Here is a 57,671-nt window from a genome sequence, read left to right on the forward strand (position 1 = left end):
GGCCCGACGGGTCCCGGCCGTGGAACAGGTTCCGTACGGTCCGGTGCAGCCACGGGTCGCGGTACGCCGCCCACACGACCCGTATCCCGTACAGGGCGGCCGACCAGGTGTCCACCCACAACTGCCGCCAGTAGTAGCCGAGATGGGCGGGTTCGGCGCCCGCGGCGACGAGCGGGACCCGCTGGTCGGGGCGGCCCGGCTGCCAGGGTCCCAGGCCCCGCCACACGGCCCCCGCGCCGATCCGCAGGAACGTCCACAGCAACCGGCCCAGGCACAGCCCGACCGCGAAGATCCCGGTCCAGACGGCCAGGATCGTCAGGGGTGACAAGACGGTCATCTGCGCCCTCCCTCGGTCGGCGGTTCCACGTCGCCGGGCCACACCTCGGCCTGGTCGGCGCGCCGTCCGCGTCCGGACAGCCGTCCCGCGAGACGCCCCAGGGCGCCGGGTCGGTTCCAGGCCCGGTACGCGTCGAGCTTGCCCCGGCCCGCGCGGCCGAGCTCCGCCTCGACCTCGGCCTGGTCCTCGGCGGGCAGCGCCCGTACGACCGGCCGCAGCACCTTGCTGAGCAGGGTGTTCCGGGTCTCGTTCCAGGCCGGATGGGTTTCCGGGAACGCGGTCCAGTCGCAGAACAGGTCGGCGACATACGACGGCACGGTCCGCAGCCGGTCGCCCACCCGATCCGAACGGCCCGCCTTTTCGTACGTCGCGAGGAGCCGAGGTTCACCCGAACGAGCGAGTGCGTACAGCTCGTTGGGCGGCACCTGTCCGTCGAGAAGCCGCCGGGCGAGGGCCTGGAAGGCGCGCTCGACGACCGGGTCCGGTACCGACTCGCCGGCGCGGGCCAGCTGACTCAGTACCCGCGTGACCCACTCGTCGCTCTCTGCCTCGGTGCCCAACTGCCCCGTGAACTCAAGGAGAAGCAGGGCCGCGTGCGAAGCGGGCGGCAGTTCCGTGTGGAAGCAGCGCAACAGGTCGACCGCGAGCGCCGGTACGTCACGGTCGTCCGGGGGTGCGGCGAGGGCCGCCTCGATCAGCAGGTCCCGGGTGCCGGCCGCACGGTGGGCGTCGGACCCCAGCTCGTTCAGCAGCAGACTCGCCTCCAGGCCGGTCGGCAGCTCGCCGGACCAGATGAGCCTCAGGGCGGTGCGGAGTACCGCCGGGTCGGCGAGCAGCGAGACACCCGCGACGCGGTGCACTTCGTGGAACCGCGTGAGCCGGTCGCCCGGCCCGACGGGCGTCACGCACATCCGCAGATGCGGGAAACCGGGTTGGAGGCCGATGGGCAGCCCGGACCCCGTCAACGCCCGTGCCACGGCCGCCGGTTCGGCGGCGGCCAGCGCGTTGAGCGACCCGAACAGCGCCACCCGCAACCCGGGATGAGCGTGCACCGCGTCGAGCACCGCGGGCGGGCAGCCCCCGGCGGGACGGGCATCGCCCTTCGGGGGGTCGGTGGGCCCAGGCTGCCCGGGGGGCTGGGGGCCGCGCGCCGGTGAGGTGGGCTGGGTGCCGGCCTGCCAGGGGTCGGTGGGTCCGGGTGTGCGCGGGGCGTGCGTTGGTCGGGCGGGCTGGGTGTCGGCGTGCCAGGGGTCGGTGGGTCCTGGCTGCCCGGGGGTGTGAGGGCTGTGCGCGGGTGGGGTCGGGCGGGTGCCGCCCCGCCAGGGGTCGGTGGGTCCGGGTGTGCGCGGGGCGTGCGTTGGTGGGGCTGGCAGTGGATCGGCGCCCGTACGGGCCCGCTGGTCCCGGCTCGGCTGTCCAGGCGCGCGGAGGTCCCGTGACCGGCTCCGGTCGCCGTCCGGCTCGGACGCGCCCGCCGGACGGTCCGAAGGATCCCTCACCAGATCCCGGGCCAACCGCCCGGCCAGCTGCGGGAGTTGGTCCTGGCAGTCGATGTCGAGCAGGTCGGCGACCCGCAGCAGCGCGAGCGGCCGTCCGGCGGGCGGTTCCGTCGGGTCCGCGAGCCCGGCCCGCAGCGCGGGGGCGAGATCGCGGGCCAGCCCGTCATGGGCACGTGGGGTCAGGGAACCGGCCCGCAGCACGGGCACCGGGCCCTTGCCGAGCACCGCCGACGCCAGCACCCACGCGGCGAGCGGAGCCGACACGTGGGTCGGCACCTGCCCGTCCAACCGGACCAACAGGGCGGCCAGCGCGGCCTGTTCGTCGCCCGCCGGGTCGGGGGCCGGCGGTGCCGCCTGTCCGTGGCCCGCCGAGTCGCGGGTGCCCGCCCCCGTCTGTGCGTGGCCTGCGGAGCTGTAGGCACCCGCCCCCGTCTGTGCGTGGCCTGCGGAGCTGTAGGCACCCGCCCCCGTCTGTCCGTGGCCCGCCGAGTTGTACGCGCTCTGCCCCGTCTGCGTGTGGCCCGCCGAGTTGTAGGAACCCGGCCCCGCCTGCGCGTCGTTCGTCGAACTCCGGGCGCCCGACGCGGTCCGTCCGTACTCCGCCGAACCTTGGATGCCCGGCGCCGTTCGTGTGTCCTGAGCCGAATCCCAGGCGGCCGACGAGTACCGTGCGCTGCCCGCCGAGCGCGGAGTGGGCGGCACCGCCTGTCCCCCCGCCGCTGACCCCGAGCCGTCCGCCCACCCCGAGCCCGACGCCGACCCCGAGCCAGACCCCGCCCCCGCCGGAGGCACCGCGCACAGCCCCGCGACCACCGCCGTGAGTGCCTCGTCCGACAGCTCGCCCGCCCGCTCGGCCGCCCAACGGGCCGCCGCCGTACGGGCGTCCGAGCGCAGGTCGACGCCCGCGATCAGTGCGGTGACCGCCAACTGGCCGAGGTCTTCGGGGGTGTTGTGGAACAGGTCGGGGCGGCCCGCGCGCCAGATCCGGGCGCACAGGTCGGCCCAGGTGTCGGCGACCGGGCCGGACGGCTGCTGTCGGCCGGTGCAGTCGTGGACGCGGTAGCGGTGGTCGTGGGCCACCGACTCGGAGGACGGCAGCGCGCCGACGAGCTGCTGGCGCGCCTGTTGGGGGCGGCGGGTGTACGTCGTGAAGGTGAGCCGGTGCGCCTGTTCGCGGGGCAGGACCGCGCAGGCGAGCGCGATCCACTGGGCCACGTCGGCGCTGTCGTGCTCCACGACCACGATCTGCCCGGCACCCGGATCCGCGGCGACCGCCCGCAGATCGGCGAAGAACGGCGCGAGCCACCCGGCCCGGGACACCGCGAACGCGACCAGCGCGTCCTTGCGCAGCAGCCCGGACGGCTCGATCCGGTCGACCGGCGTGGGCCTGCCGTCCGGGGGTGTCGTGTCCGCCCAACGCGGCGACTCCCAGGCGGTGATGGGCAGCACGCCGTCCGGCAGCCGGGTCCCGGACGGCAGATGGACGGCGTGCGCGTGGAAGTTGCCCCAGCGTCCGCTGTAGTCGGCGCCGATGTACACCGAGCGGCTCAACAACCGCCCGCCGTCGGCGAGTTCGCTGAAGCTGAAGGCCTTCGGGAAGCTCTTGAGCTGTTCCGCGTCGGGCCGGGCGGGGCAGTCGCGCGGCGGCTCGTACCCGATGAGCTGCTCGGCCTCCCGCAACAGCCCCTGCGGAACGCCCGCGCTGACCGCGGTGAAGCGGAAGCCGGAGCCGTCGGGGCCGGGCGGCGCCGAGGTGTAGTGCAGCTGGGCCAGGGTCACTTGGCTCGCCCCTTCCCGGCGGTACGGACCGGCAGTACTCCGCGCAGCGCGAGCAGCCACAGCAGCGGATCCTCCACCCGCACCGGCTGCGGCCCCGACTTCGGTACGTCCGCGGGCGCGTCGGCGGGCGGCGGCGCACCCAGTGCCGAGAGCCCGAACATCGACAACTGGTCGAAGTCCAGCTCAAGTTGACGCATCAGGGCGCCCGAGTCCCAGTCCGCCATCAGGGAGCGGATCTCCTCGTGCACGGCGAGCCGGTCGTCCTCGTCGTAGGTGCCCTCCGGATGGGGGGCGTTGCGCAGCACCGGCGAGTGCGCGTCGAGCAGCGGCTTCAGCATGTCCGTCTTCGTCACCGCGACCGCGATCGGCGTGCTCACCCGGCCCCGCGAACCGCGCTTGCCGTGGGCGCGCAGTTGGGCGGCCAGATCGGCGGCGATCTGCTGCGGCGGTGTCTCCACCATGGGCAGCGGTGGACCGTCCTGGAGCGGCAACCGGTCGCGCACGGAGCCGAGTTGCAGCGGATCGACCAGCAGGACGATGCCGTCGGCCGCGCTCAGATAGCGCGTGTACCGGTTCATCGCCTCGGCGCCCGCGAGATCCTCGCCCGCCGCGTCGAAGAAGACCAGCGTGGTGTGCCGGGTGCCGCTGCCGAGTCTGCCGCGGCGCGGCACGCTGAGCCGGTACAGCAGCGGGTCGTTGAAGCCGAGCGCCGCGGGACGGGTCGCGTCGGGCAGCCGCAGCCGCTCGTACAGGTCCTCCGCCATCTCCTTGTCCCGCTGCTGCGTGGCCTGCCCCATCGCCGCCAGCGAGGCGTGATAGGCCTGCCCGACCCGCTGGTTCAACTCGTTGACCAGCACGGACACATAGGTGCTCTTGCCGGAGGCCTTCGCGCCGACCAGCGCGATGATCCGGCTGTCCTGGTCGCAGTAGTCGCTGGGCAGGTCGCTGTGGCAGGACGCGCAGACCCGGACGGTCGTGGTCACCCCGCAGTCCGGGCACGGCACACTGCTCCCGGCGCCGGCCCGCAGCCCGGACGCCAGCGCGCCCATCCCGCGCGCCGGGGCGAACACCGGCCCCCGCAGCAGGACCGCCGGATTCACGCCGGGACCCACGAACCCGGCCCAGACATCGTCCCGTTCGGGCCCGCAGGGCGTGCCGCCGCGCACCCCGCTCGGGGTCATCAGACACCGGTAGGGCAGTTTGGCCGCCGAGGTACGGGCGAAGCAGTAGGGGCAGATGACGGTCGTCATGGCTCAGCGCACCACCAGGGTCGCGGGGGACGGTTCTTCGAGTCGTACGGAGGCCGCGTGCTCGCCCAGCAGAAAGCCGCGCAAGGTGTACGGCGCCGGGCAGGGCGCGGCGGGCAACTCCTGCTCCACCGTGCCGAGTCGGAGCAGATCGGTGCCGGGGATGCGCAGCAGGGTCGTGCCGTCGGCCGCGCTGCGCGGCCGGAGTGTGCCGCTGCGCGCGACACACACGAACTCGGGGGCGCCGTCGTGATCCTCGCCCTCCGGCGCGGACAGGGTGACCCGCAGCAGCGGGCGCCCCCGGCCGAGCAACCGGCGGGGCGCGCGCACCAGTTGATAGCCGATCGCCGTGTCGGGCGGCAACAGCACCTCGGCCGCGCCCGGTTCGACGACGACGGCGCCGGGCGCCTGGGCAGCGGCGGCGACCCGGATCCGTACGGCCCGCGGGCCCACCGACAGGCGCAGCCCGCCCCGCCGGTAGGCGTGCGCGGTGACACTCCGCTCACCGGCGTCCCAACTCACCCTGAGATGAGGGGTGTCGCCGGGCCAGTCCAAGGAGATCTCCGCCTCCCCGCCCGGCAGCCGCCGCGCGGCGAGCCCGGTCACCGGCCGGAGCACCTCGACCTCCACCCCGGGACCGGCCAGCGCCCGCTCCCCGAGCACGGCGACGGCGGCGACCCGGACGTGCAGGCCGGGCGGCGGACACAGCGCCCCGTCCCGCTCGGGCCAGCCGAGCCCGGCGGGCACGTCCCGCGTGTGCAGTTCGGCGCCGGGGGCCGGGGCCTCGCCGGGCCACTCCACCAGCCGTACGTCCGCGTCCTCGGCGCCGGTCCAGGTGAACCGGACGGTGTCGCCCTCGGGTCGGGCGGTGAGGGTGTGGACGGGGGAGGGCCAGGGGTGGACGGTGCGGGTGGCGCGGACACCGGGGGAGCTGACCGGCCGGCCGTCGGGGGCCCGGTAGTGGCAGACGACGCGGATGTCGTGGCGGCCGGGCGGGAGGCCCGTGAGGGTGAACCCCTCGGAAAGAAGGGTGAGTTGCTCGGTGGTGGCGTCCGGTCCGGTGCGCTCGACGGTCACCTCCGTGGCACCCGGGGGCCGCTTCCAGGTGCCCTCGATCCGCTCCGGGCCGTCCGTCAGGGTGAGCGCCTCCACCTCCGGGGTGACGAGCAGCTGGTGCGAGACGAGGGGCGGGCCGTCCGCGAGTCCGTCGCGCAGGGGGAGGGCGGCGTAGCGGACGGTGCTCCCGAGCACCAACGCCTCGTCGCGGGCGGAGACTTCACGCACGGTCGGGGCGCCCCGTTCGTCGCGGTGCAGACACAGCAGCCGCCAGTCACCGTCCGAGCCCGCCTCGTCCCACGTCAACCGCACATGGTCCAGGCCGAGTTCGGCATCCAGGGCGGCCAGCTCACCGGCCCGCGGCCGATGCACCCGCACCAGTCCGCGCAACGCCTGCCGGTCGTCGGCGACTTCGCGCAGCGCGCGCAGATACTCCGCACCCGCCGTCTCCGCGTCCCGGTCGTCCTCGGCCCGCCGCGCCGCGAGCAGCGCCCCGTCGACCACCGCGAACCGCCGGGCCGACTCGGTCCGCAGCGACCGTAGCGCCGGGTCGTCGGTGCCGTGCGGGAGTCGCTCCAGCAGGGTGCGGACCCGGTGCAGCCGGTGCTGTTCCCAGGCCCCGGCGAGGGACTCGGCGGCCTGCCGCTCACGCCGGTCGAGCGCGGGCCGCACCCGGGCCGCCACCACGAGAGCGGCGACCTCGTCGGCGTGCACCCCCAACTGGGCCGCCGTCTGCGGGCGTTCCTTCACGGGCCGGTCCTGCAACAGCCCGATCAGCTGATACAGCACGACCCTGCGCACCGCCTGCGGATCACACCGCTGCACCTCGGCCAACAGCCCGGCGAGTTCGGCGGTCGGGGTCGGTGCGCGGGCGAGATCCTCCAGGAACGGAACGTCCACCCGACGGCGACCACGCCCCCCGGACAGCACGTACACCCCGTCGAGGACACCCAGCCCACCGACGCCCGGAGGCAACAGCGCCTCGCCCAAGTGCCGTAACCCGAGCCCGTGTTGGACAGCGACGAGCTCGCCGTAGGACGCGACGAGGGGGCTCAGCGGCAGCCCCGACAGCGCCCGGGGCAGCCCCAAGTGATGCCCGAAGTCCCGACCGGCCACGTGTACTGCTCCCCCGCTAGCTCCGCGAGGAACCATCCCAGCAGATTCGCGGGCCGGGGGAGACCTTTTTCGCGAATCGGGGCAGGTGGGAACCGTGAAGGTATTAGGCGCCGATGGTCACGAGGGCCGGGGTGAGGGCCGCGTCGTAGCGCTCCAGGAGGACCCGCGCCACCTCCGGTGCCGGGCCCAACACATTGGCGAGGACATCCGCTTCGGCCGCGCCCCGCGCGATGCGGTCGGGAAGGAAGCCGGGCGCGAGGACGTACGGCGCGACCGCGACGCGTGCGCAGCCCAGGGCCCGCAGTTCGCGTACCGCGTCCTCGGTGCGGGGCAGGGCCGCCGACGCGAACGCGGGTCGCACGGCACGCCAGCCGGTGTGCCACCACGCCCGCGCGAGGTCGGCGATCACCGCGATCGCCTCCGGGTCGGTGGACCCCGCCGAGGCCAGCACGACTCCGGTCGAGGACTTGTCGGCGGGCGTCAACCCGGCCTCGTGGAGCCGCCGTTCGAGGGCCCGCAGCAACAGCGGCGACGGGCCGAGGACCTCCGCCTGCCTGATCCGCAGCCGCGGTGGTGCGTCCCGCAGGACCGCGGGGATGTCCGCCTTCGCGTGGAACGCGCGGGTCAGCAGCAGCGGGAGGGCTACGACGTCCTGGACGCCCTCCGCCGCCAGTGACTCCAAGACCCCTTGCACGGAAGGGAGGTTGAAGTCCAGGAAGCCGGTCTCCACGCGCAGCCCGGGCCGCCGCGACCGTACCCGCCGTACGAGGGCGTGGACGGTCGCGGCGTGCCGCGGGTCGCGGCTGCCGTGGGCGATGACGAGGAGGACCGGCCTCTGCTGCATGGGACTCAGCTCAGCTCTTCACCAGCAGACCGCGGCTGCGCAGCACCCACCGCTCCAGCGGGCTGAAGAGCAGCAGGTCGATGGCGATACCGACGAACAGGATCAGGACGATGGCCTCGAACACCATGGCCATGTCGCTGGCGGTACGGCCGTTCTCCAGCAACTGGCCCAGACCCACGCCGAGATCGGGGAAGTTCGCGATGATCTCCGCCGCCATCAGCGAGCGCCACGAGAACGCCCAGCCCTGCTTCAGGCCCGCCACATAGCCGGGGAGCGCCGCCGGCAGCGTGACATGCCAGATGCCCTTGATGCCGGTCGCGCCCATCGTGCGGCCCGCCCGCAGGAACAGCGGCGGCACCTGGTCGACGCCGGACACCAGGCCGTTGGCGATCGAGGGGACCGCGCCGAGCAGGATCACCGTGTACATCATCGAGTTGTTCAGACCCAGCCAGATCACGGCCGGCGGCACCCAGGCCACCGACGGCAGCGACTGGAGCCCGGACAGGATCGGGCCGATCGCCGCGCGGATGAACTTCACCCGCGCCACCACCAGGCCCAGCGGGGTGCCGATCAGCAGCGCGAAGAAGAAGCCCAGCAGACCGCGCGAGACGCTGGTCCAGATGTAGCCGAGCAGATTGCCCTGAAGCCAGGCGTCCTTGAACTCGGCTCCCACGGCGCCCGGCGAGGGCAGCTTGCTCGGGTCGTCGACGATCGGCGTCAGGATGAACCAGACCACCATGACCACCGCGAGGGCGACGATCGGCGGGAAGATCTTGTTGACGAAGGTCTGCCGGAAGGTCGGACGGCTGGTGACGACGAGGTCCAGGGCGTCCAGACCGGCCTCCACGGAGACGATCTGCCCGAGGGTGCCCGCCGCCGCCCCTCCGATCGAGTCCGTCGTCTTCGTCTCACTGCTGGCCATGACGGCGGATCTCCCCACGCAGTACATCGGTGATCTCAAGGGACAGTTCAGCCACGGGCGCGTCCTCGATACGGCGCGGCTGCGGAATGTCGACCGTCCACTCGCGGGCGATCCGGCCGGGACGGGAGGACAGCAGGACGACCCGCTGCGCGAGCCGTACCGCCTCGCGCACGTTGTGCGTGACGAACAGGACGGAGAGCCCCGTCTCGCCCCAGATACGGGTCAGTTCGTCGTGCAGGACGTCCCGCGTGATGGCGTCCAGCGCCGCGAACGGCTCGTCCATCAGCAGGATCCGGCTCTCCTGGGCGAGCGCGCGGGCCATGGCGACCCGCTGGCGCATCCCGCCGGACAGCTCGTGCACGCGCTTGCCGTACGAGCCCTGCAGCCGGACCAGTTCGAGCAGCTCCTCGGTCCTGCCGCGCCGCTCCTCCTTCGGAACTCCCCTGAGTTTCAGGGCGAGTTCGATGTTCTTGCCCGCGGTCAGCCACGGGAAGAGGGCGTGCTCCTGGAACATCAGTGCCGGGCGGCCGTCCGTCGTGATGGACCCGGCGGTGGGCTTGTCGAGCCCCGCCACCAGGTTCAGCAGCGTGGACTTGCCGCAGCCCGACGCCCCCAGGAGGGTGACGAACTCGCCCGGCGCGACATCGATGGTGATGTCGTCCAGGACGAGCTGCTGCCCACCGGGTGTCGCGAAGGACTTCGAGACATGCTCAAGGCGTGTCGCGTACTCGACCGACGCGGTGGTCTCCTTGGCGAGGGTCGTGGCCATGGTCGTCACCTCCTGGGAAGTCATCGGGATTCCTCGATCAGCTCGTGCCGAGGCCGGCGGCGTCGACCGTGCTGTCGCCGTCCGCCTTGAGGACCTTGTTGAGGAGGGTCAGGTCGTAGATGCCCTTCAGATCGGGCTTCTCCAGCAGACCGGCCTTCACCGCGTGCTCCGCCTCGGAGTTGAGGGTGGCGGCCAGCGGGTCGTTGGTGAACTGGATCGAACTCCACGCCGGGTCGAGGACGTTGGCGGGCAGCGCCTTGCCGGAGTCGGCCTCCAGCTGCTTGTTCGCCGCGGCCTTCGCCTCCGTCGGGTTGGCGTTGATCCACTTGTTGGCCGCGACCGAGCCCTTCAGGACGGCCTCGACGACCTTCGGGTGCGCCTTCAGGAACTTCTGCGACACGATGATGTTCGTGATCACGAACTTCTTGTCGGGCCACAGCGTCGACTCGTCGAGCAGCACCTTGCCGCCCTCGGCGACCAGCTTCGACGCGGTCGGCTCCGGCACCCAGGCACCGTCGATCGAACCGGCCTTGAAGGCGTCCGGCGTGATCTTGTTGTCGGTGCGGACGACCGTGACGTCACCCTTGCCGCTCTGCGCGTCGACCTTCCAGCCCTGGTCCGCGATCCAGTTGAGGAACGCCACGTCCTGCGTGTTGCCCAGCTGAGGCGTCGCGATCTTCTTGCCCTTGACGTCCTTCAGGGACGTGATCTTCTTCGGGTTGACGACCAGCTTCACGCCGCCCGAAGCCGAACCGCCGATGATCTTCAGGCTCTTGCCGTCGGACTTGGTGTAGCCGTTGATCGCCGGGGAGGGGCCGATCCAGCCGATGTCGATGGAGTTCGAGTTGAGCGCCTCGATCTCGGACGGGCCGGCGTTGAAGGTCGCGTACGACGCCTTGGTGGCGCCCAACGCCTTCTGGAAGAAGCCCTGTTCACGGCCGACCAGCGCGGTCCCGTGGGTCAGGTTGCCGAAGTAGCCGATCTTCACGGTGTCGAGACCCTCGATCTTCGAGGACCCGGCGGCGACCTTCTCCTTGGTGTTGGTGCTCTTGGAGTCCGACCCGTAACCGCAGGCGGCGAGGGTGAGCAGCGGGAGCGCGGCGATCACGGCGATGCCGCGACGCAGGTATGTCGAGCGGTTGGCAGGCACGGGAGGTGTTCCTCTCGTTGGCCCGGCGGTCACGGTCTCAGTTCGTGGCCGGGAGGTCGGCAGGTCTTCGTTTTCGTCGCGTCCGGGACGGCGGGTGGGGGGACGGGGCGCGCAGGCAGTGCGCGTACGTCAGCCCGCACATCGCGCCACTCCGCCCTGCCCGCTGCCGAGGGCGCCGCTGCCGACGCGGCCGCCCTCCTTCGCGAACGTGGAGTAGAAGTCCCTGGCCGTCATGTCAGAAGTCCCAACCGTCGTCGTCCGACGCGTCCTTGACCGGCTCCGGCGCCGCGAACGACTCGCCGACCATGCCGGCGGTGAGCGTGGTGCCGTCCGCCGGGTCGATCAGGATGAACGAGCCCGTACGGCGCGAGTCGGCGTACGAGTCCACCGGCAGCGGCTCCGCGGTGCGGATCTTCACGCGGCCGATGTCGTTGGCGACGAGCTGTCCCGGGTGCGGGTGCAGGGACAGGTCGTCGAGCGTGAGCCGGGAGGGGATGTCCTTGACGATCGCCTTCACCGTGCGGGTGCCGTGCTTGAGGAGGACCCGGTGGCCCACGGTCAGCGGCGCGTCGGCGACATGGCAGACCGTCGCCTCGATGTCCTGCGTGGTCGCCGGGGCGTCCTTGCTGGGCACGATGAGGTCGCCGCGCGAGATGTCGATGTCGTCCTCAAGGAGGAGGGTCACCGACTGCGTGGTCCACGCCGTCCGCACCGGCTTGCCGAGCAGGTCGATCCCGGAGATCCTCGTGGCCCGCCCGGACGGCAGGACGGTCACGGCCTCGCCGACGCGGAAGGTACCGGCCGCGATCTGACCCGCGTACCCCCGGTAGTCCGGGAGGTCGGCGCTCTGCGGCCGGATCACGTACTGCACGGGCAGCCGCGCGTGGCAGTGGCTCAGGTCATGGGCGACCGGCACCGACTCCAGGTGCTCCAGGAAGGTGGGTCCGCCGTACCAGTCCATGTGCGCGGACGGCTCCACCACGTTGTCCCCGGCCAGCGCCGAGATCGGGATGGCGGTGATCTCCGGGACGCCCAACTCGCTGGCGTACGCGGTGAATTCCTCGGCGATCGCGGCGAACACGGTCTCCTTGTACTCGACCAGGTCCATCTTGTTGACCGCGAGCACCACGTGCGGCACCCGCAGCAGCGCCGCGATCGCCGCGTGGCGCCGGGTCTGTTCGACGACACCGTTGCGCGCGTCGACGAGGATCACCGTCAGCTCGGCCGTGGAGGCACCCGTCACCATGTTGCGGGTGTACTGCACATGACCGGGCGTGTCGGCGAGGATGAACCGGCGCCGGGGCGTGGCGAAGTAGCGGTACGCCACGTCGATCGTGATGCCCTGCTCCCGCTCGGCCCGAAGCCCGTCGGTGAGCAGCGCGAGGTCGGGTGCGTCCTGGCCGCGATCGGCCGACACCCGCTGTACGGCTTCGAGTTGGTCGGTGAGGACCGACTTGGAGTCGTGCAACAGCCGCCCGACCAAAGTGGACTTGCCGTCGTCGACGGAGCCCGCCGTGGCGAACCGCAGCAGCGTGGTGGCCGAGAGCTCCTCGGTCGTGATGGTGCTCATGGTTAGAAGTACCCCTCGCGCTTGCGGTCTTCCATCGCGGCCTCGGACATCTTGTCGTCGGCACGCGTGGCGCCCCGCTCGGTCAGCCGGGAGGCGGCGATCTCGGTGATGACCTGCTCCAGCGTCACCGCCTCGGAGTCGACGGCACCCGTGCAGGACATGTCACCGACGGTCCGGTACCGGACGAGCCGCTTCTCGACCGTCTCGGTCGACTTCGGCCCGCCCCACTCACCGGCGGTCAGCCACATGCCGTCCCGCGCGAACACCTCACGCTCGTGCGCGAAGTAGATCTGCGGGAGGTCGATGCCCTCGCGGGCGATGTACTGCCAGACGTCCAGCTCGGTCCAGTTGGACAGCGGGAACACGCGGACGTGCTCACCGGCCGCGTGCCGCCCGTTGTACAGGTTCCACAGCTCGGGGCGCTGCCGTCGCGGGTCCCACTGCGAGAACTCGTCCCGCAACGAGAACACCCGCTCCTTGGCGCGCGCCTTCTCTTCATCCCTACGGCCGCCACCGAAGACCGCGTCGAACTTCTCGCTCTGGATCTTCTCGGTCAACGGCAGGGTCTGGAGCGGGTTCCGGGTCCCGTCGGGGCGTTCGCGCAGCACACCGCGGTCGATGTAGTCCTGTACGGAGGCCACATGGAGCCGCAGCCCATGTGCGGCAACCACACGGTCCCGGTACTCAAGCACCTCGGGAAAGTTGTGTCCGGTGTCCACATGCAGCAGCGTGAAGGGAACGGCCGCCGGTGCGAACGCCTTCAACGCCAGATGCAGCATGACGATGGAGTCCTTGCCGCCGGAGAAGAGAATCACCGGCCGCTCGAACTCACCCGCCACCTCACGGAAGATGTGCACCGCCTCGGACTCAAGGGCGTCCAGGTGCGAGAGGGCGTACGGGGTGTCCGTACCCTCGTCGGTCTTGGCGACGGTCGCCGTCATGCCAGTCCCCTCTCGGTGAGCAGCGCGTGGACTGCCGCTGCCGACTCCTGCACGGTCTGGTGCTGCGACTCGATCCGCAGGTCCGGCGACTCGGGCTCCTCGTACGGGTCGTCGACCCCGGTGAGCCCGGTCAGTTCACCGGCGGCCTGCTTGGCGTAGAGACCCTTCACATCGCGTACGGAGCACACGTCGACCGGGGTCGCCACATGCACCTCGACGTAGGCGGCGCCGCTCTCCTGGTGCCGTTTGCGGACGGCCTCGCGGCTGTCGGTGTACGGCGCGATGACCGGGACGAGCGCCAACACGCCGTTGCGGGCGAGCAGTTCGGCGAGGAAGCCGATGCGCTGCACGTTGGTGTGCCGGTCCTCGCGGCTGAAGCCGAGGCCCGCGGAGATGAACTCGCGGATCTCGTCGCCGTCGAGCACCTCGACGAGGTGGCCCTCCTCGCGCAGCCGGTCGGCCAGCTCGTACGCGATGGTGGTCTTGCCGGCACTCGGCAGTCCGGTGAGCCAGACGGTGGCTCCGGTCGTCACGTGCGACTCCTTCTCGGTGATGGTCATTCGTGCAGCCCGCACTCGGTCTTCCCGCGCCCCGCCCAGCGGCCGGCGCGCGCGTCCTCGCCCTCCAGGACCCGGCGGGTGCAGGGCGCGCAGCCGACGGACGCGTAGCCGTCCATCAGCAACGGGTTGGTCAGCACGCCGTGTTCGGCGACGTATGCGTCCACGTCGTCCTGGGTCCAGCGGGCGATGGGGGAGACCTTGACCTTTCGGCGCTTCTCGTCCCAGCCGACGACCGGGGTGTTCGCCCGGGTCGGGGACTCGTCGCGGCGCAGCCCGGTCGCCCAGGCCGCGTACTTGGTCAGGCCCTGCTCCAGGGGCTGCACCTTGCGCAGCTTGCAGCACAGGTCCGGGTCGCGGTCGTGGAGTCGGGGGCCGTACTCGGCGTCCTGCTCGGCGACGGTCTGGCGCGGGGTGAGCGTGATGACGTTGACGTCCATCACGGCCTCGACCGCGTCGCGGGTGCCGATGGTCTCGGGGAAGTGGTAGCCGGTGTCGAGGAACACCACGTCGACGCCGGGCAGTGCGCGGGAGGCGAGGTGGGCCACCACCGCGTCCTCCATCGAGGAGGTCACACAGAACTGCTTGCCGAAGGTCTTCACCGCCCACTGGAGGATCTCCAGCGCGGAGGCGTCCTCCAGATCGCGGCCCGCCTGCTCGGCCAGGGCTTTCAAGTCGTCGGTGGGGCGCGCTTTCTGAGTCGTCGTCATATCTCGTCTCCCCCTGCGTCGGTCTGCCGGAGCCCTCGGGCGAGGAGCCCGAGGAACTTCAGCTGAAAGGCCCGATTGCATGCCGCGCATTCCCATGCGCCATGACCCTGCTCGCTGGGGCGCAGGTCCTCGTCGCCGCAGTAGGGGCAGTAGAAGGGAGCCGCTCGCTCGCTCATGTGAGGGACTCCTCGCCGGCACGCGTGGCCCAGGCGGCGAACCGCTCACCGTCCTCGCGCTCCTGCTGGAACCGGGTGAGGACCCGCTCGACGTAGTCGGGCAGTTCCTCCGAAGTGACCTTCAGGCCACGGACCTTGCGGCCGAAACCGGCCTCCAGACCGAGGGCGCCGCCGAGGTGTACCTGGAAGCCCTCGACCTGCTCGCCCTGGTCGTTGAGGACCAACTGGCCCTTGAGACCGATGTCCGCGACCTGGATACGGGCGCAGGCGTTCGGGCAGCCGTTGATGTTGATGGTGATCGGCTCGTCGAACTCCGGGATGCGGCGCTCGAGTTCGTCGATGAGCGTGATGCCGCGCTGCTTGGTCTCGACGATCGCGAGCTTGCAGTACTCGATGCCGGTGCAGGCCATCGTGCCGCGCCGGAAGGGGGAGGGCTTGGCGGTGAGGCCGAGCGCTTCGAGGCCCTCGACCAGGGAGTCGATCTGGTCCTCCGCCACATCGAGCACGATCATCTTCTGCTCGACGGTCGTGCGCAGTCGGCCCGAGCCGTGCGCCTGGGCCAGCTCGGCGATCTTCGTGAGCGTGGTGCCGTCGACGCGGCCGACGCGCGGGGCGAAACCGACGTAGAACAGGCCGTCCTGCTGGCGGTGGACGCCGACGTGGTCGCGCCAGCGGGCCACCGGCTGGGCGGGGGCGGGGCCGTCGACGAGCTTGCGCTTGAGGTACTCGTCCTCCAGGACCTGGCGGAACTTCTCCTGGCCCCAGTCGGCGACGAGGAACTTCAGGCGGGCGCGGGTGCGCAGCCGCCGGTAGCCGTAGTCGCGGAAGATGCCGATCACGCCGGCCCAGACGTCCGGGACCTCGTCCAGCGGGACCCAGGCGCCGAGCCGGACGCCGATCTTCGGGTTGGTGGACAGACCGCCGCCGACCCACAGGTCGAAACCGGGGCCGTGCTCGGGGTGGTTGACGCCGACGAACGCGATGTCGTTGATCTCGTGGGCGACGTCCAGGAGCGGGGAGCCGGAGATCGCCGTCTTGAACTTGCGCGGCAGGTTGGAGAATTCCTTGGTGCCGATGTAGCGGCTGTGGATCTCGTCGATCGCCGAGCTGCCGTCGATGATCTCGTCCTCGGCGATACCCGCGACCGGTGAACCGAGGATGGTGCGGGGCGTGTCGCCGCAGGCCTCGGTGGTGGAGAGACCGACCGCCTCCAGGCGGTTCCAGATCTCGGGCACGTCCTCGATGCGGATCCAGTGGTACTGCACGTTCTGCCGGTCGGTGAGGTCGGCCGTGCCCCGCGCGAACTCCTGCGAGATCTCACCGATCACGCGGAGCTGGTCCGTGGTCAGTCGGCCGCCGTCGATCCGGACGCGCAGCATGAAGTACTTGTCGTCCAGCTCCTCCGGCTCCAGGATCGCGGTCTTGCCGCCGTCGATCCCGGGCTTGCGCTGGGTGTACAGCCCCCACCAGCGCATACGCCCGCGGAGGTCGTTCGGGTCGATCGAATCGAACCCGCGCTTGGAGTAGATCGTCTCAATGCGTGTCCGCACATTGAGACCGTCGTCGTCCTTCTTGAACTGCTCGTTGCCGTTGAGGGGGGTGAAGTGTCCGGCGGCCCACTGACCCTCACCGCGGTGACGGCTCACCTTGCGGCGGGGCGCTGCGGCTGCAGGGTTCTCGGGGGTGGCGGCCATGGTTCTACGTCCTCCGGGACAGGCGGGTGATCGGCTCTGACCTGCGTGTACGGGCGCATGCGGGCATACGCGCGCGTCTTTGCGCAGTATGAGGCAGATACGGGGAAATCCGGCGGTGCTGCGGCTCGGCTAGACGGCCGGACAGATGGCGCTGGACATGCGGCCGAGGTCGACGTGGCGCCGACTCACCAAGGCAATTCCAGTTCCGGACATGACGGAAGCGTGTCACGGCGTTCTGGACACAGTCCAGCTTCGTCCGCCATGCGGACACCCTGGTCTCGATATGCGAGACGAGGGTGTCGTCGGTCACAAGCTGCGCACGGCGTCTTGTCGGCGCAGGTCAGGCGCGGTAGGCGCCCGGCCAGGGGCCCGGGGTGGGCGCCTGAGTCACCTCCTCGACCTGGGTGTCGAAGAGCTTGAAGCCCCGGCGCTGGTAGTTGTCCATCGCGTGCACGCCGTCCAGGCTGCAGGTATGCAGCCAGACCCGCTTGGTGGGCGCCCGCCCCGGCCAGCGGTCGGCGAGGTCCCAGGCGCGGGCGGCGCCGTACGCGAGGAGGTGGCCGCCGAGGCGGCGGCCGCGGAAGGCGGGGATCAGGCCGAAGTAGACGATCTCGACGACACCGTCGTCCTGCGGCTCCAGTTCCACGTACCCGGCGGGTGTGCCCCGGTCGTACACGACCCAGGTCTCCACGCCCGGCCGGTCCAGGTGCTCCTGCCACTGCGCGAACGTCCAGTGCAGCCGGTCGATCCAGAGGATGTCCCCGCCCACGGACGCGTACAGATAGCGGCTGAACTCGGGGGAGGGCACCTCGGAGCGGGCGATCCGCACGTCCCCCTCCGGCGCGATGGCCGGGAGGAGGTCGCTCGGGTCGGTCTGCTCCAGGGACCAGGTGGTCACCGGGATGTTCGTCATGCAGGTCAGGGAATCATCCGACCGTGGGATCTGTCGATCAGTGGATCAACCGAGGGAGCTGTCGATCGAGTTCAGCGGCAGCGCGAACAGCATCCGGCCGGAAACCGACCAGACCTCGCCGGTCTCCTGCCAGTAGGAGAGGGAGTCGCTCTGCGCGCTCCAGCACCGGTGCGTCTCGTCGGCCCCGCACTCGGTGGCAGTGGCGCCGTGCGTGTCCTGGCGCCACATCGAGCCCCGGCCGCCGTCCGCCCCGGCCGCGCCGCCCATGTACCAGGCGGACCCGACCGCGAGCACGCCCCCGGAGCCGTCGACCTTCGTCGCGTACGCCTCCTCGGGCAGCGCGCGCCCCGCCGAGTCGGTGGCGAGCAGCCCCGGACGCGCCGGGTCCAGGCTGAAGGGGTAGCGCCACAGGTGCTTCGCCCCGCTCGCGACCAGACTGTCCGGAACCGTGCTCCGGTCCAGGGACAGACCCGCGGGCCGTACGGCCGCCTTGCCGCCGGCCAGTCGGTACGACCCGATCGCGGGCAGCACATACCGGTACCCGGCCGCCGACCAGCCCTCACGCACCCGGCCGACCGCGGAGGCGGTCACCGTGGTGCGCTGGATGCGGTTCATGTCGTACACGTACAGGGCGTCTCGGGTCCCGCCGCTGGTGGTGACCAGGAGTTTGTCCTGGTACCAGACCATGCCGGAGATCTTGGAGACGAGCCCCCGATAGTCACGTCCGCCGTCGGTCGGTACGGCCAACAGGGCCCAGGTGTACGTGAGATGAGCGGGGTCGGCGGCGTTCACGAAGCCCACCCGGGCCAGGCCGCGGGAGGTGGCGCTCCAGCCGGAGAGGATCACCCGGTTCGAGCCCCACCAGCCGTCCTCGTCGGCGTCGCCCGAGGTGGTCACCGAGCTGGGCGTCCATGCCGGGTCGGCCGCGTCGCCGCTGTCCCAGCAGTACGCGCGCGTGGCCGCCGGTTCGACGGGCAGCGCGGACTTCTCGTCGGTCGTGCAGTCCGCGGCGTCGCGCAGGGTGTGGTCGGCGCTCTTCAGGACGGCGTCGACACCGACCGGGCGGCCCATCGCCGAGGCAAGCCGATCCAGGGACTGCTGTGGCTCCAGGTGTTCCCGCAGCTGCAACGCGCCGAGGTCGGAGGCCGAGGTGAGGGGTTTCAGCGCCCCGGGATCGGAACCGACCGTCGCCTGCGAGGCGCTGATCATCGTCGCGGCCGCGGTGAGGCCGAGCGCGGCCCCGGTCAGCACGGCGCGCAGCGCCCTGCCCCGCCTGCGCCGGCGATGTCGCCCACGTGCACTCATAGTGTCCTCCCGAGGCGAGCCAACTGCGCCTGGTGATCCGTGCGTTGACCAGGGAGCAGGTGGGGTGGCCCGTAGGTGGATGCTACGGCAGTACTGGCCGCCCCATGGGTAAGACCCTGCAAATATGCGGAAGATGCTGCCGGACGTGTCATTTGCGCCACCTGTCCGCTACGCCGCGCCACGGAACCGGGTCCGCTCCGCCACCTCCGCTACGGCACCTCGGCCGACGTCCGTCCCCTCGCCACCCCCGGCGCCGTCGAGTGCGGCAGCAACTCCCGCGGGTCCTCCGGCCACAGCACCTCGACCTCCGCGTCCTCACGGAAGCGGTACGGCCGGTGCTCCAGGAACGCCCCGAGATAGCGCCGTACCCGCGACATCTCCGCGCGCACCGTCACCGTGCGGCCCGGGTCGCCGAACATGTCCTCGGCCAGGGCCGCGGCGCTGCGGCCGGTGCGGTGCAGGGCCAGGAGGTAGAGCAACTCGGCGTGCCGCGGGCTCAGTTCATGGGTCCAGGAGCCCGCGCTGCCGAAGGCCGTCACCGACCAGCGGCGCGGCAGCGTCAGGTCGAGGACGATCCGGGTGGTGGCACCGGGCACCGGCTCGTCGGCGGCACGGATCAACCAGCCCCCGGCCAGCGGCTCCAGAGCGCACAGCCCGAGCGACGGCAGCCAACGTCGGCCCCCGGAGGGCGACTTGGGCAGTGCGATCCGCCTCACGTACGGCATTCCGGTCACCGCGGCCGTCCAGCCGTCCCGGTCCGCCACCAGGGCCCGGCCGCCGATGCGGGGCAGGATCGGAGCCGCCACCGCGCGCAGCCGCTCCAGCGAGGTCAGATGCAGCTCGCGCAGCCGGGCCTCGGCGAGCTTGGCCACCGAGTCGACCCAGGCGAGGGTGGCCGGGTGCATGGTCTCCAGCGGGCCGCTCACATCGACGACACCGATCAGCCGGCCGTCCCTCGGGTCGGTGATCGGGGCGCCCGCGCAGGTGAACGAGGCCAACGCGCGCGAGAGATGCTCCCCGGCGAAGACCTGCACGGGCCGCCGTACGACCGCCGGGGTGCCCACGCCGTTGGTGCCGACGACGTCCTCGCGCCAGTCGGTACCGACCTCGATGCCGACCTCGTCGGCCTTGCGCAGCACCGCGGCGCTGCCCTCCCGCCACAGCGCGCGGCCCTCGTCGTCGGCGACCAGCACGATGTGGTGGGCGGCGTCCGCGACCGACACCAGGCCCTCCCGCAGCACCGGCAGGACGTGTCTCAACGGGCTTGTGCCGCGCCGCCGTTCGACCTCCTCGCGCGACAGCAGCCCGGTCCGCAGATCGTGGTCGGGGTGGGTCCCGCCGCGTAACGCGCGCTCCCAGGACTCCTCGATCACCGGGCGCGGTGCGGTGCGGGCGCGCGGTGGGGAGGGTGGGGTGTGCCGGGCTTCGCTCAGCATCCGGGCCGTCCGCGCCGCGTCGACGGTGGCGCGCCGTGACAGGCCGGCGGGCGGGTTCGCCATGGGTCCTTCTCTCCGGTCCCGTATTCGACTGCTGTTCTCATATCGACGGTGTTCTCGTGTCGACTGAGGTTCTCGTATCGACTGTTGGTCTCATAGTGCCGCTCCGCGGTGACGGAGGGAGACAGTCCGGACACAGTGGCCACCAAGTTGCAACCCTCTGCAACCCTGGTGAACAGCCGTACGGTGGCTGAGACTTGTCCCAGCTGCGAGGGTGGTGCCGTGTCGGCGCAGCACCACCCTCGCGTTGTGCCGGTGCGGTTCAGGCTGTCGGCAGGGCCCGTTCCGCGATCGACGTCAGGTCCAGACTCGGCGGCAGGGTCCCGAAGGTGGCGCCCCAGTCCCCGCCCAGCCGCGAGGCGCAGAACGCGTCGGCGACCTCCGGCGGCGCGTACTGCACGAGGAGCGCCCCTTGCAGCACGAGCGCCATCCGCTCGACCACGCGCCGGGCGCGGCCCTCGATGCCCTCCAGGTCGGCGAACTCGGCGAGCAGGTTCTTCATCGCCCCGTCCAGCCGGTGATCGGCGCCGCGCACCCGGCCGACCTCGACGAGGAAGGCGTTCAGGGCCTGCGGCTCGCGCTGCAACGCCCGCAGCACGTCGAGGGCTTGGATGTTCCCGGCGCCCTCCCAGACCGAGTTGAGCGGCGACTCCCGTACCAGGCGCGGGAGTCCGGACTCCTCGATGTATCCGTTGCCGCCCAGGCACTCGGCCGCCTCGACCGTGACCGGCGAACAGCGCTTGGTCACCCAGTACTTGGCGGCCGGGACCGCCAACCGCAGGAACGCCAGCTCCTGTTCGCCACCGTCGTCGTAGGCCGCCGCGAGCCGCAGCGCGAGCGTGGTGGCCGCCTCCGACTCCAGGGCGAGGTCGGCCAGCACATTGCGCATCAGCGGCTTGTCGAAGAGCCTGCCGCCGAACGCCTCGCGATGGACGGTGTGATGGACGGCCTGCGCGACGGCCTGCCGCATCAGACCGGCCGAGCCGAGCACACAGTCGAGCCGGGTCGCCGCGACCATCCCGATGATGGTCCGCACCCCGTCGCCCTCGTCGCCGACCCGGCGCGCCCAGGTGCCGTCGAACTCGACCTCGGCGGAGGCGTTCGACCGGTTGCCCAGCTTGTCCTTGAGCCGCTGGAGGAGGAACACGTTGCGGGTGCCGTCCGCCAGCACCCGGGGCACCAGGAAGCAGGTCAGCCCGCCGGGCGCCTGCGCCAGCACGAGGAAACCGTCGGACATCGGCGCCGAGCAGAACCACTTGTGGCCGGTCAGCTCATACGTCCCGTCCTCGGCGAGCGGGCGCGCCTCCGTCGTGTTGGCGCGGACATCGCTGCCGCCCTGCTTCTCCGTCATGCCCATCCCGAAGACCGCCCCGGCCTTGAGGTGGGCGGGCCGCAGCTCACGGTCGTAGACCAGGGAGGTGAGCCGGGGCTCCCACTCGGCGGCGAGCGCGGGGTCGGCGCGCAGGGCGGGCACCGCCGCGTGGGTCATCGACAGTGGGCAGACGTTGCCCGCGTCGACCTGGGTCCAGACCAGCAGTCCGGCGGCCCGGCGGACATGCCCGGACGGGCGGTTCCAGGCGCTGGTCAGTCCGGCCGCCACGCCCTTGCCGAGCAGCCGGTGCCAAGCCGGATGGAACTCGACCTCGTCGATCCGATGGCCGTAACGGTCGTGGGTGCGCAGGCCCGGGGGGTTGTCGTTGGCCTGCGCACCCCACTCCTGGACCTGGGCCGAGCCGGCGGCGCGGCCCAGTGCGGACAGGTCGCCGCGGACCTCGTCCAGCAGTCCGGGTTCGGTGTGCCGTTCTACCGCCTCCGTCAGAACGCGGTCGGCGGTGAAGACGTCGTATCCGACCAGTGGGGGAGTCTGGTTCGTCACGGTGTGGGTGGTGCGTGCCATGGCTGGAACCTACCCGTGGGGACGGTGGTGGTCTGGATCTCCACTGCGCGGTGCTGTGGAGATCCACCCTGGCACAACCCCCGCCGACGTCAGGCCGAGCGGGACATGGCCGCCAGCATCGCGGTCTCGGGCATCTCCTCCTCCAGCCAGCCAGTGCGGTACACCGTGTCCAGATAGCGTTCGCCCAGGTCAGGAGCGATCGCCACCGCTGTGGTGCCGTGCCGGCCGTTGCGGGCGAGCCACTGCTCGGCCCCGCTGACGACCGTGCCGGTGGACCCGCCGAACAGGAAGCCCCGCGCGGCCAGCCGACGGCAGGTCGCCACGGTGTCCGGCTCCTCGACATGGATCACGTCGTCGATGTACGACGTGTCGAGGAAGGGCGGCGCCACGCTGGTGCCGAGCCCCGGGATCATCCGGGGTCCGGCCTCTCCGCCGAACGTGACCGAACCGGCCGCGTCCACGGCGACGATCCGCACCCGGCGCCGCCACTGCCAGAACCAGCGCGCGCAGCCCATCAGCGTCCCGGTGGTGCCGGCGCCGACGAAGAGCACGTCCAGCTGCGGGAACCGGCGGGCGATGGCGGGTGCCGTGGTGCGGTAGTGCGCCCGCCAATTCCCTTGGTTGCTGTACTGGTTGAGCCATACGTACCGCTCGTCGGAGGCGCACAGCGCCCGCACGTACGCGATCCTGGCGCCCAGGAAACCGCCGTGCACGTCGGGTTGGTCGATGACGTGGACCCGGCTGCCGAGCGCCTCCATCAGCTGCACCGTGGGCACGTTGCAGCGTCTGTCGGTGATGCAGAGGAACCCGTAACCGCGGCTCGCCGCGAGCACGCTCAGCGCCACCCCCAGGTTCCCCGACGACGACTCGACGAGCACCGAGCCGGGCCGCAGGATGCCGGCCCGCTCGGCGGCGTTCACCATCTCGGTGGCGGCCTTCAGCTTGACCGAGCCGGCGAAGTTGAACCCCTCGCACTTCAGATAGAGCGGCAGTTCCAGCGCTGCCCGCAGGTCGACGTACAGGTCGTCCTCGTTGAACTCCGCGGGATCGGAAATTACAGCCATGTTTGTTTTCCCCCTAGTGGTGCGCCACGATCTGCGTCAGCCGTACCGGCGCAGCTCGTGGAAGAAGCCGTCGACGACGTGGAGTTCGCCCCTTCGAACCACTTCGTCGTGGACGAACCTGCCGACCGCGAGATCGAGCACCCCCAGGCCGAACGGCGAGAACACCACCGTCCGGTCGGTCGGTACGCTCACGCGGCCTGTCATGACGTCGTCCAGCGTGCCGTCGATGAACTCCCGCCCACCGGTGGCCTGTTCGGCCAGGTGCGGTGAGGTGTCGGCCTTCAGACAGTGCTCGACGTCGTCCACGAAGTTCGCGGACGCGAGCAGGATCGCCGGGTCGAGATCCCGCAACGACACGTGCAGGACCAGCGGATGGTGGTCGAACCAGGCCGGATCGTGCACATGCGGCGAGCCGGCAACGGTCGCGAAGACCACCAAGTCGCTGGAGCGGATGAGCCCTTCGGCCTTGTCGTGCACCGTGAGTCGCCCCGGAGCCCCCGACCGCTCCAGATACCCCCGGAACCCCTCCGCGCTCTCCGCGGACAGGTCGTACACCCCCGTCTCCTCGAACTCCCAGCCGGTGGCGCGGAGATGGGTGTGGATGTAGCGGGCGATCAGGCCCGTCCCGATGAATCCGACCCGCAGCGGCCGTTCACGACCCTGGCTGAGCTTGTCGGCCGCGAGCGCCGCCGAACTCGCCGTACGGGTCGCGCTGATCACCGAACTCTCCAGACAGGCATACGGATAGCCCGTGTCCGGGTCGTTCAGGATCAGCACCGCCGAGGCCCTGGGCAGCCCCGACCCGGTGTTCCCCGGGAAACTGGAGATCCACTTCAGGCCGTCCACCCGCTGCGATCCGCCGAGCGAGGCGGGCAGCCCGATGATCCGGGACGACGGGCGGTCCGGGAAGCGCAGGAAGAACGACGGCGGGTTCACCGAGTCGCCCGCGCCGTGCAGCCGGTAGGTGGCCTCCACGAGGGCGCCGATCTCCGACTCCCGCCCGGTCAGGGCCTGTTGGACCTGTTCGCCACTGATGACGGAGAACGAAGGTGTGTCGATGCTCATGCGGCCCTCCCGCCGGCCGTCGGGGCGAGGTCGCTCAGGCGCACCGGATCGCCGAGCCCGGCGAGCACCTCGCGCGGCCCCTCGAACGGCTCCCTGCCGTGCGCGGTACGGATGTTGTCCACCAGCAGCAGGTCCCCCGACCGCCACGGCTCGCGCCGCACGTGCCGGTCGTAGGCCTCGTTGATGGTCGTCACGATGCCCGCGTCGATCGGATCGCCGTTGCCGAAGCGGGTGTTGAAGGGCAGCGCGTCGGCGCCGTAGACGTCGACCAGGTACTCGCGGACCTCGGGTTCCATCGTCCACTCGTTCAGGAACGCGATCTGGTTGAACCAGCAGCGGCGTCCGGTGACCGGGTGGCGGAGCACGGCCGCGCGGCGCTGCCGGGTGCGCAGCGAACCGTCGTGCTGCCAGGCGAACTCGATGCCCTGGGTGCGGCAGTAGCGCTCCACGACGGAACGGTCGTCGGTGCCGAAGGCCTCGGCGACCGACGCCCCGATCTCCTCGTGGTACGTCCGCGTCAGCATCCAGCCCTCCCGCTCGAACCGCTCCACGAGCGGCGCGGGCAGTGACTGCAGGACGGCCTCGGCGTCGGCGACCGGGGTCGCGCCGCCCTGTGTCGGTGCCTCCAGGCAGGCGAAGAGCAGCAGGCCGGGGAAGTCCAGGGCGTAGCTCAACTCGTGGTGCTGGCACATCGGTTGGTCGGTCGGCCACTTCGTGGCGGAGTACACGCCCTCCGCGTAGGTACGGCGGGGCGCGAACGGCTCGCGGTCGGCCATCAGGGAGTCGGTGAGCCGTCGGAAGACGGTCTCGGCCCCGGCCGGGTCGGCGAGGCCGAGACCGCGGACCAGGACGCAGCCGTGCTCGGCGACGACGGACCGCAGCGCCGCACGGTGCCCGGCGGCCCAGCCGACCGGGTCCGAACCGACGTCGGCGTGCAGCAGCGGTGGACTGTCCGGGCTGAGGGCGACGGAGTTGAGCAGAGTCGCGGAAGAGAGCGACATCTCGGTGTTCCTTTCGGTGGTGCTGTCGATCATTCGGCCGGGGGTGCGGCTGGTCTCAGGAGGAGACCGGCGGGTCCAGCAGTCCGGCCAGGTCCGCGAGGACCGGGTGACGGGTGACGTCCTTGAGGCTGATCGCCCGGTCGAGGGCCACCGCCAGCTTCACCGCGGCCAGCGAGGTGCCGCCGCGGTCGAAGAAGTGGTCCTGGCGGCCGATCCGTTCGGCCGGGATGCCGAGGACCACCGCCCAGGCCGCCGCCAGCCGACGCTCGGCGGGCGTGCCCGGCCCGTCTCCTACGGCGTCCAGGTCACCGGCGAGCGCGGTGAGCGTCCGGCGGTCGGTCTTGCCGTTGGCGGTCAACGGCAGGCTCGCCCGCCAGTGCACGACCGACGGCACCATGTACGCGGGCAGCGACTCGGCGAGCGTGGACCGCACCGCGCCGGCGTCGACGGGCAGCGGGCCGGTGCAGAACGCCACCAGCTGCGTCCCGCGCACGACGACCACCGCGCCGTCCCGCACCCCGTCCACCCGCAGCAGCGCGTTCTCGATCTCGCCGATCTCGATACGGAAGCCGCGGATCTTCACCTGGCTGTCCCGGCGCCCCAGGAACTCCAGCTTGCCGTCCGGCCGCCAGCGCCCGTGATCACCGCTGCGGTACAGCCGCTCACCGGGCCGGTACGGGTCCTCGGTGAACGCCGCCCTGGTCCGCTCGGGATCGTTGACGTACCCCCGGCCCACGCACACACCGGAGAACACGATCTCGCCGGGCGCCCCCAGCGGCACGGGCACCAGATCCTCGTCGACGACGTACACCCGCACATTGGCGACGGGCCGGCCGAGCGGGACGCGGTCGCCGTCCGGCGCGCGATCCATCACCTCGTGGTTGGTGTCGTCCGAAGTCTCCGTCAGGCCATAGGCGTTGACGAGCCGCACCCCGGGGCGGGCCGCGAACCAGCGGTCCACGAGCTCCTTCTTCACGGCCTCCCCGGTGACCGACACACAGCGCAGATCGGGGAGTTCACGCGGCTGCCGCTCCAACTCGGCCAGCACGGCCTCCAGATACGACGGCACGACCTGGAGCACGTTCACGCGCCCCGCCTCGATCGTGTCGACGAACCGCGCCACGTCCAGGATCACGTCCTGCCCCACCAGCAGCGTCCGCCCGCCCACGAGCGGCGCGCAGACCAGCTGCCACAGGGAGATGTCGAAGCACTGCGGCGCGGTCTGCGCGACCACCTGCCCGGCCCCGATCCCCAGGTCGTCGAGCTTGGCGAACGCGTGGTTGAGGAACCCCGCGTGCTCGCACATCGCGCCCTTGGGCTCACCCGTCGAGCCCGACGTGAAGTAGATGTAGGCGAGTTGACCGGGTGAGACCGCGATCCCGAGGTCGCCGTCGGAATGCCCCTCGGCGTACGCCTCGTCGACGTAGAGCGTGCGGTCGGACGGGTCGCCCAGCGCGCCGTCGCTGCCGCGCTCGGTCAACACCAGCTCGCACCCGGCACGTTCGAGCACCCTCGCCACCCGGTCGGCCGGGAAGTGCGGCTCGACGGGCAGATACACCCCGCCCGCCTTGAACACGGCGAGCACGGCGGCCATCCAGTCCAGGTTCCGCTCCAGCACCACGGCGACGACACCCTCGCGGGTCAGTCCCCGGGAGAGCAGCGCCCGACTCAGCTGGTTCGCCCGGGAGTTGAGCTCCCGGTACGTCCACTGCCGCTCGCCCTGCACGGCGGCTACCGCGTCCGGGCACACCGCCACCATGTCCTCGAACAGCTCGTGCACCCGCCGGTCCGGCAGCTCGCGGTGCGGGCCCGCCAACTCGTCGAGCTGGAACCGAAGTTCGGCGTCGGACAGCAGCATCGGTCGGTCCGGCTCGGTCAGCGCGGTGAGGTGATAGCCCGCGATGCGGGCGGCGGCCCCGGCGTCCAGGACCTCGGTGCGGTACCGCAGCCGCAGCGTGCGGCCGGTGACGCTCACCTGCAACGCCGGGTCCTCCTCGGCGGGTTCACCGGACAGTGCGCCGAGCACCTTCGCGTGGGCCGCTTTCAATGCGGCGGGCTCGATGAACAGCCCGTCGGGCAGGGACACTTCGTACTCCGCCACACCTGGCATCGGAGTGAGCGTCCACCGCGGAATGATCTCCATCGTTCTCTTTCCCCCCTGTTTCCTTCCCCCTACGGCACAAGCCGTCAGGGAGTCATGTGCTGTCCGGCGCGCCGTGGCGCCACCGCCGGATTCCCGCCCCACCGGGATCGCGCCGGCATCTCCTCGCCCTTCATCAGGAAGGAGTCGGCGGCCAGTTCGGCCCCGTCACCCATCGAGACGCCGTAGTGAACGAGCGCACCCACCCCGAGGGTGCAGCCGGCGCCGATGGTGATCATTTCGGACTTGAAGGTGCCGTCCTCCTGCGAGTGCGACTGCACCTTGGTGTGCGCCGCCAGCGTGCAGTCGTCGCCGATCGCGGTCAGCGTGCGCTCGGTGATGTACGCGCCGTCGTCGAAGATCCGGCGCCCCATCCGTACGCCCAGCAGCCGCCAGATCAGGTTCTTGAACGGTGTCCCGTTGAACACCTGGATGTAGGTGTCCGGCACCTTCCACAGCCGCTCGTGCCACCAGAAGTACGGGTCGTAGATCGAGCACAACTTCGGCTCCAGCGGCCGGAATCCGCCCACCAGGCGCTCCACCAGCACGTAGTACCCGGCGGTGAAACCGAGCCCCAGCATCAGGGACGCGCCGATCAGCAGTCCGCCGCCGATGCCGTCACCCCCGTACAGGTCGACGGCGGCGAAGCCGAGCACGGTGAGCAGGAACCAGTGCAGCCAGCGCACGAACAGATACAGACCCATCGCGCGCAGGTTGGCGCCGTTCTTCGCGCGCAGTCGGCGCTTCAGTTCGTCGCCCTCGCGCAGATGGTCGAAGCGGCTGTCGCGCTCCACCGAGCGCGGGATCTCGAAGCACGGCGAGCCCAACAGGCCGACGCCCTCACGGAGTTCGCCGTCGATCGGCACCATCACCTTCGTGGCGAGCAGACAGTTGTCGCCGGTACGGCCCCCGGAGGGGTAGGCGATGTTGTTGCCCAGGAAGTTGCGCGGCCCGATCACCGCGCGCGACAGCCGGAACGACGTACTGGAGAAGTCCGCGTTGACGATCGACAGACCGTCCGCGACCATCGTGCCGCTGCCCACCGTGGCCAGATACGGCGTCTCGTGCTGCACCTCCGTACCGAAGTTGGAGCCGGTCTGCTCCACCTCGCCGAGGTCGTAGCCGATGGCCTTGAGGTAGCCGGTGATGTACGAGCTGTCGCCGCACAGCCACTTGAAGAACTTCAGGTTGGTCGTCCGCGCCACCGCGCGCTGCACCGAGTAGTGGAAGCCGTACAGCGGATACACCTGGTCGGGGCGCACCAGCGGACGGAGCAACCGGGGCAGCAGTGACACGGCGGCGAAGCCGAGCACGACGAATCCGACGAACGCCACGAGCGACAGGGCCAGTGCCTCGCCGTAGAACCGGGCGGAGTCGAGGTCGTGACTGTTCGGGTCCAGCAGGTGGTCGAGGGCCGGGACCACGGTCAGCAGCATGTAGGTGCCGCCGATCGCGAGCGGGACGTAGACCAGCAGCATCTGCAGGAACGCACCCAGGCCGTAGCCGAAGCGGCGCAGCGTCGAGCAGTCCGCGTGCGGGATCCGGACGTAGTCGACGTCCGTGGGCTGGGCCGGCGAACCGTGTACGCGCTGCCCCGCCGGGACCTGGGCGTCGTCGTACAGGGCGGAGGAGTGGCCGAGTTGGGACCCGTCGCCCATGACCGTGCCGATGTCGAGGACGGTCTTCTCACCGACGTACACCTCGCTGCCGAGGGTGACCTTGCCGGTGCGGATGCGGCCGGCGCGCGCCTGGTAGCAGAGGAAGAAGGTGTCCTTGCGGATGACCGTTCCGTCTCCGATGGTCAGCAGGTCGGTGCAGACCGGTACGGAGTGGGACAGGATCGTGACGCCCTTGCCGATCCGGGCGCCGAGGGCGCGCAGATACAGGACGTAGAGCGGGTTGCCGGCGAACAGGATCATCGGGTTGGCGTGCAGGAGTGCCTTGACCGTCCAGAACCGGACGTAGGCGAGGCCCCAGACCGGGAAATCGGTCTCCTTCCAGCGGCCCACGAGAACCCACTTGGCCACCACCGGCACCGTGCACACACCGATGAACACCGCGCCGCCGAATATCGCGGAGCGCAGATATACCTGGACCACTCCGGCACCGGAGGAAACCCATTCGTAGCCCTGCCCCGTGACCGTCCCGGCGAGTACGCAATACAGCGCGAAAATCAGGAACTGAAGCGCCCCGCAGAGCAGATAGCGGGCCGTGGACCCGGCCGGCGTCTCCGCCGCCTCGATCGGTTCGGCGGGCTCGGGCGTGTCGGCGATTGCCGCCGCCAGACTGCGGATCGTCGGATATCCGTAGACGTCCCGCATGGACACCGACGGCAGATCCTCGCGTTTTCTGACCCGGGCGCAGAAGTGCGCCATCACCAGCGAGTTGGCGCCCAGGTCGTCGAAGAAGTGACTGTCGAGCGGTATGACTTCCTTGCGTACGACACCGGCCAGGACCTCCGCGAGGACGGTCTCGGTGACGGTGCCGGGTTTTCCCACCACGTGGCTCCTTGGTAATGATCGCGGTCTTTGTATTGTCAAAGACGAATACGGCGGAGTCGCGCCCGTTGTTCACGGCAGGGGCAAATTAAAAGGCACGCGAAACGGGTGGGGTGAATGGGAATTCGTGAGAATGGAGTTCCGCATTGTGTACAGAGTTTCCAAATGGACGAGGCCCTGGTCTTGGGCCGAGTGATTCCCCCGAGTCGTGTGCGCTGACGTCGTCCCAACGCGCGCAACGAATGCAGTCCGGATTATTTCTGGACATTCTGGGACGGGTCAAGGCCGTACCGGGCAATGGCGCTTTTTCGTCTTCGCCGAACAGGGGGTTGGTCAACATTGATTGACGGCCGAAGTCCTCACCGGGCCACTATCCGAAACAACCATGAAATGATCGAATGGGAATTCGATTCGCGGGGCGAATGTTTTCGGCCAGCGCGAGCATGACACGACCGTCCCCGGGGGTGCCCGGCCCGGCCGACGGCCCCGGGGGACGAGTGCATCCCGGTGCGCCGGATACCTTTAGGGCGTGCAGTCAGCAAGTGAATCCCCCGAGCGGCCCGCCGGCCGGTTCCACCGGGCGCGTGCCCTCTACCGGAACGTCTCCAAGCGCAGGACCGCCTGGCTGCTGGTCAAGGACACCGTCAACTCCTGCATGGAGTACCGCATCCTGGGCCTCGCGGCCGAGGCCGCGTTCTTCACGCTGCTGTCCGTGCCACCGCTCCTGCTGAGCCTCATCGGCCTGCTCGGCTACGTCGACAGCTGGACCGGCGCCGACAGCATCGCCGGCCTGGAGAACAACATCCTTGAGGCGTCGCGCACGGTCCTGTCCGACAAGGGCGTGCACGAGATCGCCCAGCCGATCCTGCACGACGTGATGAAGGGCGGCCGGCCCGACGTCATCTCCATCGGCTTCCTGTTCGCCCTGTGGTCGGGCTCCCGCGCGGTCAACGTCTTCATCGACACCATCACCGTCATGTACGGCCTCGACGGCGTCCGCGGCATCGTCAAGACCCGGATCGTGTCCTTCGCCCTGTTCGTCGCGGCCCTGCTGATCGGCTCGATCGCGCTGCCGCTGATGGTGGCCGGGCCGGACGCCGTGGTGAACGTGGTGCCGTGGTCGGAGACGGTCGTCCAGGTCCTGTACTGGCCGGTTGTCATCGTCCTGTCCATCGTCTTCCTGACGACGCTTTACCACGTCTCCGTCCCCGTCCGCTCCCCGTGGATCGAGGACGTGCCCGGCGCGCTGGTCGCCCTCGCCATGTGGGTCCTCGGCAGCTACCTCCTGCGCATCTACCTCACCAGCACGGTCGAGGGCCCCACCATCTACGGCTCCCTGGCCGCACCGGTCGCCGTCCTCCTCTGGATCGGCGTCTCCGCGTTCGCCGTCCTCGTCGGCGCAGCCGTCAACGCGGCCATCGACCGCGTCTGGCCGGCCGCCGCGACCGCCGCGGCCCGCGCCGCGAACGAACGCCGCCAGGACGAGCAGGTCGCCGAGTACGTAGCCCGCATGGCCGCGGTCCGCGCCCGAGACGGCGAGGACGACGACGACCCCGACGACTCCTACATGCCCTCGGAGTTCCCGGAACGCTGGTCCCGCTTCCTCCCCCCGGAGGACGTGACGTCACGGCTCCGCACGCACGCGAAGAGCACCCACAAGAACGGTGGGGACGCTTCACCGCCGGACAAGTAAAGCGCGCCCCAAAGGGGCGCGGGGCTGTGTCGATTTGCGGCTCCGCCGCGCGGGCGCGACCAGCCACGACGGACCCGCAGCCGACGCACCGGCCTCCCGCAGGGAACTACGCCCCGCCCTTCCAAACACCCGCCGCCGCAGCCTCCCGCACGAACTCCGAGAACTCCCGCGGCTCCCGCCCCAGCACCTCCTGAACCCCCTCGGAGAGATACGAGTTCCGCCCGTCCAGCAGCGACTCGAACAACTCCACCAGGAACTCCACTTCCGACACCGGCACCCCGAACCCCGCGAGAGCCTCCCCGTACTGACGGGTAGACACCGCCCGGTACGTCAGCCGACGCCCCGTCACCGCAGCGATCTCCGCAACCGCCTCCCCGAACGTCAACAACCGCGCCCCGGACACAGTGACCGCCTGCCCGACATATCGATCCCCACCGGTCACCAGGGCGACGACCACATCCGCGATGTCCCGCACATCAACTGGGGGCACCTCCCATGCCCTTAAGGCTATGGGGGAGGCTCCCGCACCGACCCACCGGGAAACACCAGTTCCCCGCTCTCCCGCAACCCCTCCACCAGCGGCCCCTCACTGAAGTTCTGCGCGAACCACGACGCCCGCACGACCGTCCAGTCCGCCCCGGCCCCCCGCAACGCCTCCTCGGTGGGCCGTGCCCGCTCCTCACCCCGAGCCGACAGCAGCACCAGCCGCCGTACCCCCAACCCCACCGCCTCCTGCGCGAGCAACCCCACCGCGAGCCCCGCCTCCGGCGCCCCGACGTCCGAGGGATACACCAGGTACGCCGCATCGGCACCCCGCAACGTGTCCGCCCACGTGGACCGGTCCGCCCAGTCGAACCCCCGCGCCCGCGAGGCCTCCCGCACGGTCAGTCCCGCCGCCCGCGCCGCCTCCGCCACCCGGCGCCCGGTACGCCCCGAAGCACCGGTCACCACAATCGTCATGTTCCGCGCGTTCTGTGTCATGCCTTCCAGTCAACGCCCGTCCGCGGGCACGGACCATCGCTGAACGGCTCATTGCCATAACCGCGCGTCTACGCTGGCCACATGGACGCCCTGGCAGGCCTTCTGGAGGGTCCACGCGCGCGTGGCGCCTTCATGATCCGCGCGTGCTTCGACCCGCCGTGGGCGATACGCATCGAGGACCGCGCCCCGCTCACGGTCATGCTCATGGTCCGCGGCGACGCCTGGATCACCCCGGAGACGGGGGAGCGGGTACGGCTACGGGCCGGCGACCTCGCCATCGCCCGCGGCCCGGACCCGTACACCTGCGGAGACGCCCCCGACACCGCCCCACAGGCCGTGATCCTCCCCGGTGCCGAGTGCCACCACCCCGACGGCACCCCGCTCAACGGCTCCATGGACCTCGGCGTCCGCACCTGGGGCGACCGCCTCGACGGCTCCACGGTGATGCTCATCGGCACGTACCTCATGCGCGGCGAGATCAATGGCCGCCTGCTGGACGCCCTCCCGCCCCTCCTCACCCTCCCCTCCGAGGTCTGGGAGTGCCCGCTGACCCCGCTCCTCATGGACGAGATCGTCCGCGACGAACCCGCCCAGGAAGTCGTCCTGGACCGCCTCCTGGACCTGCTGGTCATCGCCGCGCTCAGGGCCTGGTTCTCCCGCCCGGAGGCGCAGGCCCCGGCCTGGTACCGCGCCCTGGCGGACCCCGTCGTAGGCAGGATCCTGCGCCTCCTCCAGGACGACCCCGCACACCCCTGGACGGTCGCCTCCCTGGCCGCCAAGGCGGGCGTCTCCCGCGCGGCCCTGGCCCGCCGCTTCACCACCCTGGTCGGCGAACCCCCGATGTCGTACCTCACGGCCTGGCGCCTGGCCCTCGCGGCGGACCGCCTCCGCGACACCGAGGACACCATCGGCGCGATCGCGAGACAGGTCGGCTACGGCAGCGCGTTCGCCCTGTCCAGCGCCTTCAAACGGGTCTACGGCGTGAGCCCGCAGGAGCACCGGTCGCCGTAGCCTGGTGGGTGTGTACGTGGAGAGGGCATCGCGGCTGCCGGGCGCGGTGGTGTGGAGCCGGACCATCGAGAACCCCGCGGGCCCGGTCCACCCCGTCCTGCCCGACGGCTGCATGGACCTCCTCTGGAACGAGGGCCGACTGCTGGTCGCGGGCCCCGACACGCGCGCGTACGTCCCCGGGACCGCGCCCACGCACTGGATCGGCATCCGCTTCTTCCCCGGCACCGCGCCCACTTTCCTGGGTGTCCCCGCGCACGAACTCCGCGACCGCCGTGTCGACCTCGCCGACCTGTGGCCCGCCGCCGGGGTGCGGCAGCTGAGCGCCCGCATCGACACGGCCCCCGACCCTGTGACCGCGCTCGAAGAGGCGGCACTGGAACGCGCGGCGGACACACCCCCACCGGATCCGCTGCTACGCCACCTCGTCGCGGCCCTCGACACCGGCCGCCCCGTCGCCGCCACCGCCGACGAACTAGGCATCGGCGCCCGCCAGTTGCACCGCCGTTCACTGTCCGCCTTCGGCTACGGCCCCAAGACACTCGCCCGAGTGCTGCGTCTTCAACGGGCCCTCACCCTGGCCCGCGCCGGAGTCCCGTTCGCGCAGACGGCGGCCCGGTCCGGTTACGCGGACCAGGCCCATCTCGCCCGGGACGTCAAGGAGTTGGCGGGGATGCCACTGGGCGAGCTACTCGGCCGGTCCGGCTAGGCAGGCTTCAGCGGGGCGAAGAGGTCCACGCCGTTGCCGTCCGGGTCGTGCACGACGGCGTACCGCTGGCCCCAGAAGGCGTCCCACGGCTTGAGCTCTCCGTGGTGCCCGGCGCCGGTCAACTCCGCGTAGACCCGGTCGACTTCGGCGGGGTCGTCGCAGAGCAGGGCGAGTGCGGCCCGACCGCTGCCGCTGGGTGACTGCCAACCCGGGTGGAACGAGCGGACGGTGTCCTCCGTGTCCAACAACAGCCTTAGCCCACCCGGGAGTTGGGCTTCGGCGTGCGGCTGTTCCTCGGCGCCCTCGGGGAACCCGAAGCCGAGCCGGCGGTAGAAGGCGACAGAGGCGGCCATGTCGGAGACGACCAGGCCGATCGCGTCGAATCGTGGAGTCATGGGGCCACGGTAGGCGGGGGCGGGAGGGCCGGTCTTGAAGGAATCGGACACGGTGGTCCGGTCGCGTCGGGGCGGCCGCTCAGCGGAAGGTCACCGGTCCACGCGGGGTGTCCACCGTGAAGGACAGGCTCACCGGCCCCGCCGCCACCACCAGCTCCGCACCCACAGCCGACAGCAACGGGCGGATCTCGTCCGGGACCGGGGCCGTCGCGGTCAGCTCCAGCAGAGGTACGACGGGCAGGTCCGAGGCGGTCGTCGGGTGGGGCGAGGAGCTCCAGTCGATGAGGAACGGCACCAGGCCGGAGGGATGCGCCGTGTCCCCGTCGGTGAGCCGCCACTGCAGCAGCGTGCCGTCGGGCCGGCGCCGGCTCATCGCGCGCACGGGCCCGGGGTCGTACCCCTGGGCACGCGCCGCCGCGACCGCCGCGTCCAGGTCGGGCGGGGCGACCGCCCAGGTCACCGTCCGGGCGACGGCCAAACCGTCGACACCGAAGGGGCGGGGCCATGACGGCTCGGGCTGCTCCAGGTCAGGACCGATGATCTCCAGGTACCGCGAACCACCCAGCGAGACAAGGCAGTTGCGGGTACCGAGCCCGACATGGGCGCCGCCCGCGACCGGTGCGATGCCTGTGCGCTCGGTGAACTCGGCGACCGTCGCCGCCAGATCGGGGGTCGCGAGGACGAGGTGGTCGAGGCGTGCGGGAAGGGCGTTCATCTCGACCGAGGCTACGCGGCGGGGCCGTATCGGAGGAGGGCAAAACCTACGCGTCCCCGAAGGTCTCCGCGTCGGACGCCGGTCTCTCCATCGCGTACGCGGACCTGAAGAGCGGTGCCGTGCTCAACCTGCGGGTGGAGCCGGGCACGATGACCGACGCGAACTGCACGTCGCCGCCGCGGCGGGCTGAACCAAGCCCTGAGCACCGCTGGTTCGTTCCGTTCGCAGGAGGGAACCGGGCTCGTCCCATGGCCGGATCGGTCGGGTCTCAACTGTCCTGATCCCTCGGTGAACCTCGCCCGGGTGGCAGCCGTAGACGACCACAGCGGGCGGCCCGACGAGCCCACTTCTGGAGGCCGGACAGCCGGCCGGGCACGGAACGGGGATGGACTGGATGCAGATGTTCGACGGCGCTTCGAGCGCCCGCAAACTGAGGCTGCTGCGGCTCTACAGACGCAATCCGCGGCGCATGCTGGTCGTTCCCCTGGACCATCCGCTGACGGACGGGCCCATCGCCGGGGGCGGGTTCGGACTCAACCGGCTGGTGGGTCAGTTGGCGACGAACGGTGCGGACGCCGTGGTCCTGCACAAAGGCAGTGTGCGCCGGGTGGATCCGGCCTGGTTCACGCAGATGTCGCTCGTCGTGCATTTGAGCGCGAGTACCGCGCACGCCCCCGACCCCGATGCGAAATGCCTCGTCGCGACCGTCGAAGAGGCGCTGCGGCTCGGCGCCGACGCGGTCAGCGTGCACGTCAACGTCGGTTCTCGGCAAGAGGCCCGGCAGATAGCCGATTTGGCGGTCGTGGCGGAATCCTGTGACCGTTGGAACATTCCGCTGATGGCGATGATGTATCCGCGAGGCCCGCGGGTCACCGACCCTCGCGATCCGGAACTGGTGGCCGCCGCCGTGACGGTCGCGGCCGAACTCGGGGCCGATCTGATCAAGACCTATGCCCTCGAATCCGATGTGGACATGCTGCGCCTGACGGCCTCCTGTCCGGTACCGATTCTGGTGGCCGGCGGCCCGCGGGTCGGCGATGAGAAAGCCCTGCTGGAATTCGTCGATTCCGCGCTGCGGTGCGGTGCGGCCGGTATCGCCATGGGCCGGAACATCTTCGAATCCGACAACCCGGCCGCCATGACACGTGAATTGGCCCGTCTCGTGCACGGGGATGTTCCTCCGCCCGCTCCCGTGGAGTTCGGCGTGAAGAACGTGAACGACATGAACGACATGAACCACAGGAAAGAGATGGGAAATCGTGAAGCTCACGTGGCTTGATGTTCGCGGTGCCGCCGCCAAGCAGGCACTCCTCGAAGAGGCGTTGCACCAGCGGCTGGACGGCATCGTCTCGGACACCCTGGCGGACCTGGGTGACCTGCCTCCGACGGTGAAGAAGATCTTCTTCCCGCACGGCACGGAGCTCAAGGAGCTTCCCGACGATCTCGGCGTGGCCGACGTGGTGATCGTCGATCCGCGCGTGCACGGGACGCCCGCGGAACTCTCGTCGGTGTATCCGGGAGTCGAGTTCGGACGGTTCGTGGAGATCGTCGACGCGCAGACGCTGGAGGACGCCTGTCAGTCGGCCCGTACGGAGGAGTGGAGTCTGCTGCTGTTCCGCGATCCCACGAAGATCCCGCTGGAGATCGTCATCGCCGCGGCTGCCGGTGCCGAGGGCAGTCTGATCACCGTCGCCGGGGACGTGGCCGAGGCGGAGATCATCTTCGGGGTGCTCGAACACGGTTCCGACGGCGTGATGATGGCGCCGAACGCCGTGGGCGACGCCACCGCCCTCAAGCAGGCGTCCGCTGTGGTGACCGAGCCCCTCGATCTGGTCGAGCTCACGGTCGTCGCCACCGAGCACGTGGGCATGGGGGAGCGGGCCTGTGTCGACACGTGCAGCCACTTCCGTGAGGACGAGGGGATCCTGGTCGGCTCGCACTCCAAGGGGATGATCCTGTGCGTGAGCGAGACGCATCCGCTTCCCTATATGCCCACCCGGCCTTTCCGGGTGAACGCGGGGGCCATTCACTCCTACACGCTTTCCCGTGACGGGCGTACCCACTATCTCAGTGAGCTGAAGTCCGGCAGCAAGGTCATGGCCGTCGACGTCAAGGGCCAGACCCGTATCGTCACCGTCGGGCGGGTCAAGATAGAGAGCCGGCCGCTCATCTCCATCGACGCGAAGTCCGATGACGGGCGTGCCGTCAATCTGATTCTCCAGGACGACTGGCACGTACGGGTGCTCGGCCCGGGCGGGGCGGTGCTGAACAGTACCGAACTCAAGCCCGGCGACCGCGTGTTGGGATATCTGCCCGCCGAGGACCGCCATGTCGGCTATCCCATCAACGAGTTCTGCCTGGAGAAGTGAGAGCGTCATGGACGAAGAACTCATCGACGCCTATCTGGAACGCATAGGCGCCAAGCGGCCGGAGCGAGTCGACGCGGACACCCTGCGCCATCTGCACGAGCGCCATGTGCTGTCCGTTCCCTTCGAGAACCTGTTCTTCCTTCTCGGGGAGCCGATCCCGTACTCGCTGGACGCGGTCAAGAAGATCGTGCACGAGCGGCGCGGCGGCGGGTGTTTCGAGCTGAATTCGGCTTTCGCGATGCTGCTGGAAGCTCTCGGATTCCAGGTCACCCTGCTGGCCGGGTGCATTTACCGCGGTGAGGTGCTGGACAGTCCCATCGGTCATCTGGCGCTCCGGGTGGAGACCGACGAACCGGACGGACATGCGTGGCTCGTGGATGTGGGGCAGGGAAGTCACAGCCGATGGCCCATGCGACTGGATCTGCGGACACCGCAGTTCGACCCGCACGGCGCGTACCTTCTCGACGAGACACCCGAAGGTGACATCGACGTCTTCCGTGACGGTTCGCCGCTGTACCGGATGGAGATGCGGCCCCGGAAAATCGAATTCGGCCTGCCCTCCATGTGGTGGTACCAGACCGCCCCCGACTCGCCCTTCAGGAACCGGCTGATCTGTGTCCAGCCCCGGGAGGACGGAAAGGTCACTCTCGCGAACAGGGTGCTCGTCAGGGAACAGGGCGGCGAGCGGACCAGGGAGCGGATCGTCACCGAGGAGGGGCTGAAGGAGGCACTGGAGACCTGGTTCGGGATCCATCTCGACCAGGTGCCGAAGATCCCCGGAAGGACCGCGGCGCCGACCGCCGCCGTAGAGGGGCGTGCGTAGCCATGTCCGGGAACGTAACCGAGGATCTGTCCCGACTCGCCCACGCCAGAGGGTGGTTGGAGCGGACCGCCTTCCTGGCCGACGACCGCGCCTGGACGTACGCCGAGGTCTTCGACGGCGCGGCACGGGCCGCGCGGGGGTACCGGTCCGCCGGACTGCGCGTCGGCGACCGCGTCCTGCTGGCGCTCCCCGACGGCGTGGAGATGGTCTGGTCCGTGCTCGGCGCCTGGCAGGCCGGACTCGTCGCCGTCCCGGTCAACGTCCGGATGAGCGGCGAGGATCTGACCCGGGCCGTCGAGACGGTGGAGCCCGCGCTGGCCGTGATCGACCCTGACACCGCAGGGCAGTTGGAGACGCCGGGCTTCGCCCCCGCCATCAAGGTCGGGACACTCGTCGCGGGTGACCCGGACCCGGAATTCGCCGAGGGCGGGGACACTCCGGCGCTCGCGGTCTTCACTTCCGGCACCACGGGCGCCCCGAAGCTGTGCTTCTTCCTGCACAGCAACTTCGTCGCACCTCCCGGCCCTCCCGCGGCTTCCGGCACTCCCGGCCCAAACGGCAGTAGCCGTACGACAGTTGGGCTGTCGGTGTCCCGCATGTACTTCCTGGGCGGACTGCACTTCTCGGTACTCACCACCCTCGCCACCGGGCAGACCGCCGTCCTCTCACGCACTCGGGCGACCCCGGCGGCGGCGCTCGACCTGATCGACCGCCACCAGGTCACGGACCTCTTCGCGCAGCCGAGTTTCCTGGCCCGCACACTCCTCGAACCCGGCCACACGGAGGCGTTCGCCCGCCTCCGGGAGGTGTCGAGCGCGGGGGAGGTCCTCTCGCCACGGCTGCGCGAGCAGCTGGTACCGCTCCTGGGGAACCGGCTGATCAACAACTACGGCGCCACCGAGAGCGGCGTGATCTCCATGGGCAGGCCCTCCGCGTACCGCGCTCCTTCGGCGATCGGGCCCGCCGTCCCCGGCCGACCGGTGCGCATCGTCGACGTCGACGGCCGGACGATGCCCGCAGGCGGTCAGGGCGAGCTGCACGTCTACGTCGACTTCGCGTCCCGGGGCGTCGAGCGGGGGAGCCTGGGCCCCGATCAAGTGAGGGACACCTGGTGGCCGACCGGGGACCTGGCGTCGATCGACGACGACGGAGTCCTCCACGTGCACGGTCGGCTGGACGACGTGGAAGTGATCGGCGGGCAGAACGTGGTGCCGGGCGAGGTCGAACGACTCCTTGAGAGCCACCCGCGCGTGCTCGAAGCGGCGGTCAGCTCGGTCCGCCGTCCCGCCGGGGACACGAGTCTGCGCGCCTACGTGGTGACCGTCCCCGACAAGGAGCCTGCCAACGGAGCCAACGACCCTGCCCTGGACGCCGAGTTGATCGCCCTGGCCCGGTCCCGGCTGTCCTGGTACAAGGTCCCGCAGGACGTCGTCCGGCTGCACGCGCTGCCGCGCAACGCGAACGGCAAGATTCTGCGCAGACAACTCCGCGCGGCGGGCGGCCAGTTCGTCTGACACAGGGACGGCACGTCGTGACGGGGCAGCGGACGAAGGATCACGCTGCCCCGTACGTCGTCACGGCGGCCTCACCCGGCCGGGCGCCACCGGAACCAGTGGTCGACCCTGTCGGACCGCATCTCACCCACCAGCCGGTGAACACCCGCCGGCGCCTGATGGTGTGGCGCGAAGAGCGACTGCGGCTCGGGCATGGTCATGGCCATGGTCACGATCCATCGTTGGCGTACCGGCCGCCCGGCGCCCCCGTGCTCGCCCGCTCCACCAACCGCGTCGACAACTCCGTCCGCGTCCCTTCCGGCCGGTCCCCGTCCATCAGCCGGACCAGCAGCCGCAGCGCCGTGGCCGCCATCTCCGACAACGGCTGCCGGATCGTGGTCAGCGCCGGAGTCACCCAGCGGGACTCGGGAAGGTCGTCGAAGCCGACCACGCTCATGTCGGCCGGGACGCTCAACTCCCGTTCCGCCAGGGCCTCGTAGACCCCGAGCGCCATCCGGTCGGAGCAGACGAAGACCGCCGTGGGCGGCTCGGGCAGATCGAGGAGTTCGCGCATACGGCTGCGGGCCATGGCCTGGTCGAAGCCGCCGTGACGGATGTAGTCGGGGCGCACGGGCACCCCGGCCGAGGCGAGCGCGGAGCGGTAGCCGGCGACGCGGGCGCTGCTGCACATCTTGTGGCGGTGACCGGCGATGACGGCGATGCGTTCGTGGCCCAGGGCGAGCAGATGCTCGGTTGCCGTCACCCCGCCCTGCCAGTTGGCCGCGCCGACCGACACCACGCCCGGCGGCGGCTCGTGCACGGGGTCGATCATCACGAACGGGATGCGGTGCTGATCGAGCCAGGAGTACTGGGACGGCGTCAACTCGGCCAGATTGAACAGGACTCCGGCCGAACCCCGCCCGACCAGCTTGTCCAGCCAGCCCCGTTCGGGCCGTTCGGCGCGCGTCCGGGTCAGCCCGGCCGACACCACCACCTCAAGTCCCGCCTCGTACGCGGCTTCCTCCACCCCGTGCAGCACCGCCCCCGACCAGGAACTCTCCAACGAGTGCACGACCAGATCGACCAGCGCCGGCGCCTTGCCCGCGTCGAACCGCGGCCTGCGCACATACCCGAGCCGTTCCAGCGCCTCCGTCACCCGCCGCCGCGTCTCCGGCGCCACGTCCTCCCGGCCGTTGACCACCTTGGACGCCGTCGGCACGGACACCCCCGCCTCCCGGGCCACCACCGCCAGCGTCGGCCCTGCCGTCACGCTCGCGCTCCCCGCACGGACCATCGGGTACCGCCTCTCCAGCCCGCCCGAGGGCCAACGAAAGTTTCGACCAGCGCCGCTTCCCCGGCCCGGCCGTCAACCGTCCAGAAAGCGCTTCCTACGATAGGTGCGCGTCGACACGGCGGGAAGACCAGGGAATTCACCCGATGCCGCCGACCCGGCCTTTCGAAACCCCGAACAGCTCAGCCGGCCGTGCAGTCGAGACGGAACCGGCTGAAATCGGCGGTGAACCCCGCGTCGACCGGATCCCACACCTGGATCCCCGCCATCGCACCGGTGAACCGCAGCCGCGACCCGTAGTCGTCGGACAGCCGACTGAAGTCCAACTCCGGCCCCACCGACGCCCGAACCCCGTCCCGCACAAACCAGAACCGAGCATCGGCCCCCTCGACCGTCACCCCCAACACCAGCGGAGCACGGCCATCGACCTCTACGACGGCCACCTGCCGGGTGCCGTCCTCGTCCCGCTCGACCAGGCTCAGCACCGTACGGCCACCACCCCGCCACTGCTGCCCGTGCTGCCCCTCGCCCTCGGGCTCCGCCCAGGTCAGATGCAGGCTCAGATACGCCTCGGCGCCGTACCAGAGCACCAGCCCCGCCGCCTGTGTGAACGTCAACGGGCTTGCGTCGACCGTGACTTCGGCCTCCGCGAGGTGCTCCGTGATCCGCTGGGCGAGCAGACTGTGCGCCCAGCGTGACTCCGGCCCGTGCCGCCCGCGCAGCCGGATCCAGCCGGGGCGGGTGGTAGTGTCGGCCCAGGAGGAGTCCGGGTGAGCGCGCGGGCTGCTCCAGGGCCAGCCCAACGGGCCGTCGGCGTACGGGACTTGGTCGACCGGGGCGGGACTCGACGCCACGTCCACCTCGACCGCCGGATGCCGGCCGCCCTGCCGTAGCCTCGGCCAGTCGTCCGCGTCCCAGGTCACCGCCTGGATCGCGGTCTCCCGGCCCAGGGTGCAGCGCGGCCCGTCCGGGGTCTGGACCGGTCGCGCCGCCAGGTGGCTCAACACCCAGTCCCCGCCCGGCAGTTCGACCAGCTCGCCGTGGCCCGCCTTCTGCAACGGGACCGACGGGTCGTCCCGGGACGTCAGCAAGGGGCGGTCGTCGAGCTCGTAAGGACCGGTGACCGTACGGCTGCGTGCCACCAGCACCCCGTGCTCGAACCCCGTGCCGCCCTCCGCGAGCAGCAGGTAGTACCAGCCGCCGCGCCGCACCAACTTCGGTCCCTCCACCAGCCGTTCGTGCTGGAGCAGCAGATGCGTCGTGCCGGTCGGGGTGAGCGTGTCGCGGTCCAGCTCGGTCGCGACGATGCCCGCGAAGCGCCGACCGCCGGGGCGACAGTCGTTCTGGAGGTTCAGCAGCCAGAGTCGGCCCTCGTCGTGGAAGAGCGCCGGGTCGAAGCCGTGGCTCGCGACGCGCTGCGGGGCCGTCCACTTACCGTCGATATCCGCCGCCGTAGTGATGTAGGTGTCGGCGTCGAAGTACGGCGTGCCCACCGAACGGACGATCGCGTATGTCATCCAGAAGCGCTCGCCGTCCCAGCTCAGCGAGGGTGCCCAGATGCCGCCCGAGTCCGGGACGCCGGCCAGGGAATCGCCGGGGACCGCGCCCCGGACGTGACCCGCGTACTCCCAGTGTGCGAGGTCCCGCGAGCGGTGGATCGGGATCGTCGGAAACCACTCGAAGGAACTGTTCGCCACGTAGTACCAGTCGCCCACCCTGACCATCGAGGGGTCGGGGGCGAAGCCGCGGACAACAGGGTTGTGCAGCAAGGTCACTTGAGGGCTCCCAGCGTGACCCCGGTGCGCCAGTACCGGCGCATCGCCACCATCATCACGGCCATCGGCACGATCGACAGCAGGGCGCCGGTCAGGACCAGGCTGGTGAGGTCGACGCCGGACTCCAGGCGTTTGCCGGACCAGTTGTAGAGGCCGATGTTCAGGGTCCAGTTCTCCTCGCCGCGCAGGACGGTGAGTGGGAGGAAGAAGGCGTTCCAGGTGTTCACGAAGGCGAGCAGGAACACCGTGGCGCCGCCCGTCGTCATCATCCGCAGCACGATGCTGAAGAAGATACGGAGTTCGCCCGCGCCGTCGAGGCGTGCGGCTTCGAGGAGTTCGAAGGGGACCGTGGCCTCGGTGTACACCTTGGCGAGGTAGACGCTGAACGGGTTGATCAGGCAGGGGATCAGCATCGCCCAGGGGGTGTCGACCAGGCCGATCTTCGAGAACATCAGGTACAGCGGGAGGGTGAGCAGCGCGATCGGGATCAGGAACGAGCCCACCACGCACGCGAACACCGCGCTGCGGCCCGGGAATTCGAAGCGCGCGAGGCCGTAGCCCGTCGCGAGGGCGATGAGCGTGCCGCCCAGGGAGCCGACTCCCGCGTAGAGGAAGGAGTTCGCGGTCCAGCGCAGGAAGATGCCGTTCTCGTAGGTGAAGACCTGGCGCACGTTCGACCACAGGTGCATGCCGGAGAACCAGAGGCCGTTGCTCTGGTACAGGCCGGTGCGGTTCTTGGTCGCGGCGACGATCAGCCACCACACAGGGAACAGACTGTAGGCACTGGCCAGGACCAGGCCGACGAGCAGGAAACGCTGGCCGCCGCGTGAACGGGCCGCCGGATCGGGCTTGTTGAGGCGGCGGACCTGATGGGCGTTCCGGCGTTCTTCGGTGAGGGTCATCAGTCGGCCTCCTTCGCGGTGAGCCGGTAGAAGAGGAAGGAGGCGAGGCCGAGGATGAGGGCGAGGAGGACCGAAAGGGCCGCCGCGTAGTGGTAGTTGCCCGCGTTGAACGCCTGGTTGTAGATGATCATGATGGGTGTGAAGCTGTCGTTCACCGTCTGCGGGGTGACGTTCCGGAACAGCGCCGGCTCGTTGAAGATCTGCAGCATCTGGATGATCGAGAGCATCCCGGTCAGCACCAACGCCCCTCGCACGTAAGGGATCTTGATGCTCGTCGCGACCCGGAACTCGGAGGCGCCGTCCAGCCGGGCCGCCTCGAACAGGTCGCGGGGCACGCCCTGGAGCGCCGCGTAGATGATCACCATGTTGTAGCCGATGCCGTGCCAGGTCAGCAGGTTGCCGATGGACGGCCACACCATCGAGGGTGCGAAGAAGTTCCAGGACAGCCCGAACACCTTGCCCAGCGGGGTCAACGGGCCGACGTCCGGGCTGTACAGGTTGATCCACACGATCGCGGCGACCACTCCGGGGATCATGTACGGCACGAGGAGGAAGATCCGGAAGCGGCCCGCGGCCTTCGAGGACAGTGCGTCCAGGAACAGTGCCAGCAGCAGGCTGACGAGCAGCATCACCGGGATCTGCACGCAGGCGAACAGCACCACGCGCAGTACGGAGTTCATGAACGCCGAGTCGGTCAGGCCCTGTTGGTAGTTGTCCAGGCCGGAGAACTTCTGCGTGGAGCCGCCGAGGCCGAGCCCCGACTGGTGCTCCACGAACAGCGACTCGTAGACGGCGTACCCGATCGGTATCAAGTACAGGAAGACGAAGCCGAGTTGGAAGGGCACCGTGAACGCGGCACCCTTCCAGCGCTGGGAGCGAATCATCGGCGCTGCCTCAGCCCTTGACGCTGATACCGCGGGACTTCAGGTCCTTGACCGTCCACTCCTGCATGTGCGCCAGCAGATCGGTGACCTTCTCCTGCTTGTTCATCACCTTCGCCCAGCCGGTCTGCAACTCGGTGAACATCGCGGTCCAGTCCGGGCCGAACACCCAGTCCGAGGTGACGGTGCCGAGGCTGTCGGTGACGACCTTCTTCGCGGGCTCGTAGTTCGTGCCGAGCAGCTTGTCGGAGATCGACTCGGCGACATACGCGTTGCTGTCGGCGAGCGCCGGCATCACACCGTTGCCGGTGGTCGGGCTCGCCATCGTCTTCACCGCGCCGGTGTTCGTCGACATCCACAACGCGGCCTCGGCGGCCTGCTGTTGGTGTGCGCACTGCTTGGTCACCAGCGTCACGCCACCGCTCTGGTTGGTCCCGGCCGGTGTCTTGGCGGCCTCGCCCGCGAATGTCGGCCAGGGCGACAGCGCCCATTTCCCGTCGGACTTGGTGAAGTTCTGCACCATGCCCGCCATCTGCCAGGTGGAGATCTGCCGGGTTGCGGTGCCGCCGTTGTCGTAGTTGCGCTGCACGGCCGCGTAATCGGCGAAGGAGAGCTTGGAGTTGAGGTCGTTGTCGATGATCTCCTGGATCACCTGGGCCGCCTTGAGGCTGCCCGCGTCCTGGAAGTCGACCTTCCAGGAGTTGCCGTCGATGGCGTACCAGTGGGCGCCCGCCTGCATGGAGAGCACTTCCAGCGTGCTCGGGTCCTCACCGGCATAGTTGGTGATCTTGATGCCGTGCTTCTTGAGGACCTTGCCCGCGGCGATGAACTCGTCCCAGGTCGTCGGCGCCTTGAGGCCGTACTTCGTGAAGACGTCGGTGCGGTAGATCGTGAACGCGGGGGCCGAACTGGTCGGCACGCCATAGGACTTGCCCTGTACCTGCGCACTGGCCCACGAGCCCGCGTTGAACTTGGCCTGGTCGGCGGAGACGTACTTCGAGATGTCGGCGAGCGCGCCCTGCGAGACCCAGGTGGTCACGTACTCCGCCGTGTTCTGCACCAGGCAGGGCGCGTTGCCGGCCTTGACCGCGTTGGTCAGCTGCTTCTGCATCGTCAACTGGTCGGTGACCTTGGTGTACTTGAGCTTGATGTCCTGGTGAGCGGCGTTGAACGCCCTCACGACCGCGTCCTGCCCGTTGGCCCAGCCCCAGAAGGGGAGGGTGACCGGACCCGAGGACGCCTTGTCCCCCGAGCCGGATCCGCCGCAGGCGGAGAGCAGACCTGTCAGTGCGAGGCCCGCGACGGCTGCACGAGCGAACCTTCTCCGGGGGCTGGTGAAGTTCATCAGACCGTGTTCCTTCGGAAGAGAAGAGGTAGAAACCGGTTGCTGTGAAGGTAGGCAGGATGGCCTGTTTGGAGCAAGAGGCGTGCAGCAACTTGTTTCGTCATCCCTGGACAGACCCATGCTGGCCAGGGACTATGAAGGGAAACCGGTTACGTAACGATGGATCTTCCGGTAAGCCTAATCGCGCTGTGCGGGCGGCCGCACCGAGTTCCGTACGACGACATGCGTGCCCAGGACCAGATGGTCGCCGTCGCTGCCCCTGCGCCGGCCCGTGCCGCCGCCCTCGCGCCGGTCCGCCACCGCGCGCAGCGCGACCCGGCCCATCTCCTCGTACGGGACGTGCACGGTGGTGAGTTGCGGGGTGAGCTGGGAGGCCAGCGGGATGTCGTCGTAGCCGACGATCGACACGTCCTCGGGCACCCGCAGCCCGGCTGCGCGCAGTGCCTGCATGGCGCCCGCGGCGACCACGTCGGTCCCCGCCAGCACCGCGGTGAAGTCCACGCCCTCCTTCAGGGTGTCCTCCACCGCCTCGTACCCGTGCTCGTAGTCGTACGGACCGTGCCGCACCATCCCCGGGTCGAACGGCACGCCGTACGCCTCGAAGGCCCGTTGCGCGCCCCTCAACCGGCCCTGGGCGGTGGTGAGTTCGGCGTGTCCGGGCAGGACCAGGACCCGGCGGTGCCCGGCCGAGAGGAGGTGGCTGGCCATGGCGTAGGCGCCGCCCTCGTTGTCGTAGTCGACCGTCGTCGCCGGGACGTCGCCCTCCAGCGGCGGGCGGCCGACGAGCACGAGATGTGAACCGGCCGCGTCGAGGGAGCGGGCGAAGCTGGCCATGCGGAGTTGGTACTCGTCGAAGTCGTAGGCCCCGCCGAGCAACACCACGGCGGCGACGCCCTGTTGGCGCATGAGGTTGACCAGCGCGAGCTCGCGCTCCGGGTCGTCGCCGGTCGTGCCGACCAGGGAGAGCCAGCCGCGCAGCGTGGCCGCGCCCTCAACTCCCTTGGCCACGTGGGCGAATGCCGCGCCGGTGATGTTGTTGATGAGGATCGCCACCGTGGGCGTACCGCCGCCGGCCAGGGAACGGGCGTGCGCGTTGGTGACGTAGTCCAGGTCGTCGACGACCTTCATCACCCGGCGGCGCAGCTCCTCCGACACCGGGTAGTTGCCGGACAGCACGCGCGAGACGCTCGCCACGGAGACCCCGGCGCGCTCCGCGACGTCCCGGATCGTCGCCCGGCCGACGTCGCCCGACGTCTTGCGCTGACTCACCGTAGGGACTCCTTCACCATGGCCGTGTCTCCACCGGGCGCCCTGGGGCCTGCTCCGGCGCCGGTCCGGAAACCGTATCCCACGGTTGTTCCCGGTGTGCCGGCCTGTGGACGGCGCGGATCAGGCGACACGGGCCAGGTCCGCGTGGCGTACCTCGTGGGCCGGTCGCAGGCCCGCGGCCAGGCGCTCCAGCTCGTCGACGACGATGCCGCCGAGCCGCGCCAGCTCGTTGCCGAGGGAGCCCGCGATGTGCGGGGTGAGGAAGACGTTCGGCAGCTGGTACAGGGGAGATGTGGGGGGCAGCGGCTCGGGTTCGGTGACGTCGAGGATCGCGGTCAGGCGGCCCGACAACAGCTCGTCGGTCAGGGCCTCGTGGTCGATCAATGCGCCCCGGGAGGTGTTGATCAGCACCCCGCCGTCCCGGATGAGGGCGAGCCGCCCGCGGTCCAGCATGTGCTGTGTCTCGGGGATGTCGGGGGCGTGCAGGCTGACGATGTCGCTGCCGCTCAACAGGTGGTCCAGCGGCAGGAGTTCGGCCCCGAGCGCGGCGGCCTCGGTGACGCTGACGTAGGGGTCGTGCAGGAGCACCTCGAAGTCGTACGGGCGCAGCAGTTCCAGCAGGCGGCGGCCCACGCGGGAGGCGCCGATGACGCCGATGCGGCGGCCGAGGTTGCCGATCGGCGCGGTCTCGGCGGGCGTCGGGTACGCGTGCGTGTGCCGGAAGCGTTCCCGCTGGGCGAAGGTGTCCTTCCCGGCGAGCAGGATCATCGCGAGGGTGTACTCGGCGACCGGGAGCGCGTTGCCGGTGACCGCGCTGGAGACGGTCACCCCGCGTTCCCACAGGGCCTCGCCGACCAGCGAACGGACCGAGCCCGCCGCATGCAGCACGGTACGAAGCCGGGGTGCTGCCGCCAGCGCGTCGGCGTCGAGGTGCGGGCAGCCCCAGCCGGTGATCAGCACCTCGGCCCCGGCCAGGGCGGCTGCGGCCTGGGGGTCGGCGAAGTCCTGTACGACGAGCCCCGGGTCGATCTCGGCCGTCTGCCGGAGCCGTGCCATCAGGGGGGAGGGGAAGAGCAGGGGCAGGTGCACCGCATCCATGGCGAACACGGCCCTCGGCGGCTGGGCGCTGGGCATGACCCTCCAGTACGGAGTAGGAAACGTTTTCTGAAAACGTCTTCTACCGTAGATCTGCTGTGGAGCGGGGGTCAATCGGTGCGAGGGGACCCCGAGCGCGGAAATATTTCGATCGGCGCCCGGCCCGAAGAGAACGTAGTCCGCGCCCGGGTGCACCGTCATGACCCGTCCAGCCGCGCTCGTCCGCCGGAATAGCCGGGCTCGGTGTGATGCTCTGATGAGCAGCATGGTTCACGAGCGTGGTGAGGAGCTGGTGGGCAGATGACGGCGACGACGACGCAGACGGCGGAGCAGACGGGCCCCGTGGTGGGCACCCCCTACGGGGCGGTACGCGGCCGGTACGAGAACGGGATCGCGGTCTTCCGGGGCATCCCCTACGCGGCACCCCCCATCGGCCCGTACCGCTTCCGCCCGCCCGTCCCGCCCGAGCCCTGGACCGGAGTGCGCGACGCGCTCGCCTTCGGCCCGACCGCGCCGAAACCGCCGTACTCCGAAGCCTTCGCCAAACTGCTCGCCGACCCCGTCGTCCCTGGCGACGACTGTCTCAACCTCAACGTGTGGACCCCGGACCCCGGCCCGGGCGCCCGGCTGCCGGTGATGGTCTGGCTGCACGGCGGCGCGCTCACCCGGGGTTCGTCGGCCGTCCCGGTCTACGACGGACACGCCTTCGCCCGCGACGGAGTCGTGTTCGTCTCGCTCAACTACCGCCTGGGCGTGGAGGGTTACGGCCTCTTCCCGGACGCCCCCGCCAACCCCGGCCTGCGCGACCAGCTCGCCGCGCTGCGCTGGGTGCACGAGTCGATCGCGGCGTTCGGCGGCGACCCCGACCGGATCACCCTCTTCGGCCAGTCCGCCGGCGCGATCAGCATCGGCGCCCTGATCGCGGCCCCGCAGGCCCAGGGGCTGGTCCGCCGGGCCATCCTCCAGAGCGGGCCCCCGGAGGCCTTCGACCGCGACAAGGTACGGCGGATGGTGCGCCGGATGGCGACCCGGCTGAAGATCCCCGCCACCGCCGAGGCCTTCGCCGCCGTCGACCGCGAACTGCTGCTGCGCACCCAGGCCGACGTGGGCAAACTCAGCAGCCCGGTGCTCGGCGGACCCACGTTCGGCATCGTCATCGACGGCGACCTCGTGCCCCGCGACCCGATGGAGGCTCTCATCGAAGGCGGCGCCGGTGACGCGGCCCGGGGCGTCGACCTGATGCTGGGCTGGACCCGCGACGAGTACCGGCTGTGGCTGGTCCCCGGCGGGCTGCACGAGCGCGTCGACCGGCTCGGCGCGGTCGCCCTGGCCGGTGCGATGGCCCGCTGCCACTGCGGCGTCGAGGTCCCGCGCGGCTACCGCGCCCTGAACCCCGGTGCCGGCACCGCCGAGACCGTCGGCCAGCTCGTCACCGACCACCTGCTCCGCTACCCCCTGCACCGCCTCGCCGACGCCCGCCCCGGCACCTCCCACGTCTACGAGTTCGCCTGGCCCTCCAACCTCCCCGACCTCGGCTCCTGCCACGCCCTCGAACTCGGCTTCGTCTTCGACACCGGCGACATCCCCGAGTCCGCCAAACTCGCGGGCCAGGGCGCACCCCAGGACCTCGCCGACGCCATGCACGGGGCGTGGGTGCGGTTCGCCGTGGACGGCGACCCCGGGTGGCAGGCCTGGGACGACACACACCCGGTGCGCATCTTCGGCGAGGGCGAGCCGTACGTCGCGCACGGTCCGCGCGACCCGGAGTTCGCCCTGTGGGCGGCCGACGCCGTCGCGAAGGCGAAGGAAGCGGCGGTTCCGGCCGAGGGCGCGCCGCCCGTGCGGAGCGCCACCGAACTGCGGTCGGTCGTACGGCGGTTGCGGCGGACGGGGACGGGGGATGTGCGGCGGTCGTCGTGAGGGTGCGGATACGGCGTGGAAACCGGTTGCCCAACGCCGGTCGCCGACAACTGCCTTGCTGACGTACGTGAATTGACCGACGCACGCCCCTCCTCCCGACCACCACCCGCTGCTACTCTCCGCGCAGGGAACCGGTTGCCGGGTTGTTGTCACAGGCCGGGAGGGGCGAGGCGGGTACATGACCAGGAAGAGCCAGGACGCGAGCGGGAGCACCATCCGGGACGTGGCGGCCCGTGCCGGGGTGTCCGCGTCCACGGTGTCGCGGGTGCTCGGCGGCGAGTACCCGGTGAGCACGGCGACCCGCACCCGCGTGCTGCGGGCCGTACGCGAACTGGACTACGTCGCCGACGCCCGCGCCAAGGCCGTAGCAGGCGTCGGGACGCCGACCCTCGCGTTCGTCCTGGAGGACATCACGGGACCGTCGTTCGCGCTGATGGCACACGGCGTGGAGCGCGAGGCGACCCGGCTCGGCCATCTCTGCCTGGTGTGCAGCACCGAGGGCGACGTCCAGCGCGAACTGGACTTCATCGAGACCATGCGCGCCCAGCGCACCGCCGCCGTGATCCTCGTCGGCGGCACCGCGGACACCCCCGAGTACCGCGAGCGCACCCGCCGTATCGCCGACTCGCTGGCTTCGGCGGGCTCGCGGCTCGTGCTCTGCGGGCGCCCGCCGCTCGGCCCGGGCGCACCGGTCACGGTCATCGAGTACGACAACGAGGGCGGCGCCTACGCCCTCGTCGCGCACGTCCTGGCCCAGGGCCACCAGCGCGTCCTGTTCCTCGGCGGCAAACCGGACCACGCGACCGCGCAGGGCCGCGAACGCGGTTACCTCGCCGCGCACCGCGCCCGCGGCCTCGACCCGGACCCGGAACTCCTCCTCCACGGCGACTTCACCCGCGATTCGGGCCACCGCCTGATGCGCCACGCGCTGAGCCGGAAAGTGGAGTTCACGGCCGTGGTCGCCGCCACCGACATGGTCGCGGCGGGCGCGCTCACCGCACTGCACGAGGCGGGCCTGGACGTCCCCGGCGACGTCTCCCTCGCCGGATACGACGACATCCCCTTCGCCCGCGACCTCTACCCCGCCCTGACCACGGTCCACGTCCCCTACGAGGAGCTGGGCCGCCTAGCCGTACGCACCGCGCTTGGCCGCACCGCGGAATCCCCGGACGAGCACCTGCTGCTGGGCACGCACGTGGTGGTGCGGGACTCGATCGCGGCGGTCACTTCCTGAGTCGGGAACCCGGCTTGAGTGTCCGCGCGATCGACGCGATCGCCTCCGGCCCCACCCGGCAGCACCCCCCGATCAGCCGCGCGCCGGACGTCCGCCAGCCCTCGACCTGTTCGGCGGTGAAGGTGGAACGGCCCGTCCACGCACGGGCGTTGGCGTCCCAGGTCTCGCCGCTGTTGGGGTAGACGACGACCGGCTTGCCGGTGACGCGGGCCGCGATCTCGACCGCGCCCTCGACGTCCTCGGGGGCGCAGCAGTTGACGCCGACCGCGATGATCTCGTCCGCCTCGGCGGCAAGAGCGAACGCCTCCTCCAGCGGCTGCCCGGCACGGGTGCGATCACCGGCGATCGAGTACGACAGCCAGGCGGGTGTCCGCAGTCCGCGCACCGCCCGCAGCAGCGCCACGGCCTCATCGGCGTCCGGGATCGTCTCGAAGGCCAGCACGTCCGGCCCGACGAAGTCCAGCACCTCCAGGCGGGGCCGGTGGAAGGCCTCCAGCTCGGCCACGCTCAGCCCGTACCGGCCCCGGTACTCGGAGCCGTCCGCGAGCATCGCGCCGTACGGTCCGACCGAGGCCGCCACGTAGAGCGGCCGCTCGATGCCCCGTCCTCCCGCGTCCACCGCCGCGTCGACGGCCAACTCCACGCTCTCGGCCATGAGTTCGGCCGCCCGCTCGTGCTTGATCCCGCGCTTCGCGAAGCCCTCGAAGGTGGCCTGGTAGCTGGAGGTGATCGCCACGTCGGCGCCCGCCTCGTAGTACGCGAGGTGCGCCTCGGCGATCGCCTCGGGTTGGTCCGCGAGCAGCCGCGCCGACCACAGCTCGTCGCTCAGGTCGTGCCCGGCGGCCCCGAGCTGGTTGGACAGCCCGCCGTCGAGGACGAGCGTCCCGGCGGCGAGCGCGTCGGCGAGGAGGGGAGCGGTGTCGCTGGTCATGTCTCGACGCTAGTCGATACGGCCGTACCCGGCGGTCCCCGTCCGGCTGGTGAAAGGATCGCCCACCATGGGGAACATCACGGAAGCCGAAGCGCGGGACGTCCTGGGCCACTCCACCGGACCGGTCTCCGCGACACCGCTCACCCACAACCCCAAGAACGGCGTCACCGCGGGCGTCTGGACCGTCACCACAGGTGAGCGTACGGCCGTCCTCAAGGTACTCACCCGCACGAAGGAGGCCACCGGCCGCTGGGCCGCCTCCGACGACCCTCGTCACTGGAACTACTGGCTGCGCGAGGCGCAGGTCTACGACTCCGGGCTCGCGCAGAGCTGGCAGCCGTACGGCATCCGCGCGCCCCGGCTGCTCGCCCGGGTCGAACGGGCCGACGGGGACGTGGCGTTGTGGCTGGAGCATGTGCGGGGCGAGCCGGGCACCGCCTGGCCGCTCGCCCGGCACATCGCACACGCCCGCCGCCTCGGCGCCGCACAAGGAGCCGCAACCGTCCCCGACGAACCCTGGCTCTCGCACCGCTTCCTGCGCCAGTACGTCGCCGGCAACACAGCCGGCGAGGAACTCCTCGACGACGACGCGGCCTGGCAACAGCCCCTGGTCCGCGACCACTTCCCCGCCGGACTGCGCCAGGACATGGTCCGACTGCACCACGACCGGGAGTGGTTCCTGGACGTCATGGAGGCCCTGCCGCGCGCCTTCAGCCACCTCGACCAGTGGCCCGCCAACGTCCGTTCGCAGGGCTCGGACAGCGTCCTCTTCGACTGGGCCTTCGCCGGCGACGGCGCGCTCGGCGAAGACCTCGGCAACTACCTCCCCGACTCCGTCTTCGACCTGTTCGTCCCGGCCGCCCGCCTGCCCCGCTACGCGGCGCGGGCCTACGACGCGTATCTGCACGGCCTGCGGGAGTCGGGCAGCCAGGTCGACGAACGCCTCGTACGCCTCGGGCTGTGCGCCTCCGCCGTGAAGTACGACTGGCTCACCGCCGCGATGCTCGCCCGCGCGAGCGAAGCGCAGCAACTGGACTACGGCGGTGAGCGCGCCGTCTCCGCGGAACTCCGGTACCGGGAACGGGGGTTGGCACTTGCCTTTCTCGCGGGGTGGGCCGCCGAGGCGCGGGCGCTGCCCGGCCGCCCCTGCTCAGCCCTACGCCGCGTGCCTCCCGCCCCCGCGCCTGCCACCTCCCCGGGTGCGCTTGGTCGCCGGGACCAACAGGCCGCCCAGCAGGCCGAGGCCGAGTGCGTACGGCCACCAGCCGAAGCCGTCGCTGCCGGCCGTGTTCGCCGTGCGGGCCTCGGTGACCGTCGTGCCGGAGGACGACTTGGGAGTGGTGTGGGCGGTGGCCGAGGGGCTGCTCGCGGTGGCGGCGGTCAGGACGACGTCGTTGCCGTCGCCGCCCCGGTAGCTGATGCGGTACGTCGTGTCGGCGAGCTTCAGCTTGGTGCCCTCGCGAAGTCCCTTGAACGCGCCCGTCGTTGAACCCTTACCCGTGTGGTCGAGGATCGTGACGGTCCGCGCGGGATGCGTCCCGGCGGCCGAGAGGTCCAGGTCGCCCGCGAGGCCGACCTTGCCCGCGACCTTCAACGGCTTGGCGCCCAGGACCAGTTCGCCCTTCGTGCTCTGCGTGTAGTTGCCGGTCACGGTCAGCCCGGTGGTCACCAGGCTGGCGTTCGTCACCGAACCCTTCACCGTGCCCACACCGGTCAGTTCCGTCGACACACGCAGGCCCGCCGTGCCCACGTCCAGCCGCGCACCCGCCGAGGTAAGCCGAATCGCCTTGCTGTGGGCGAGAGTTGCTCCCGAGCGGAGCGCCAGCGTGCCCTTGGAGACCGTCGTCGTTCCGGTGTACGTCACCGCCGTGCCCGTCAGCGTCGTCGTGGCGGCGCCGGACTGGGCCAGGGACCCCTTGCCGCCAAAGTGTGACAGTTTCGTGGAAAGTGACACGTTTTGCAGGACAAGGGTCCCGTCGTCGACGATCCGCCGCCCCTCCGTGCCGGTCAGCAGGCCGCCGTCGCCGCCCGGCTTCCCGGACCCCAGCCGCAGCACCGCCCCCTTCTCCACGGTCGTCGACCCGTCGTAGTACTGCGGCGCCGCGAAGGTCACGTCGTTCCCGTGCGTCCCCGCGATCACGATGTCGCCGGCACCGGGCGCGGCCAGGGTGTCGTGGTACTTGCCGCCGCCGATCGGCGCGCCCAGGGTGACCGGACCGTCGTAGTCGAAGGTCAGCCGGGACCGGACCCCGCTCGCCGCATGGAGGTTGATGTACACGGTGTCCTTGGTGCCCGGCATGAAGATCTGGTGGGTGGTGCCGTCGCCCCACTGGACGTTCGCGCCCTCGATGTTGGTGCCGCGCTTGTTCAACTGGTGGGCGATCGCACGCCAGTTGAGGTCCGAGTCGCTGAGCGACGGGTTCGTGTCGCCGCCCTGGTCGCTGTAGCTGTACTGGCCCGTGAGGACGACCTTGCTGCCCGGCCGGGAGTGGACGTTGACGTCGCTGCCGTACTCGCGCTGGTAGAAGTTCTGGCGCAGGGTGATCGTCTGGTACAGCGGGGTGTCGATGATCCAGGAGCCCTGGTTGAGGATCGCGCGGGCGTTGGGCAGCGCGACCGGGTACTCGGGGCGGCCGACCGCCATGCCGGTGCCGTTGTCAATCACCCCTGAAAACGGGTGAGTTCCGGCGAGGTCGAGCGTGCCCCACATGTTGCGGGGCTGCGTGACCAGACCCGAGCCGCTGATCGTGCCGATGTTGAAGGTACGGGTCAGGGACAGGCGCAGGGTGCCGTCGACCCGGACGTTCAACCCGTTGAGCTGGTAGCCGGGTGTGCTGTAGGGGAAGTGGCCGATGAGGCCGGTCCCACCACCCGTGCCGTACTGGAGAGTTGTGCCGCTCGCGACCGTGATCGCGGGCGGGTCCGGGTTGCTGACGGTGGTGTACGGGTGGTTGCCGCCCTGCGTGGTCACCTTCTGCCGCTGCCGGGCCGCCGGGAGCGTGAAGTCGCTGTCCTTGGTGAGGATCAGGGTGCCCCCGCCGCGCACGGTGAGCGTGCCCTGGCCGCGGAACACCCCGTTGTACGTCGTCGTCCCGGACGGCACGGTGACCACCGTGTCGCCGGTGAGCGTGACGTCCCGGTTCGCGAGGACGTCGGCGGTGGCGTCACGGGCACCGGCGGCCGAGGCCGGGGGAGCGCCGACCAGGAAAGCGACGGTCACGAGGGCGCCTACGGCGGCTGCTGTCTTACGGGTTTGGCTGCGCACGTCATTGGAGACGTGCGTCGGCGACGGCGATAACAGAAATCTCGCGTCCATCTTTGTCACGCGCGACCCGTTGACCTTCCCGTAACACACCCATACCTTTTCGGCGTTCGTAATGACAGATGCCGTACGAAATACCGAACCCCCCACTCCTGCTTGCTCTCCCCCCCACCTCCGAGAGGCGTCAGATGAGACGTGTGTACGCAATCCTCGTCGCCCTGTGCTGCGTGCTCGCCGCCGCACTGGTGACCGCCGGACCGGCGCAGGCCGCGGCGCAGACCATCACCAACGGCACGCAGTTCACGGACACTTCGGGCAACGCCGTGCACGCGCACGGCGGCGGGGTGATCAAGGTTGGCAGCTACTACTACTGGTTCGGCGAGGACCGCAACGCCGACAACACCTTCAAGTACGTGGACGCCTACCGCTCCACCGACCTGAAGAACTGGGAGTTCCGCAACCACGTCCTGACCCAGTCCAGCGCCTCCGAGCTGGGCACCGCCTACATCGAGCGGCCGAAGGTCATCTACAACGCGTCCACCGGCAAGTTCGTGATGTGGATGCACAAGGAGAACGGCGTCGACTACAGCGAGGCCAAGGCCGCCGTCGCCGTCTCCTCGACCGTGGACGGGAGTTACACCTACCAGGGCAGCTTCCAGCCGCTCGGCGACAACATGTCCCGGGACATCACGACGTTCGTCGACACCGACGGCACCGCGTACATGGTCTCCGCCGCCAACGAGAACTACGACCTGCACATCTACAAGCTCACCGCCGACTACACCGCCATCGACAGCCTGGTCGCCAACCCATGGGTGGGCGGACACCGCGAGGCACCGGCGCTGTTCAAGCGCAACGGCGTCTACTTCATGCTGACTTCGGCCGCGACCGGTTGGAGCGCCAACCAGCAGCAGTACGCCACCGCCACCAGCATCGCCGGCCCATGGACCGCCTTCACCAACGTCGGCGACTCGACCGCATACAACTCGCAGACCGCCTACGTCCTCCCGATCACCGGGACTTCGGGCACCTCGTACCTCTACATGGGCGACCGCTGGGGCAACTCCTTCGGCGGCACCGTCAACGACTCCCGTTACGTGTGGCTGCCGTTGACCTTCCCGACCACCACCACGATGTCCATGGCGTCCTGGTACCCGGAGGTGGCGGTCGACACGGCCGCCGGCACGATCAGCGGGACGAGCGCGACGTACAACACGCTCATCGCGCGGAACAGCGCCAAGTGTGCGGACGTGGCGAACCAGTCGCTGTGGCAGGGCGTCGCGATCAGCCAGTACACCTGCAACAGCGGCACCAACCAGAAGTGGTGGTTCAAGGACCTCGGCACCGGCTACTACGAACTCATGGGCCGGGGCAGCTCGTTGTGCCTCCAGGAGAACGCCACGAACGTGACCCAGGAGAACTGCACCGGCGCCACCGCCCAGCAGTGGAGCCTGACCACGTCGGGCAGTTACGTTCTCGTCAAGGCCAGGACGAGCGGCGAGTGCCTGGACGTGTCGGGCGCGTCCACCGCCAACTCCGCCGCGATCATCACCTACACGTGCAGCGGGGCGACCAACCAGCAGTGGACGCGCGGTAGTTGAGCGCACGGTTACCGGACCGGGTTCCAACCGTCCGTGCCCGCCAGGTACTTCTGCGCCGTGTAGTTCGCGGCCTGGGAGTCGGTGAGCTGCGGGCGGTTGGAGTTCACCGTGGCGCCCGCGCCGGTGTTCTTGTACTCGAAGAAGCGGGCGTTCTTCCACGAGTAGCCGCTCATGTCCGTCCAGGGCCCGGCGACCTTCACGGCGGCGGGCAACGAGGTCTGGCGCACGACCAG

Annotated in this window: 46 protein-coding genes and 1 pseudogene (2 of these 47 cut by a window edge); 10 read left to right on the forward strand and 37 right to left on the reverse strand. The window is 70.5% G+C overall.

Annotated features, from left to right (window positions below):
• The 24 genes from OG588_RS38920 to OG588_RS39035 form a co-directional block, all read right to left on the reverse strand.
• Nucleotides 1–337, reverse strand: the start of a protein-coding gene (locus OG588_RS38920) for a hypothetical protein (RefSeq protein ID WP_405951319.1). 1,268 nt of this gene lie to the left of the window's left edge; 337 of the gene's 1,605 nt are visible here — the first part of the coding sequence; the start codon lies at nt 335–337; its stop codon lies beyond the left edge, outside the window.
• Entirely contained in the window at nt 334–3,615 is a 3,282-nt protein-coding gene (locus OG588_RS38925; protein WP_405951320.1) for a GTPase-associated protein 1-related protein, read from the reverse strand. The genes OG588_RS38920 and OG588_RS38925 overlap by 4 nt, the downstream gene beginning before the upstream one ends.
• The gene (locus OG588_RS38930) at nt 3,612–4,865 is read right to left on the reverse strand and encodes a hypothetical protein (protein WP_405951321.1); all 1,254 of its coding nucleotides are present in this window, start codon (nt 4,863–4,865) and stop codon (nt 3,612–3,614) included. The genes OG588_RS38925 and OG588_RS38930 overlap by 4 nt, the downstream gene beginning before the upstream one ends.
• A gap of 3 nt (nt 4,866–4,868) precedes the next feature.
• Nucleotides 4,869–7,034 (reverse strand): hypothetical protein, encoded by a 2,166-nt coding sequence (locus OG588_RS38935; protein ID WP_405951322.1) that lies wholly within the window; start codon nt 7,032–7,034, stop codon nt 4,869–4,871.
• A 103-nt stretch (nt 7,035–7,137) separates the two neighbouring features.
• The gene (locus tag OG588_RS38940; protein WP_405951323.1) at nt 7,138–7,878 is read right to left on the reverse strand and encodes a sirohydrochlorin chelatase; all 741 of its coding nucleotides are present in this window, start codon (nt 7,876–7,878) and stop codon (nt 7,138–7,140) included.
• A gap of 10 nt (nt 7,879–7,888) precedes the next feature.
• Nucleotides 7,889–8,800, reverse strand: a complete 912-nt coding sequence (locus OG588_RS38945) for an ABC transporter permease (RefSeq protein WP_405951324.1) — start codon at nt 8,798–8,800, stop codon at nt 7,889–7,891.
• Nucleotides 8,787–9,569, reverse strand: coding sequence for an ABC transporter ATP-binding protein (locus tag OG588_RS38950; protein WP_405953311.1), 783 nt, complete (start codon nt 9,567–9,569; stop codon nt 8,787–8,789). Before OG588_RS38950 ends, OG588_RS38945 begins: the two co-directional genes overlap by 14 nt.
• A 37-nt stretch (nt 9,570–9,606) precedes the next feature.
• Complete coding sequence (locus tag OG588_RS38955; protein ID WP_405951325.1) at nt 9,607–10,719, reverse strand: aliphatic sulfonate ABC transporter substrate-binding protein; 1,113 nt, start codon at nt 10,717–10,719, stop codon at nt 9,607–9,609.
• Nucleotides 10,720–10,954: 235 nt separating this feature from the next.
• Nucleotides 10,955–12,289: a sulfate adenylyltransferase subunit 1 gene (locus OG588_RS38960; protein ID WP_405951326.1), complete on the reverse strand. Its 1,335-nt coding sequence runs from the start codon at nt 12,287–12,289 to the stop codon at nt 10,955–10,957.
• Nucleotides 12,290–12,291: 2 nt separating this feature from the next.
• Nucleotides 12,292–13,230, reverse strand: coding sequence for a sulfate adenylyltransferase subunit CysD (gene cysD / locus OG588_RS38965; protein ID WP_405951327.1), 939 nt, complete (start codon nt 13,228–13,230; stop codon nt 12,292–12,294).
• On the reverse strand, nt 13,227–13,790 hold the full coding sequence (gene cysC / locus OG588_RS38970) for an adenylyl-sulfate kinase (protein WP_405951328.1): 564 nt from the start codon (nt 13,788–13,790) through the stop codon (nt 13,227–13,229). Before cysC ends, cysD begins: the two co-directional genes overlap by 4 nt.
• On the reverse strand, nt 13,787–14,497 hold the full coding sequence (locus tag OG588_RS38975; RefSeq protein ID WP_405951329.1) for a phosphoadenylyl-sulfate reductase: 711 nt from the start codon (nt 14,495–14,497) through the stop codon (nt 13,787–13,789). The genes cysC and OG588_RS38975 overlap by 4 nt, the downstream gene beginning before the upstream one ends.
• Nucleotides 14,494–14,673, reverse strand: a complete 180-nt coding sequence (locus OG588_RS38980) for a hypothetical protein (RefSeq protein WP_033281522.1) — start codon at nt 14,671–14,673, stop codon at nt 14,494–14,496. Before OG588_RS38980 ends, OG588_RS38975 begins: the two co-directional genes overlap by 4 nt.
• Entirely contained in the window at nt 14,670–16,367 is a 1,698-nt protein-coding gene (locus OG588_RS38985; protein WP_405951330.1) for a nitrite/sulfite reductase, read from the reverse strand. The genes OG588_RS38980 and OG588_RS38985 overlap by 4 nt, the downstream gene beginning before the upstream one ends.
• A gap of 129 nt (nt 16,368–16,496) precedes the next feature.
• Nucleotides 16,497–16,580 (reverse strand): putative leader peptide, encoded by an 84-nt coding sequence (locus OG588_RS38990; protein ID WP_317774501.1) that lies wholly within the window; start codon nt 16,578–16,580, stop codon nt 16,497–16,499.
• 127 nt (nt 16,581–16,707) lie between these two features.
• Nucleotides 16,708–17,280, reverse strand: coding sequence for a GNAT family N-acetyltransferase (locus OG588_RS38995; protein ID WP_405951331.1), 573 nt, complete (start codon nt 17,278–17,280; stop codon nt 16,708–16,710).
• A gap of 45 nt (nt 17,281–17,325) precedes the next feature.
• Nucleotides 17,326–18,585 carry a hypothetical protein gene (locus OG588_RS39000; RefSeq protein WP_405951332.1) on the reverse strand — a complete coding sequence of 420 codons (1,260 nt, stop codon included), beginning with the start codon at nt 18,583–18,585 and terminating at the stop codon, nt 17,326–17,328.
• A 209-nt stretch (nt 18,586–18,794) separates the two neighbouring features.
• The gene (locus tag OG588_RS39005) at nt 18,795–20,084 is read right to left on the reverse strand and encodes a GAF domain-containing protein (RefSeq protein ID WP_405951333.1); all 1,290 of its coding nucleotides are present in this window, start codon (nt 20,082–20,084) and stop codon (nt 18,795–18,797) included.
• A gap of 259 nt (nt 20,085–20,343) precedes the next feature.
• Entirely contained in the window at nt 20,344–21,978 is a 1,635-nt protein-coding gene (locus OG588_RS39010; RefSeq protein WP_405951334.1) for an acyl-CoA dehydrogenase family protein, read from the reverse strand.
• A gap of 89 nt (nt 21,979–22,067) precedes the next feature.
• Nucleotides 22,068–23,042, reverse strand: a complete 975-nt coding sequence (sbnA, locus tag OG588_RS39015; protein WP_405951335.1) for a 2,3-diaminopropionate biosynthesis protein SbnA — start codon at nt 23,040–23,042, stop codon at nt 22,068–22,070.
• Between the two features lie 36 nt (nt 23,043–23,078).
• Nucleotides 23,079–24,107, reverse strand: a complete 1,029-nt coding sequence (gene sbnB / locus OG588_RS39020; RefSeq protein ID WP_405951336.1) for a 2,3-diaminopropionate biosynthesis protein SbnB — start codon at nt 24,105–24,107, stop codon at nt 23,079–23,081.
• Complete coding sequence (locus OG588_RS39025; protein ID WP_366092768.1) at nt 24,104–25,108, reverse strand: TauD/TfdA family dioxygenase; 1,005 nt, start codon at nt 25,106–25,108, stop codon at nt 24,104–24,106. The genes sbnB and OG588_RS39025 overlap by 4 nt, the downstream gene beginning before the upstream one ends.
• A 55-nt stretch (nt 25,109–25,163) precedes the next feature.
• The gene (locus OG588_RS39030) at nt 25,164–27,251 is read right to left on the reverse strand and encodes a non-ribosomal peptide synthetase (RefSeq protein WP_405951337.1); all 2,088 of its coding nucleotides are present in this window, start codon (nt 27,249–27,251) and stop codon (nt 25,164–25,166) included.
• Nucleotides 27,252–27,295: 44 nt separating this feature from the next.
• Nucleotides 27,296–29,746 (reverse strand): Pls/PosA family non-ribosomal peptide synthetase, encoded by a 2,451-nt coding sequence (locus OG588_RS39035; RefSeq protein WP_405951338.1) that lies wholly within the window; start codon nt 29,744–29,746, stop codon nt 27,296–27,298.
• Nucleotides 29,747–30,275: 529 nt separating this feature from the next.
• On the opposite strand from OG588_RS39035, the gene OG588_RS39040 reads away from it, so the two are divergent.
• Nucleotides 30,276–31,439 carry a YihY/virulence factor BrkB family protein gene (locus OG588_RS39040; RefSeq protein WP_405951339.1) on the forward strand — a complete coding sequence of 388 codons (1,164 nt, stop codon included), beginning with the start codon at nt 30,276–30,278 and terminating at the stop codon, nt 31,437–31,439.
• Nucleotides 31,440–31,545: 106 nt separating this feature from the next.
• Here the strand turns inward: OG588_RS39040 and OG588_RS39045 are convergent.
• Nucleotides 31,546–32,420, reverse strand: a pseudogene (locus OG588_RS39045) (NmrA family transcriptional regulator).
• An 81-nt stretch (nt 32,421–32,501) separates the two neighbouring features.
• Between OG588_RS39045 and OG588_RS39050 the strand changes: the two are divergent.
• Entirely contained in the window at nt 32,502–33,431 is a 930-nt protein-coding gene (locus tag OG588_RS39050; RefSeq protein ID WP_405951340.1) for an AraC family transcriptional regulator, read from the forward strand.
• Nucleotides 33,432–33,441: 10 nt separating this feature from the next.
• A complete protein-coding gene (locus OG588_RS39055) occupies nt 33,442–34,137 on the forward strand; it encodes a DUF6597 domain-containing transcriptional factor (protein WP_405951341.1) in 696 nt (231 codons plus the stop codon).
• Here the strand turns inward: OG588_RS39055 and OG588_RS39060 are convergent.
• Together OG588_RS39060 and OG588_RS39065 are read right to left on the reverse strand one after the other, a co-directional pair.
• Complete coding sequence (locus OG588_RS39060; protein WP_405951342.1) at nt 34,134–34,532, reverse strand: VOC family protein; 399 nt, start codon at nt 34,530–34,532, stop codon at nt 34,134–34,136. The two genes, OG588_RS39055 and OG588_RS39060, sit on opposite strands and share 4 nt — an antisense overlap.
• A 79-nt stretch (nt 34,533–34,611) precedes the next feature.
• Nucleotides 34,612–35,247, reverse strand: coding sequence for a VOC family protein (locus OG588_RS39065; protein ID WP_405951343.1), 636 nt, complete (start codon nt 35,245–35,247; stop codon nt 34,612–34,614).
• 394 nt (nt 35,248–35,641) lie between these two features.
• Between OG588_RS39065 and OG588_RS39070 the strand changes: the two genes are divergently transcribed.
• Genes OG588_RS39070 through OG588_RS39085 form a run of 4 tightly spaced genes read left to right on the forward strand, consistent with a single transcriptional unit; the run spans nt 35,642 to nt 39,953 of the window.
• Nucleotides 35,642–36,526 carry a 2-amino-3,7-dideoxy-D-threo-hept-6-ulosonate synthase gene (locus OG588_RS39070; RefSeq protein WP_405951344.1) on the forward strand — a complete coding sequence of 295 codons (885 nt, stop codon included), beginning with the start codon at nt 35,642–35,644 and terminating at the stop codon, nt 36,524–36,526.
• Complete coding sequence (locus tag OG588_RS39075; protein WP_405951345.1) at nt 36,507–37,616, forward strand: 3-dehydroquinate synthase II family protein; 1,110 nt, start codon at nt 36,507–36,509, stop codon at nt 37,614–37,616. Before OG588_RS39070 ends, OG588_RS39075 begins: the two co-directional genes overlap by 20 nt.
• A 7-nt stretch (nt 37,617–37,623) precedes the next feature.
• Nucleotides 37,624–38,439 (forward strand): arylamine N-acetyltransferase, encoded by an 816-nt coding sequence (locus OG588_RS39080; protein ID WP_405951346.1) that lies wholly within the window; start codon nt 37,624–37,626, stop codon nt 38,437–38,439.
• A gap of 2 nt (nt 38,440–38,441) precedes the next feature.
• Nucleotides 38,442–39,953 carry a class I adenylate-forming enzyme family protein gene (locus tag OG588_RS39085; RefSeq protein ID WP_405951347.1) on the forward strand — a complete coding sequence of 504 codons (1,512 nt, stop codon included), beginning with the start codon at nt 38,442–38,444 and terminating at the stop codon, nt 39,951–39,953.
• A 208-nt stretch (nt 39,954–40,161) separates the two neighbouring features.
• Here OG588_RS39085 and OG588_RS39090 read toward each other — a convergent pair whose 3' ends face one another.
• From OG588_RS39090 to OG588_RS39120, 7 genes are all read right to left on the reverse strand, one after another.
• Nucleotides 40,162–41,226 (reverse strand): LacI family DNA-binding transcriptional regulator, encoded by a 1,065-nt coding sequence (locus tag OG588_RS39090; RefSeq protein WP_405951348.1) that lies wholly within the window; start codon nt 41,224–41,226, stop codon nt 40,162–40,164.
• A 179-nt stretch (nt 41,227–41,405) separates the two neighbouring features.
• The gene (locus tag OG588_RS39095; RefSeq protein ID WP_405951349.1) at nt 41,406–42,998 is read right to left on the reverse strand and encodes a family 43 glycosylhydrolase; all 1,593 of its coding nucleotides are present in this window, start codon (nt 42,996–42,998) and stop codon (nt 41,406–41,408) included.
• Complete coding sequence (locus OG588_RS39100; protein WP_405951350.1) at nt 42,995–43,900, reverse strand: carbohydrate ABC transporter permease; 906 nt, start codon at nt 43,898–43,900, stop codon at nt 42,995–42,997. The genes OG588_RS39095 and OG588_RS39100 overlap by 4 nt, the downstream gene beginning before the upstream one ends.
• Nucleotides 43,900–44,784 (reverse strand): sugar ABC transporter permease, encoded by an 885-nt coding sequence (locus OG588_RS39105; RefSeq protein ID WP_317771418.1) that lies wholly within the window; start codon nt 44,782–44,784, stop codon nt 43,900–43,902. The genes OG588_RS39100 and OG588_RS39105 overlap by 1 nt, the downstream gene beginning before the upstream one ends.
• 10 nt (nt 44,785–44,794) lie before the next feature.
• On the reverse strand, nt 44,795–46,126 hold the full coding sequence (locus tag OG588_RS39110; RefSeq protein WP_405951351.1) for an ABC transporter substrate-binding protein: 1,332 nt from the start codon (nt 46,124–46,126) through the stop codon (nt 44,795–44,797).
• A gap of 177 nt (nt 46,127–46,303) precedes the next feature.
• A complete protein-coding gene (locus tag OG588_RS39115; RefSeq protein ID WP_405951352.1) occupies nt 46,304–47,395 on the reverse strand; it encodes a LacI family DNA-binding transcriptional regulator in 1,092 nt (363 codons plus the stop codon).
• Nucleotides 47,396–47,515: 120 nt separating this feature from the next.
• Complete coding sequence (locus OG588_RS39120; RefSeq protein WP_405951353.1) at nt 47,516–48,529, reverse strand: hydroxyacid dehydrogenase; 1,014 nt, start codon at nt 48,527–48,529, stop codon at nt 47,516–47,518.
• Between the two features lie 261 nt (nt 48,530–48,790).
• On the opposite strand from OG588_RS39120, the gene OG588_RS39125 reads away from it, so the two are divergent.
• Nucleotides 48,791–50,410 carry a carboxylesterase/lipase family protein gene (locus OG588_RS39125; RefSeq protein WP_405951354.1) on the forward strand — a complete coding sequence of 540 codons (1,620 nt, stop codon included), beginning with the start codon at nt 48,791–48,793 and terminating at the stop codon, nt 50,408–50,410.
• A 178-nt stretch (nt 50,411–50,588) separates the two neighbouring features.
• Entirely contained in the window at nt 50,589–51,644 is a 1,056-nt protein-coding gene (locus tag OG588_RS39130; RefSeq protein WP_405951355.1) for a LacI family DNA-binding transcriptional regulator, read from the forward strand.
• Here the strand turns inward: OG588_RS39130 and mmuM are convergent.
• Complete coding sequence (gene mmuM, locus OG588_RS39135; protein WP_405951356.1) at nt 51,634–52,575, reverse strand: homocysteine S-methyltransferase; 942 nt, start codon at nt 52,573–52,575, stop codon at nt 51,634–51,636. The genes OG588_RS39130 and mmuM overlap by 11 nt on opposite strands.
• Nucleotides 52,576–53,731: 1,156 nt before the next feature.
• On the reverse strand, nt 53,732–55,840 hold the full coding sequence (locus OG588_RS39140) for an autotransporter (protein ID WP_405951357.1): 2,109 nt from the start codon (nt 55,838–55,840) through the stop codon (nt 53,732–53,734).
• Between the two features lie 185 nt (nt 55,841–56,025).
• On the opposite strand from OG588_RS39140, the gene OG588_RS39145 reads away from it, so the two are divergent.
• Complete coding sequence (locus OG588_RS39145; protein ID WP_405951358.1) at nt 56,026–57,438, forward strand: RICIN domain-containing protein; 1,413 nt, start codon at nt 56,026–56,028, stop codon at nt 57,436–57,438.
• Between the two features lie 8 nt (nt 57,439–57,446).
• On the opposite strand, the gene OG588_RS39150 is transcribed toward OG588_RS39145, so the two are convergent.
• A protein-coding gene (locus tag OG588_RS39150) for a pectinesterase family protein (RefSeq protein ID WP_405951359.1) crosses the window boundary here: on the reverse strand, nt 57,447–57,671 show its end. Its footprint extends 849 nt past the window's final position; the window shows 225 of its 1,074 coding nt (coding positions 850–1,074); its start codon lies off the right edge, out of view — the gene reads right to left on this strand; it ends in the stop codon at nt 57,447–57,449.

Origin of the sequence: Streptomyces prunicolor (genome assembly GCF_045162825.1) — a bacterium.
GTDB classification, from domain to species: domain Bacteria; phylum Actinomycetota; class Actinomycetes; order Streptomycetales; family Streptomycetaceae; genus Streptomyces; species Streptomyces prunicolor.

Coding starts and splice junctions, on each gene's coding strand:
- OG588_RS38930 (WP_405951321.1), bottom strand. CDS start 4,865: ATGACGACCGTCATCTGCCCCTACTGCTTCGCCCGTACCTCGGCGGCC.
- OG588_RS38940 (WP_405951323.1), bottom strand. CDS start 7,878: ATGCAGCAGAGGCCGGTCCTCCTCGTCATCGCCCACGGCAGCCGCGAC.
- OG588_RS38945 (WP_405951324.1), bottom strand. CDS start 8,800: ATGGCCAGCAGTGAGACGAAGACGACGGACTCGATCGGAGGGGCGGCG.
- OG588_RS38950 (WP_405953311.1), bottom strand. CDS start 9,569: ATGGCCACGACCCTCGCCAAGGAGACCACCGCGTCGGTCGAGTACGCG.
- OG588_RS38960 (WP_405951326.1), bottom strand. CDS start 12,289: ATGAGCACCATCACGACCGAGGAGCTCTCGGCCACCACGCTGCTGCGG.
- cysD (WP_405951327.1), bottom strand. CDS start 13,230: ATGACGGCGACCGTCGCCAAGACCGACGAGGGTACGGACACCCCGTAC.
- cysC (WP_405951328.1), bottom strand. CDS start 13,790: ATGACCATCACCGAGAAGGAGTCGCACGTGACGACCGGAGCCACCGTC.
- OG588_RS38975 (WP_405951329.1), bottom strand. CDS start 14,497: ATGACGACGACTCAGAAAGCGCGCCCCACCGACGACTTGAAAGCCCTG.
- OG588_RS38980 (WP_033281522.1), bottom strand. CDS start 14,673: ATGAGCGAGCGAGCGGCTCCCTTCTACTGCCCCTACTGCGGCGACGAG.
- OG588_RS38985 (WP_405951330.1), bottom strand. CDS start 16,367: ATGGCCGCCACCCCCGAGAACCCTGCAGCCGCAGCGCCCCGCCGCAAG.
- OG588_RS38990 (WP_317774501.1), bottom strand. CDS start 16,580: ATGTCCGGAACTGGAATTGCCTTGGTGAGTCGGCGCCACGTCGACCTC.
- OG588_RS38995 (WP_405951331.1), bottom strand. CDS start 17,280: ATGACGAACATCCCGGTGACCACCTGGTCCCTGGAGCAGACCGACCCG.
- OG588_RS39000 (WP_405951332.1), bottom strand. CDS start 18,585: ATGAGTGCACGTGGGCGACATCGCCGGCGCAGGCGGGGCAGGGCGCTG.
- OG588_RS39005 (WP_405951333.1), bottom strand. CDS start 20,084: ATGGCGAACCCGCCCGCCGGCCTGTCACGGCGCGCCACCGTCGACGCG.
- OG588_RS39010 (WP_405951334.1), bottom strand. CDS start 21,978: ATGGCACGCACCACCCACACCGTGACGAACCAGACTCCCCCACTGGTC.
- sbnA (WP_405951335.1), bottom strand. CDS start 23,042: ATGGCTGTAATTTCCGATCCCGCGGAGTTCAACGAGGACGACCTGTAC.
- sbnB (WP_405951336.1), bottom strand. CDS start 24,107: ATGAGCATCGACACACCTTCGTTCTCCGTCATCAGTGGCGAACAGGTC.
- OG588_RS39025 (WP_366092768.1), bottom strand. CDS start 25,108: ATGTCGCTCTCTTCCGCGACTCTGCTCAACTCCGTCGCCCTCAGCCCG.
- OG588_RS39030 (WP_405951337.1), bottom strand. CDS start 27,251: ATGGAGATCATTCCGCGGTGGACGCTCACTCCGATGCCAGGTGTGGCG.
- OG588_RS39050 (WP_405951340.1), top strand. CDS start 32,502: ATGGACGCCCTGGCAGGCCTTCTGGAGGGTCCACGCGCGCGTGGCGCC.
- OG588_RS39060 (WP_405951342.1), bottom strand. CDS start 34,532: ATGACTCCACGATTCGACGCGATCGGCCTGGTCGTCTCCGACATGGCC.
- OG588_RS39065 (WP_405951343.1), bottom strand. CDS start 35,247: ATGAACGCCCTTCCCGCACGCCTCGACCACCTCGTCCTCGCGACCCCC.
- OG588_RS39070 (WP_405951344.1), top strand. CDS start 35,642: ATGCAGATGTTCGACGGCGCTTCGAGCGCCCGCAAACTGAGGCTGCTG.
- OG588_RS39080 (WP_405951346.1), top strand. CDS start 37,624: ATGGACGAAGAACTCATCGACGCCTATCTGGAACGCATAGGCGCCAAG.
- OG588_RS39085 (WP_405951347.1), top strand. CDS start 38,442: ATGTCCGGGAACGTAACCGAGGATCTGTCCCGACTCGCCCACGCCAGA.
- OG588_RS39090 (WP_405951348.1), bottom strand. CDS start 41,226: ATGGTCCGTGCGGGGAGCGCGAGCGTGACGGCAGGGCCGACGCTGGCG.
- OG588_RS39100 (WP_405951350.1), bottom strand. CDS start 43,900: ATGACCCTCACCGAAGAACGCCGGAACGCCCATCAGGTCCGCCGCCTC.
- OG588_RS39105 (WP_317771418.1), bottom strand. CDS start 44,784: ATGATTCGCTCCCAGCGCTGGAAGGGTGCCGCGTTCACGGTGCCCTTC.
- OG588_RS39110 (WP_405951351.1), bottom strand. CDS start 46,126: ATGAACTTCACCAGCCCCCGGAGAAGGTTCGCTCGTGCAGCCGTCGCG.
- OG588_RS39120 (WP_405951353.1), bottom strand. CDS start 48,529: ATGCCCAGCGCCCAGCCGCCGAGGGCCGTGTTCGCCATGGATGCGGTG.
- OG588_RS39125 (WP_405951354.1), top strand. CDS start 48,791: ATGACGGCGACGACGACGCAGACGGCGGAGCAGACGGGCCCCGTGGTG.
- OG588_RS39130 (WP_405951355.1), top strand. CDS start 50,589: ATGACCAGGAAGAGCCAGGACGCGAGCGGGAGCACCATCCGGGACGTG.
- mmuM (WP_405951356.1), bottom strand. CDS start 52,575: ATGACCAGCGACACCGCTCCCCTCCTCGCCGACGCGCTCGCCGCCGGG.
- OG588_RS39145 (WP_405951358.1), top strand. CDS start 56,026: ATGAGACGTGTGTACGCAATCCTCGTCGCCCTGTGCTGCGTGCTCGCC.